Here is a 55,837-nt window from a genome sequence, read left to right as displayed (position 1 = left end):
CTCGACACCCCGCACCAGGCCGATGGTGCCCTCCTGGATCAGGTCCAGGAGTTCCATGTTCCGCTTGGTGTACTTCTTGGCGACGCTCACCACCAGACGCAGGTTGGCGGCCACCATCCGCTCCTTGGCGCGGCGCCCGGCGTGCAGGCGCTTGCGCAGCAGGGCCGGGGTGAGCCCCGCCTCGGCGGCGAGCAGCTCGGGGCTGGGCTCCTCACCACCGGAGCGCAGGGTGAGCTCCTCGCGAATCTCCTCGAGGGCCATCAGGTCCTGCACCTGGCGGCCCAGGGTGATCTCCTGCTCATGGCTGAGCAACGGCACCCGGCCGATGTCGCGCAGGTAGGAACGCAGCGAATCGCCGGTGGGGACCAGCAAGGACGCGGAGGAAGCCGTGACGGTGATCGAAGGCATCGTCCCTTGTTACGAAACCATTTGGTTTCGTAAATCTACCATCACTTTGCGGACTCGCTCCGACCTGGAGCGGTGCCCACAATGGATCCATGGGCGCCGAACGGCTTCAGAAACTCGTGGCGGCCGCTGGGCTCTGCTCCCGCCGCCAGGCGGAGATCTGGCTGCGGGACGGCCGGGTGCGGGTCAACGGTGCGTTGGCCCAGCTCGGGGATCGGGCCGACCCCGCCTGCGACCGGATCAGTGTCGACGGCCGGCCCCTGGAGCTGCCCAGCACTACCCATACGCTCCTCCTGCACAAACCGGCCGGGGTGCTCAGCACCTGCCATGACCCCCACGGCCGCCCCACCGTGCTGGAGCTGCTGCCGCCGGAGCTGCGCCCCGGCCTGCATCCGGTGGGCCGCCTCGACGCCGACAGCCGCGGCGCCCTGCTGCTCAGCACCGATGGCGCCCTCACCCTGCGCCTCACCCATCCCCGCTACGGCCACCGCAAGACCTACCGGGTCTGGGTCGAGGGGCTGCCCCGCACGGCCACCCTGGAGCGCTGGCGGGCCGGCGTGCCCCTCGACGGCCTGCCCAGCCTGCCGGTGGAGCTGCGGCGGCTGCGCCACCACCGCGGCGCCACCCTGCTGGAGCTGGTGCTGCGGGAGGGTCGTAACCGCCAGATCCGGCGCACCGCCGAGATCCTCGGCCATCCGGTGCTCGACCTCAGCAGGATCGCCATCGGCCCTGTGCAGCTGGGGGATCTGGCGGAAGGGGCCTGGCGCAGGGTCGAACCGGGAGAATGGGGCCCCCTGGCCGTCGCTCCCTGAGCCCCCCTTCCTTGCCCACTCCGGCCAAGCCCCTGTTCCAGCGCCTGCGCGAGCGCCTGCCGGGCCAGCGCCGCCCCCTGCGTCCGGCCGTTGAGGAGCGGCCCCTGGATCCCCTGCTGGTCGCCGGCCAGCAGCTGCGGGAGGCCCGCGAGAGCCGCGGCCTCGGCCTGCGCCAGCTCGCCCTCGACACCCGCATCAGCACCGCCGTGCTCGAGGCCCTGGAGCGGGGTTGGCGGGACCGGCTGCCGGAGGCGGCCTATCTGCGCACGATGCTGCCCCTGCTGGAGCAGCACCTGGAGCTGCCCCGCGGCAGCCTCGACGGCGTGCTGCCGCCGGAGCAGGACCGCCAGCACGGCCGGCGGCGGGACACGGTGCTGCTGCGCTTCACCCCGGGCTCGATTGATGTCTTCACCACCTGGCAGGGCACCGTGCTCTATGCGGTGCTGTGCGGCGGTCTGATCTACGGGCTCAACCTGCAGCAGCGCCAGCTGGCCGCCCAGGGGCTGCATGTGCTGCGGCCGATCCCGCCCCTGAGCGCCGAGCAGAGTGACCGGGCGGATCTGGAGGATGCGGACCGGGCGATCCTGGGCGCCTATCCCGACCTCCGCCCCCTGGGCAAGGCCGCCGCCGGCCAGGGGCTCAAGCGGCTGCGCCGCGAGACCAGCCAGAACCGGCCCGATCTCGCCCTCGGCCTGCTGCGTCTCGAGCTGGCCAGGCCCACCCGGCTGTCGCTGCGCAGCGACCGGGGCGTCGAAACCCAGCTGCCGGCGGTGCAGGGCAGCCTCAGCCTGCCGGTGCTGCCCCCCTTCAGCCTGCGGCTCGAGCCGGCCCCGCCGGCCGGGTCCGTGCGCTGGAACGGCCAGCCGCTGGCGCCCGCGGCGGCCGACCCAGGCAGTGTGGCGGCCCCGCCCCAGGGCCAGGCCCAGTTCCTCTACCCGCCCCCGGCTCCGGCCGCCACCCCGCGCCCCCGGCCATAGCGGGCCGCCATGGCCCCGAAGCCCTGCAGGGGCCCGGCCAGGGCCGACACCGGCTGCGACAGCCGCCAGCCCCAGTTGCCGTCGATGGTGCCGGGGGTGTTGAAGCGGGCCTCGTCGCCCAGCTCCAGCAGGTCCTGCAGTGGCACCACCGCCAGATCGGCCGGCGAGGCCAGCGCCACCTCCAGCAATTGCCAGCTCGGCGCCCGCACCTCACCCCCCACCACCGCCGCCACCCGACCCCGGGCGCAGTCGTCAAGATTCCGCCACCAGCCGAGGCTGGTGGCGTTGTCGTGGGTGCCGGTGTACACCACCCAGCGGCTGCCGCTGTAGTTCGCCGGCAGGTAGGGGTTGTCGTCGTTGCCGTCGAAGGCGAACTGCAGGATCTTCATGCCCGGCAGGGCGAAGCGGTCCCGCAGGGCCTCCACCGCCGGGGTGATGACGCCGAGGTCTTCGGCGATCAGCGGCAGACGGCCGCCGGGAAGCAGCTGACCCTGGCGGCGGCAGCGGGACCGCAGGCGGCCCAGCAGGGCGGCGCCGGGGGAGGGGCGCCAGGAGCCGTGCTCGGCGGTGGCATCGGCGCCGGGGACGCTCCAGTAGGCCTCCAGGGCCCGGAAGTGGTCGAGCCGCAACAGATCCATCAGCTCCAGCTGCCGCCCCAGCCGCTGCAGCCACCAGCGGAAGCCGGTGAGGCGATGGACCCACCAGCGGTAGACGGGGGTGCCCCAGAGCTGGCCGGTGGTGGAGAAGTAGTCCGGCGGCACCCCGCTCTGCTCCACCAGGCCGCCGTCGGCCCGCAGGGAGAACAGGCGCCTGTTGCTCCAGACATCGGCGCTGTCGTGGGCCACGTAAAAGGGCAGATCCCCCACCAGACGCACCCCCTGGCGGTGGGCCCGCTCCTGCAGCCGGCGCCACTGGACCTGGAGCTGCCACTGCAGCAGGGCCTCCTCCTGCAGGGCCTGGCTCTGGGCGTCGACCAGGGCCCGCAGGGCGGGGGCCTGGCGCCGGGCCAGGGGCTCCGGCCACTCCCACCAGGGACGGCCCCCCTGGAGGCGGCGGATCACCATGAAGCGGCAGTGGTCGACCAGCCAGAAGCGCTGGCGCTCCTCCCAGCGATCGAAGGCCGCCCGGCGCTCCGGCGGCTGACCGGCCCAGCCCCAGGCCAGGGCCGTGGCGATGGCGGCCGCGCGCTCGCCGGCGACGGCCGGATCGAGGCGATCCCCGGCTCCCAGGGGCAGGGCGTCCCGGTCGGCGGCGCTGATCAGACCCTCGGCCACCAGGTCGTCGGCATCGATCAGCCAGGGGTTGAGGGCCGAGCCGCTGGGGGAGCTGTAGGGGGAGCCGGTGCCGTCGGTGGGGGCCAGGGGCAGCAGTTGCCACACCCCCACCCCCTCGGCGGCCAGCAGGTCGATCCAGTCACGGGCGGCGGCGCCGAAGCTGCCGCAGGCCTGCGTGCCCGGCAGGGCCGTGGGGTGGAGCAGCACGCCGCAGGCCCGGGGGTCGCCGCTCACGGTGTCGGCAGGCGATAGCGGTCCACGATCCGGCGGGCGAAGGCCGGGATGTGGGCGTCGACCTTCTCCGGGTGGTGGCGCTGCAGCCAGAGGGCATTGCGCGTGAAGTGGGAATCGATCGAGAAGCGGCCGTATTCGAGCCCCTTGGGCCCGAAGCGCTGCACGAACACCCCCACCAGTTCGGCGAGCCACATGGGGAGTCTGAGGGCCTTCTCGTAGGCGTCGATGCCCTGCTGCACCGCCTGGCGGCGGTCGCCGGAGCTGGTCACCGGCGCCAGATCCAGTTCCGGTTCCACCAGATCCAGCAGCTCCTGGCCGAGGGGGTTGCGCACGGTGACCCACTGGCGGCCGAAGGTGGCGCCCATGTAGCCCACCACCAGATCGGCGCCGGCGTTGGTGTAGTCGAAGCAGCTGAGGCAGCTGGGGGCGAACACGTCCTTGAGGGCGGGCGTGTCGAGGCCGAAGAAGGGCACCGTTTCCTCCTGGCCGTCGCTGTGGCGGAAGTGGATGCGGAAGTCCTGCATGAACTCGTAGTGCACCACCGTGTCGGGGGAGCGGCTGGCGCTCTCCAGGAAGGTCTGCAGCCCGTCCCGGCTGACGTTGTCGACGCAGGGCAGGCCGAGCACGTAGAGCTTCTGCAGGGGCAGGGTGGCCTGCACCGCCCGCAGGGCCTGGATCTGGCAGCCCACCCCGATGGCCAGCAGACGCTCGATGCCGCTGCCCGGCAGCTGCTCGAGCACCTCCAGGTTGGGGGAGAGGGTGGGTTTGTTCACCCGCGCGGCGAGCACCTCCTCCGGGGTGCGGGCCAGCACGGGCACCGGGGTGAAGCGGTCGTCCGGGCTCTGCTGCACGCACAGCACCGCATCCACCAGGCCGCTCTCCAGGGCCCGCATGCCGATGCGGCTGACGATGCCCGTCCACTGGGCGCCCTCGATCGGCTGGTGAAGGCGGGCGGTGACCATGCGCTGGTGGACACCGAAGTACAGCTCGTCCTCGTCGTCGAGGCGGCGGCTGCGGCCGTGGGCCTGCTCCTCCATGGCCTCGAAGCGCTGCTCGAGGAAGGCGCAGGCCCGGCGCACGTAGGCCACCCAGCGGCTGTCGCAGAGGCCGCAGTCGCTGCAGAGATCCTTGGCCGGTTTGGGGCTGCCCTTGGCCAGGGGTCGGGCTCGATCGTGCGGCGCCAGGGACGACGGCGCCGGTGAAGGAACGGAGGACAAGCGGTGGTGGGCGCGGGAGCTCGACGCTCAACCTATCGGCCGTTGCGGCCCCATGCCGCCGGCCCCGGGCGTCGCCTGCGCCAGAGTGCCCCCAGCTCCCCTCTGTTTCGGCCCCGATGCCCGCCCGCCGGAAGCCCCGCCGCCCCGACGAACCCCCGGCCCCCGGGGGTGCGACCCCCACGGCCAAGGCCCCGGCTCCCAAGCGGCGTCTGGCCACCGGACGGCTGCTCAAGAGCCTCGGCGTCACCGCCGCCGGCGCCGTGGTGGGGATGGGCGTCCTGGGGCTGCTCTGGCCGATGCCCGACCGGGCCCTGGCGCCCACCCCCGAGGTCGGCCCGGCCAGCCTGGCCGCCCCGCCGGCGCGGGCCATCACCCTGCTGGTGATCGGCAGTGATGCCGAGACGGTCGGCGCGCCGATCAACAAGGCCGCCCCCGCCGGGCCGGCCAACGCCGACGCCCTGCTGCTGGTGCGCGTCAACCCGCAGGGGCCCCTGCAGGTGCTCAACCTGCCCACCGAACTGGCGGTGAACCTGCCTGGCCAGAAGGGCCCCAAGCGCCTGGGTGAGGCCTTCCGCCTCGGGGGCGTGGCGCTCACCGCCGACGCGGTGCGGGAGCTGGTGGGGCTGGAGCCCCCCGCCCCCGACCGCTACCTGGTGCTCTCCCGGGGTGCGCTGAGGGATCTGGTCAACGGGCTGGGGGGTCTGGAACTCAGCCCGCCGCGGCGGATGGGCTACACCGACAAAACCCAGAAGCTGACCATCGACCTGGAGGCCGGGCTGCAGCAGCTGGGGGGCAACAAGGTGGAGCAGCTGGTGCGCTTCCGCGACCCGTGGCTGGGCGACACCGGCCGCCGCAGCAACCAGCAGCTGGTGGCCACCAGCCTCAGGGAGCGGATGCTGCAGCCGGAGCGGCTGGCGAAGCTGCCGTTCCTGGTGACCCAGCTGCAGCCGAAGGTGCAGACCAACCTGACCCCGGGCGAGACCCTCAGCCTCCTGGCGGCCGGGCTCGATGGCAGCAAGCCGGTGCAGTTCGCCAGCCTGCCGCTGAAGCCCGCCGAGGAGAAGCACAAGGGCCTGCGCCAGCTGGAGGCCGGTGCGACCCCGCCGCTGTGGAAGGAGCCGGCGGCCCCGTAGCGATACTGGCCACCATGGCCATCACTCCTGAGTTCCTGGTGCCGAGCACTTTCCAGCACTACCTGCTGGGGTTGTTCGCCGTGGCCAACAACTTCCCCGCCATTGGACCGTTTCTCACCCTGAGTCAGGGGTTGCCCAGCAGCCACGTGAAGCGGGTGATCCGCATCACCACCTTGTCCAGCCTGCTGATCATGCTGGGGGCCTTTTTCCTGGGCACGGCGGTGCTCCAGTTCTTCGGCATCAGCGTCAGTGCCTTCCAGATCGCCGGTGGCCTGCTGCTGGGCTTCAGCGGCCTGAGCATGCTCAATGCCACCGATCCGGGCGATTCCCACGAGAAAAATCTCGATGTGTCGCACATGGATGTGGGGCAGATGACCTCCTCGGCGATCGTGCCGATCTCCCTGCCCCTCACCACCGGGGCCGGCACGATGTCGACGATCACGGTGTACGCCGAAGGTGCCCACACCCTCAACCACCGCCTCGAACTGTTCGCGGCGATCTGGGCGATGGCGATCCTGATCGGCCTGATGTTCACCTTCGCTACCCGCCTCACCCGTCTGCTGGGCCATGTGGGCATGACGGTGCTGATCAAGGTGATGGGCCTGTTCACCCTGGCGATCGGGGTCCAGTTCATCGCCACCGGCGCCAGCACCCTGCTCAGCCGGGTGACGCTGAAGATCTGAGGGTGGCGGGGAGGCTCAATCGGGCCGGGTGCGCCGGCGGAAGCTGAACCCTGCCGGCTGGGGGTCCTCGCTGCCGTTGGCCTCGATCGTCTCGCGGCAGCGCTGCAGCAGCTCCAGACGCAGGGCCTCGGGGCTCTCGATGCGGATGCCGCCGCCGAAGGCAAACAGCCAGTTGCGCAGGTCGATGTCGGCGGCCACGGTCCAGCTCGGCAGGTCGAGTTCCACCGGGTAGGGGTGGCTGCTGCCGGCCGGGCCGGGATCGAGCACATGGGGGGCTCGGGGGTGGTGCCACCAGGTGTCGTCCGGGAGCGGCCGGGAGAAGCGGGTGTGCTCGATCGGATAGCGCTGCAGGCCCTCGCGGATGAAGGCGAAGGCCCAGGGGGCGCAGTGGAAGCGGAGGGTCACCAGCGCCTGGCCGCGGCGCTGGGGCGAGGCGCCGGCGATCTGCCGCTGCTGCTCCAGGTCGGTGCCGAAGTAGATGCCGCCGCTGTGGTGCAGCAGCCGCTCCAGCCGCTTGAGGGCCGCCGCGTGGCTGTCGGCGCTGCGGCGCAGGTCGCCGTGGGCCTGGCCCATGGAGAGGCGATCGAGTCGCTCGCTGCGGATCAGCCCCTGGTCGTGGCCCAGGTGGTCCTCCTCAAAGAAGAGATACCAGCCGACGTGGTGGAAGATCAGCTGCAGCGGCCAGACCCGCAGCTCACCGCTGGGGCTGTCGGTGAAGCTGCCCATGCCCGGGTAGCGGGTCAGGAGCACGCGGCGGTGCTCCACGATCGCCGTCTCGATCGCCTCGGCGCGGCGAGGCGCCGCCAGCGAATCGCGCCGCACCAGGGCCATGTCCACCACGGTGTGGCGGGCATAGCTGCGCACCGGCGCCTGTTCGGCGGCGCTGATGCCGGACCAGCCCAGCCGCTCGTCGAGTTCGCTGAGCAGGTCCTGGGCGGAGGGGTCGGCCAGGCGCCCGGCGGTCTGGCGCACCACGTTGTGGAGCTCCCGCAGCCGCGGCGGCGAGAGCACGGCGGTGCCGAGGCAGTAGCCGTGGCGCACGTTGTCGTTGCGGTTGCGGAAGCCGTAGGGGGTGAGGATCTTCTCGAGGTCCTTTCGCAGGGTGGCCGTTTCCCCCGGCAGGTAGGCGCCCGGGATCGCCTCGGTGGCGGCGATCAGGTGCTGGTGCAGGTTGCCGCCGCGCTCGGCCGGTCGGTCGAAGGGCACCTGGAGCAGGTGGCGCAGCAGGGTCATCACCCGCAGGAACACCGGCCCATCGCCCATCGGCGGCAGCCCGCCATGGACGGCCCCTGGCCGGCTGCGGGCCAGAGGCGCCAGCTGGATCGGTGCCGTGGCCGGCAAGGCGCTGCAGAAACCGTTGGCCTCCAGCCAGGCCAGGTCCTGCCGGATCGCGGAGGCATCGGCGTAGCAGCTGCCGTGGAGGCGGCCCAGGAAGGCGGCGGCCCGATCGGCCAGATCGCCCTCCGGCAGCGGGGAGAGGATCGCCGCCAGCTCCTCGGCGCCGGCGGGATCGCTGGCCGCCAGGTCGGGCCAGGTGCTCAGCAGCCGGATCAGGTGCAGCAGCCGTTCCAGATCGAGCAGGCGCGAGTAGCCGTGGCGCTGCACCTGGCGCTCCCGGTTGGTGGCCGAGCGGATGCGGCGGTCGAGCCCGGCCAGTTCGGTCGCCAGCACCGGCCCCAGATCGCTGTGGTGGCTGGGCACCACGGTGCAGAGGGCGGCGAAGCCCTCGGCACGCATCGGCCCGAAGTGGGGATCGGCCAGGGCGGCGGCCATCTCCTGGATCACCGGCACCGGCACCGGCCGGCTGCGCCGGGCGTTCCACGCCAGCGAGGTGGGCAGATCGGTGTACAGCCACCAGCCGATCCACTCCACCGGTGCCGGCAGAGGCAGGGCCTGGGTGATCGCCAGCCGCCAGGCCCGGCGAGCGTGGGTGGCATCCACGATCACCGGGATGCCGGCCGCCACGGCCTCCACCAGGCGCTGGTGCAGCCGCTGCTGGATATCCACCCAGGGGCCCTGCACCGCCGCATCGCCGAAGACTTCCTCCCGGATCGCGTCGGTGGAGAGCACCAGGGCGGGGGGATCGCCGGGGCCGGCCACCAGGGGCGCCAGGGCCCGGGCGAGGGTGGTCTTGCCGCTGGCGGGCTGGCCGATCAGCAGGTGGCAGCGCAGGGACGCCATGGCGACAGCAACCGGGGAGACCCCACCAGTCTTTCGCACGAAGGGTGCGCCGGTGAGCCGGTGTGAGCGACAGGCCAGACCGATCGCCACTGCCGATGCCGTGATCGCCGCCACCACCCATGCCCAATGCGCCCAACTTGCCACCCCCAAACCCGCAAACTTCGAGGCGATCGGCTTGGAGCTGATAAACCCCTGGACCTATGGCCTTCCCCACCGCCCCTGACCATGTCCCTCCCCGTCACCAGCAACGCCAACGTGTTCGATTCGCCCATATCCTGGCGAGCGTGCTCACAGGTGAGATGAAAAGGTGCTCGTGCTCAGGATCGGCAAGCCCACGTCGGAGGTGCAGTTCAAGGGTCTGCGCCGATCGATCGAGGTGGTCAATGAGGCGGTGGCAAACTCGTATCCTGCTTGGCTCAAGCTTACCTTGAGACCGAACTGCAGCTCCATTGGCAACCTAGAGCCTGAATCCCCTTAGCCGCCTTCATTGAGCATATTGCCGACGTGATCATCTACCTCGAAACGCGTGAAGAGTTCCTCAAGCATGTGCGCGAACAGCGCATCGAAGAGGAGGTGCGTGAGCGTTACATCGCTATGACCGGTCACAAGGTCGCTACCAATGAATTTCGCGCCTGGCAGAATTCGCTTCAGTGCGTGGGCAACGTGCTGCAGTTCGAGGCGATCCCCAAGGAGTTGGGGGTGGCGATCGAATACCGCATCCACAACACCGCCAAGCGCATTGACCTGCTGCTCTCAGGGCGCAACCAGGCTGGAGATCCGGCGGCGGTGATCGTAGAACTGAAGCAGTGGGAAATGGTGGAACCCACCGATCTGGATGGGGTGGTGCGCACCTTTCTGGGCAAAGGACCGCGCGAGACTACGCATCCGTCCTATCAGGCGATGAGCTACGGGGCGCTGCTCCGGGGATTCAACACCGCGGTTGTGGAGCACAAGATTGCCCTTAGCCCCTGCGCTTATCTGCACAACTGCAAAGACGGCAGCGGTATCACCGATGCCCGTTACCAACCCTATCTGGAGCAGGCGCCATTGTTCCTACGTCATGACAATGCTGCCATGGCTGCGTTCCTGCGCCGCTGCCTAGACGAGGGTGACCGAGGCCGCACGATCGAGCAGATTCGCGATGGGAAGGCCAAGCCGAGCAGGCAGCTTGCCGACGCAGTAGAGCAGATGCTGAAGGGCAACGCCGAGTTCGTCCTGATCGACGAGCAGAAGGTGGTGTTCGAACAAGCGCTGGCCTTGGCACGTCAGCTCCGGGAAGGGCGGCATTGTGTGCTGCTGGTGCAGGGCGGGCCCGGTACCGGTAAATCGGTTGTAGCTGTGAACCTCCTGGCACGGCTGCTTGGGATGGGGCTGAATGCTCGTTACGTCAGCAAGAACATGGCACCCCGACATGTTTACCGGGCCAAACTCACCGGCTCCCTCACGAAAGGAGAGTATGACAATCTTTTCTGTGGCTCAGCCTGCTTCGTGAGGTGCCCGGAGGGGTTCTACGACGCCCTAATCGTGGATGAAAGCCACCGGCTGATGACCAAGACCATCTACGACAAGGAGGGGGAGAACCAGATCAAGGAGATCATCCATGCCAGCAAGCTGACAGTATTCTTCCTCGATGAAGATCAGCGTGTCACCTTCGATGATATCGGCAGCACGGGTGAGATCGAGAAATGGTGCCAATTCCATGAAGCAGAATTGCATCGCGATGTGCTGCCATCGCAGTTCCGATGCAGTGGCTCCGATGGCTATCTGGCTTGGCTGGATCAAACCCTGGGCATCCGAGACACAGCAAACGGGCGGCTGGAACAAGGCAGCTACGACTTCCGTGTGTTCGACGATCCGGTGGCCCTGCACGAGTCGATCCGACAGGCCAACCATGGGAACCAGGCGCGGATGGTGGCAGGTTATTGCTGGAACTGGGCATCGAAGTATCAGCCTAAGGACTGGGACATCACGATCGATCCCTACGGCTATAGGGCACGTTGGAACTTGAGTAAGGATGGCAGCGTGTGGATCATGAAACAAGGAACGGTGGAGGAGGTGGGCTGCATCCACACCTGCCAGGGACTGGAGCTGGAGACGATCGGGGTGATCATCGGCCCGGACCTGGCATTCCGTGATGGCCAGGTTGTGTCGGTGCCGACGGCACGGGCACGATCGGATCAGTCACTGAAGGGCTACAAGGTCGGTCTGAAACGCGAGCCCAAGGCGATACGACTCAAGGCCGACGCGATTATTCGCAACACCTACCGCACCCTGATGAGCCGGGGCACGAAGGCTTGCTGGGTCTACGCCTGTGATCCGGAGCTCCAGGCCTATCTGCGGCAGCGGTTGGAGAGTCCGTGTGATGTCGGCTGAGCCCCGGTGACGGACAGCATCGCCGTCTGTTCCTTCCCGATCGCCACCTGAGTTCCCTCGGCACCCAGGTGCCCTTGGTGCGCCGGCTCAGGATGATCCATCCAGCCGGCCTCTGCCCAAGGCCCCTGGAGCTAGCCCTGCGCGACTACATCCTGCTGATCACGATCCTTGTCGCTTTCCTTGAGGCCACCGCCCAGCAGCTCACCCCGATCCAGCCGCCGTTGGTGATGGGCTTCGCCGGCCTGCACCGGCTCAACGGCAGCACCCCGGCCTCCTGATCCCGCCCCATCGCCCCACCCCTGCCAGCCTGGGGCCTCCCGCCGGCTCGCCGTGATCCCTCCCCAGAAGCAGATGACCGGCATGCTCGGCCATCCGGTGGCCGAGAACCCGATCGATCGGATGTTCGATGCGGTGTATGCCCACCACGGGCTCTGCTGGCAGTTCTGGAAGAACGACATCGCCAACGCTGCCGACCTGGCCCTGGCGGTGCGGGCCCTGGTGCCCCTGGGCTACAGCGGCATGGCCATCACCGTGCCCTACAAGGTGGCGGTGCTGCCCCTGCTCGATGACGTCGATGACGACGTGCGGGCCATCGGTGCCGCCAACTATCTCACGATCGAGGCGGGCCGCCTGATCGGCCACAACAACGACGGCAAGGGGGTGGTCAAGGCGATCGAGAAGCTGGCGCCCCTGGCAGGCCGGCGGGTGGTGATGCTCGGTGCCGGCGGGGCCGGCCGGGCGATGGCGGTGGAGATGGCCTGGGCCGGCGCGGCCCACCTCACCCTGATCACCCGGCGGCAGGAGCAGGGCCAGGAGGTCGCCGACACGGTCACCCGCGCCTCCGGCGTGCCGGCGGTGTGGCAGGCCTGGGAGGGGGAGGTGGTGGTGCCGGGGGGCAGCACCCTGCTGATGAACGCCACCCACCTGGGCTGTGCGCCCGAGCTGGAGCCGGTGCCCGTCCGCTGGGACACGGTGGATCCGGCCTGTGTGGTGGTGGATGTGATCACCAACCCCCGCATCACCCCCTTCCTGGCCATGGCCCGCCGCCACGGCTGCCCGGTGGTGGATGGCGTCGAGATGCTGGTGCAGCTGGCCATGCAGATCTTCGAGCAGTGGACCGGCGTCACCCCCGAGGAGGTGGTGTTCCAGCGCGCCGTGGCCGAGGCCCTGGGGGAGTGAGTCCGGCGCCTTTACCTTGGCGGGCGTTGTCTCCGGCATCCCCATGACTCGGGTTGTCTCTCTCGCCGCCCTTGCGGCCCTCGGCCTCCTGGCCGGGTGCGGCCGCCCCGATGGCCGGGCCCTGCAGACCATCGCCTGCCAGCAGGTCGCCAACACGATCGACCTCCAGTCGGTTGGCCAGATCGATGCCCTGCGCAAGGCCCTCGGCCTGGCACCGGGCGTCGATCCGATCGGCACCTGCCGCGAGCTCGGAGTCACGATGGATCCCGGCGCCCCCGGGGCGGGTACCCCAGCGGCGGGCGGCTCCGGCGGTGAAGCCGAAGAGGGCGAGAACGGCGGGGAGGAACGCGGCGAGTGAGGTCCATCGGCCAGGCTGCGTCCGCCGCAGCACCCCGCTAGGCCGCCTGCAGCACCCGCCAGCGGCCCCGCAGCACCTGCCGCAGCGCCGCCATCGCAGCCCCGGCCTCCTCGGCCGCCTCGCCGCGCTCTTCGTCGGTGTCCGGCAGCCAGCCCAGCCAGGGCAGACCGTCGCGGCGGCGCAGCGCAGGCTCCCAGTCGCCGCCCACCTGCACCAGGCCGGCCAGGGGCACCCGCCAGCGCTCCAGCAGGGCGGCGCCGGCCGCCGGCAGCCCCGTGTCCATCTGCTCGCCCCGCAGCACCAGCAGGCAGGGCTGGCGCCAGGCCCCGAGGGCCTCGGCCCAGCTGCCGCCCCGCTCCAGGGGCAGGCCGGGATCGAGCGGCAGGGCGGCCAGCCACGGGCCCGCCGCCGCCCCCGTCGCATCCGCGCCCAGGGCCGCCAGGCCGGCATCGGGATCGCCGGCGCCGGCAAGCTCCCGCAGGGCCACACCCTCGGCGGCGGCCAGCCGCGCCGCCACCGCCGCCAGGCCCTCCAACTCATGGCGGCGCCCCAGGCCCACCAACAGCAGCCCGCCTTTCGGCACTGCGTCGAACCCTGAAACCGACATGGTTGTTTGCACTGTCCGGGCCGGCTCGCTTCTACCATCGTGCTGCGAAGCATCGCCGCCTGCGCCCTTGTCCACTTTCTCGACCGCTGAACGGGTGGAGCAGAGCGGGCAGCCGCCCCTCACCAGCCACGACCCTCGCCGGTTGCGGTTGTTCTGCGGCAACGCCAACCCCGATCTGGCCCGTGAGATCGGCGCCTATCTCGGCGTTCCCGACGGCCCGCGGGTGATCAAGCGCTTCGCCGACGGCGAGGTCTACATCCAGATCCAGGAGTCGATCCGCGGCTGCGACGTCTTCCTGATCCAGCCCACCTGCGCTCCGGTGAACGATCACCTGATGGAGCTGATGATCATGGTGGATGCCTGCCGGCGGGCCTCGGCGCGCCAGATCACGGCGGTCATCCCCTATTACGGCTATGCCCGCGCCGACCGCAAGACCGCCGGCCGCGAATCGATCACCGCCAAGTTGGTGGCCAACCTGCTGGTCAAATCCGGCGTCGAGCGGGTGCTGGCCATGGACCTGCACTCCTCCCAGATCCAGGGCTACTTCGACATCCCCTGCGACCACATCTACGGATCCCCCGTGCTGGTCGACTACCTCGCCACCCGCGACCTGGGCGAGGTGGTGGTGGTCTCCCCCGACGTGGGCGGCGTGGCCCGGGCCCGGGCCTTCGCCAAGCAGATGAAGGACGCCCCCCTGGCGATCATCGACAAGCGCCGCTCGGGCCACAACGTGGCCGAGAGCCTCACCGTGATCGGCGATGTGGCCGGCAAGACGGCGATCCTGATCGACGACATGATCGACACCGGCGGCACCATCTGCCAGGGGGCCCGGCTGCTGCGGGCCCGCGGCGCGGCCCGGGTGCTGGCCTGCGCCACCCATGCCGTCTTCTCCCCCCCGGCCATCGAGCGCCTCTCCGAGCCGGGCCTGTTCGAGGAGGTGGTGGTCACCAACAGCATCCCCCTGGGCCCGGATCTCCACTTCCCCCAGTTGCGGGTGCTCTCGGTGGCCAACATGCTCGGCGAGGCGATCTGGCGCATTCACCAGGAGAGCTCGGTCAGCTCCATGTTCCGCTGAGCGACCCCGCCATGGAGGCTCCCGCTGCACCGGCCCGTCGGGTGCCCCTGAAGCGTTTTGCCCATCTCAAGCGCCACCTGCCGGTGCCGCTCACCGTGCTGGTGACGGCCCTGCTCGCCCTCACCGTGGGTGCCCCCCGCCCCGCCGTGGCCGAGGGCCGCCTCCCGAAGGGGTTCGAGCGCCGCGTCGGGGTCTGGCTCACCAACAGCCCCAGCCCCCTCTACTACGACGCCGCCCGCATCGAGACGGCCGTGGCCCAGCTCGACGCGGCCGGCTTCAACACCCTCTACCCCAACGTCTGGAGCCGGGGCGCCACCTTCCACCGCAGTCGCTGGGCGCCCATGGAGCCGGCCCTGGCCCGCTCCAACCCAGGTCTCGACCCCATCTGCCGCTTCACCAAGGCCGCCCATCGCCGCGGCATGCAGGTGATCCCCTGGTTCGAGTACGGCCTGATGGAGCCCGGCGATGCCGAGGTCGTCCAGAAGAATCCGGAGTGGGTGCTGCGCCGCGCCGACGGCAGTGCCCTCTACGCCATGCACGGCGCCAATCTGAAAACCTCCCCGCTCAAGGACCTGCGGGTGTGGCTGAACCCGGCCCACCCGGGGGTGCGGGCCCGCTTCATCGGCCTGATCAAGGAGATCGTGCAGCGTTGCGGCGTCGACGGCATCCAGCTCGACGACCACTTCGCCTGGCCGGTGGAGCTGGGCTACGACCCCTACACCCGCGCCCTCTACCTGGCGGACACCGGCCGGGAGCCTCCCGCCAACTTCAACGACCGCTACTGGATGAAGTGGCGCCGCCAGCAGCTCACCGCCCTGCTGCGGGAACTGCGGGCCACGATGCAGGAGGTGGGCGGTCCGCGGCGCACCGTGATCAGCCTGTCGCCGGGCCCCTTCCGCTTCGCCTACAACCACTGGCTGCAGGACTGGGAGCTCTGGGCCCTGGGCGAGTTGGTCGACGACCTGATCGTCCAGAACTACGCCTATTCGGTGAAGGGCTTCGCCCGCGACCTCGACCAGCCGGCGCTGGTCAAGGCCCGCCGCTGGGGCATGCCGGTGGAGATCGGCATCCTTTCCGGTTTCGGCGGCCGCACCCCCGACATGGCCACCCTCGAGCAGAAGGTGCGCCTCTCCGCCGCCCGCGGCCACGGCGTGATCTTTTTCTACTGGGAGGGCCTCTGGGGCCAGTACGCCGGTCCGGAGGGGGCCGCCGCCCGCCAGGCCGCCTTCCGCCGGCTCAACCGCGAGGTGTTCGGCGGCCGCTAGGCGTCCCCGCTGGGCGTACCGAGGCACTGGCCCACCACCTCGCGGGTGTTGGTGGAGAGCTCGGCTGCCGCCAGCCCCTCGAGGGCTTCCCGCATCCGTTCCCGCCGTCCGGGGCCGTAGCTCTGCCAGCGGCTGAACACCTTGGCCATGCGCGAGGCCGTGATCGGATTGCGCTGGTCGAGGGCGACGATCTGGTCGGCCATGAAGCGGTAGCCGCTGCCGTCGGCGGCATGGAACACCGGCGGATTGCCCGCCAGCCCCCCCAGCACCGCCCGCACCGCATTGGGCGCCGCCGGATCGAAGCGCGGGTGGTCGAGCAGCCGCTGCACCCGCTCCAGGCCGTCGGCGAAGGGGGCGGCGGCCTCCAGGGCGAACCAGGAATCGAGGATCACGGGTTTGTCCTCCCAGCGGGCGTAGAAGGCGTCCACCGCCTCCTGGCGGGCCGGGATCGGGTGGTCCTGCAGCGCCCGCAGGCCGGCCCGGGCCAGGGTCATCGAGGGGCCGTCCACCGCCGCGCGGGCCGCCGCGATCGCCGCCGCATCACCCGCGGCAACCCGCCAGCTCCAGATCGAGCCCGTCAGCATCCGGTCGCCCACCCCCTCCGGCCACACCAGCCCCCACTGCGCGCTGACCCGCTCCAGGGCCTGCTCCAGGGGGTCGGCCAGGGCCTCGCCGAAGCGGCGGCGCAGGGCCTGCAGGGCGGCGAACAGGGCCGGTGGATCGGGCTCCGGCGCCCCATCCTCCAGTTCGGCCAGCCCCGGAAGTGCCAGCAGCACGCTGCGGCTGGTCTCCGAAAGGGAGGGATCGGCCAGGATCCGTCCGAAGGCGTCGATCAGGGCGTCCTCCAGTACCCCATCCACCCGGCCGGCGGCCCGGCGCAGCAGGGCACGGCGCAGCAACACCTGGCCCGCGTCCCAGCGGGCGAAAGGGTCGCTGTCGGCGGCCAGCAGGTGCACCAGCTCGCTGGAGGGTCGCCCCAGGGCCACCTTCACCGGAGCCGAGAACTGGCGCAGCAGGGAGAGGGCCGGCGGCGGCGACTGGGCCGGCAGCCCCTCGAAGCGGAACACCTGCTCCTGCTGATCGATCAGCAGCAGCCGGGTGCCCGCGCCCCAGCGACGCGGCAGCAGCGGGGCGGCGCCGTGGTCGGGATCCTCGGCCACCAGTCGCATCGGCAGGGGCTGGCCCGCCTGGCCCACCAGGCCCACGGCCAGGGGGATCACCAGGGGCTGCTTTTGGGGCTGGCCCGGGGTGGCGGGGGTGGACTGGCGCACGAACAGCTCCAGGGTCCCGGCGGCCTTGTTCCAGCGGCGCCGCACCTGCAGCACCGGCGTGCCCGCCTGGTGATACCAGCGGCGGAACTGCACGAAATCGAAGGGCGGCAGGCGGCAGCTGTCGGCCACCTCACCAGCGGCATCCTGCATCGCCTGCACGAAGTCCTCGCAGGTGGCGGCGGTGCCGTCGTGTCGTTCCACGTACAGCGCCATGCCCCGCTGGAAGGTTTCTTCCCCAAGCAGGGTGTGCAGCACCCGGATCACCTCCGATCCCTTTTCGTAGATCGTGGTGGTGTAGAAGTTGTCGATAGCCTGATACTGATCCGGCTGCACCGGATGGGCCGTCGGACCCGCATCCTCCCGGAACTGGGTGTTGCGCAGCATTGCTACGTTCTCGATCCGGTTGAGCGCATGGCCATGCAGATCGGCCGAGAAGCTCTGGTCCCGGAAGACGGTGAGCCCCTCCTTCAGCGACAGCTGGAACCAGTCGCGGCAGGTGATGCGGTTGCCCGTCCAGTTGTGGAAGTACTCATGGGCGATCACACTCTCGATGCGCTCCAGCTCGCCATCGGTGGCCGTGGCGGCATCGGCGAGCACCAGCTTGGAGTTGAAGATGTTGAGGCTCTTGTTCTCCATCGCGCCCATGTTGAAGTGGCGCACGGCGACGATGTTGTACTCGTCGAGGTCGTACGCCAGCCCATAGACGCGCTCGTCCCACTCCATCGCCCGCTTCAGGGAGGCCATGGCGTGGGCGGTGAAGGGGGCATCGCCCGGCTCCACGTGCAGGCGCAGCTGCACGGTGCGGCCATCGGCGGTGACGAAGGTGTCGCGCACCTCCTCCAGCCGGCCCGCCACCAGGGCGAACAGGTAGGAGGGCTTGGGGAAGGGATCGTCCCAGACGGCGTAGTGACGGGCTTCTCCGCCTGGCCCGGGGGGCAGGTCGCCGGCCTCGATGCCGTTGCCGTTGGAGAGCAGCACCGGGCAGCTGTCCCGGTCGGCCTCGATCCGGACCCGGAAGCGGCTCAGCAGGTCGGGACGATCCGGGTGATAGGTGATGCGGCGGAAGCCCTCCGCCTCGCACTGGGTGGTGACCATCCCGCCGCTCACGTAGAGCCCCTCGAGGCTGGTGTTGGCCCGCGGATCAAGCCACACCGTGCTGGTGAGCACGAACGGCCGCCGGGGCGGTTCCAGCACCAGCAGCCGGCCGTCCTCGATCGTGAAGGCCCCGGCGTCCAAGGGCACGCCATCGATCGCCAGGGCCCTCAGCTCCAGATCCACCCCGCGGAGCTCCAGGGGCTCCACCGCCGCGCCGGGCCTGGGCAGGAACGCCAGCCGCGCCTCCACCAGGGCATGGTCGGCGAACAGGCGCACCGTCAGGTCGGTGCGCTCCAGCAGGTACGGCGCCGGACGGTAGTCGGCGAGGTGGACGACGGCCATCAGGGGCTTACTTGGGGGCCGCCGGGGTCGCTGGCTTGGCGGCGCCCTGCTGCTTGATGGCGTCCTGAACCTTCTTCATCACGTCGGCCGGCACCTCCTTGGGGCAGATCTCGGCGGCGCCGAGGACGGCCGAGTTGATGGCGCCGCGGCGCAGCTCCTCGATGGTGAGGGCCTTGGTGCCCACCTGCTGGATCTCGCCCTTGTGCTGGCCGAGGATCAGCTGGGCGATGGTTTCGCCGGCGATGCCCACCGATTTCTCGAAGTCGATGCCGGCGGCGCGGGAGATGCAGACGTTGACGGCGCCGATGCGGGTGTAGAGCCCCATCTCGGCGGGGGTGGCGGGGGCGGCGTGCGCCGCCAGAGGTGCCAGCAGCAACGGCATGGCGACCAGGGGGGCCAGCAGCGGCCGGGAGCGGCGGAGCAGGTGAGACAAGGGGTAGGGATCCGTGAACCCCCATCGTGCTGCATCGCAGCAGCCGCCACACCCGCCGCAGAGACCGCTCCGCGAGGCGGCCCAGCCGGCGGGGCCCCGGCCCTGACAGCGATTAACCGATCGGTTCTCCCGCCGCCTCCAGCCGGATCTCGTGGTGGAGCTCCACCAGCTCGAGGCTGCCGTGGCGCCAGGTGTGGATCGAGCGGGAGCGATAGCGGTCCTGGTCCACCAGGCGGATCTGTTCGAGCACGTCCCAGTCGTCGTAGTGGGACTGGAACGCCATGGTGTGCTCATCGATCTGGCGGATCTGGCTGACCGTGGGGGCCCCCGCCAGGTAGCCGCAGCTGCGCCGCAGCTGGTGACCGCATAGCCAGGCCTCCATGGTGCCCTCGGCCCGGTAGTCGGGCTTGGTGTCGAAGAACGGCTGGTGCCCCTCCGCCCACCAGGTGAACCGGTAGCCCTCATCCCCGTCCACCAGTTCGCTGTGGACCTCGATGCGCAGGTTCATGTCCACCCGCAGCACCTCGTCGTCCTCGGTGAAGAAGTAGGTGCGGCGGGAGCGCCAGAGCCCCAGGTTGCGGGCGAACCAGCGCCGCAGGCTGCTGTCGAGGCGGATGCGGCTCTGCACGGGGGGAACCCTGGAGAGACCGGGCTGGGTCGGTGTGGTCATGGCGGGCCCACCCAGGCACACGGACGCGATCTCTGAAGTCCTAGCGACGTTTCCGGGTTCTGCCCAAAACCCCATAAGGTTGGGTGCATTGCCGCATGCCTGCCTTTGCCGGTCCTGGGGGAGCCCGATTTCCCGCCCACCTCGCCGCCCTCCTCGTCGCCGGCGGCGGTGGCGGAGGCCGGCACCGCCACCGGTGAGGCCCAGAAACCGCTCAAGCTGCTGCTGGTGGCGGCCCGCCATCACATGGCCTCCGCCGACCTGCGGGCCCTGCTGGCCTTCCTGCAATCGGAGGACTGCACCTGCAAGGTGTCCCTCCAGGTGGCCGATCCGGCCGACCATCCCGAGCTGCTCGAACTGCACCGCCTGGTGGCCACCCCGGCCCTGATCAAGCTCGATCCCCTGCCCAAGCAGGTCTTCGCCGGCAACACCCTGGCCCAGCAGCTGCGCATCTGGCTGCCCCGCTGGCAGCAGATGGAGGTGGTCACCACCCTGGGGCTGAGCCTGCGGCCGGCGGAGATGGATGGCAGCCGCAGCCAGAGGGAGGTGCAGCTCGAGGACCAGCTGCTGGTGCTGCGTCAGGAAAACGAAACCCTGATCGAGCGGCTGGGCGTCCAGGAACGGCTGCTGCGCATGGTCGCCCACGAGCTGCGCACCCCCCTCACCGCTGCCAAGCTGGCCCTGCAGAGCCATGCCCTGGGCCAGATCGACGAGAGCCGTTTCCGCGACGTGCTCAACCGCCGCCTCGACGACATCGAGGCCCTCTCCAGGGACCTGCTGGAGGTGGGCACCACCCGCTGGGAGGCCCTGTTCAACCCCCAGCGCCTGGATCTCAGCCAGGTGGCGGCCGAGGCCATCCTGGAGCTGGAGAAGCTCTGGGTGGGTCGGGGCCTGCAGCTGGTCACCGACATCCCCGCCGACCTGCCCGATGTCCACGCCGACCAGCGGCGCATGCGCCAGGTGTTCCTCAACCTGCTGGAGAACGCCCTCAAGTTCACCCCCGACGGGGGCAAGGTGAGCCTGAGCCTCATGCACCGCACCAGCCAGTGGGTGCAGGTGAGCATCTGCGACAGCGGGCCGGGCATTCCCCGCGAGGAGCAGCACCGCATCTTCCAGGACCGGGTGCGGCTGCCCCAGACCTCGGGCACCACCTCCGGCTTCGGCGTGGGCCTGTCGGTGTGCCGCCGCATCGCCGAGGTCCACGGCGGCCGCATCTGGGTGGTGTCCGAACCCGGCGAGGGCGCCTGCTTCAACTTCACCGTGCCGGTCTGGACCGGCCAGAGCTCCCCGGAACCGGACCGTTCCGCCGCCGGCCGGCCCACGGCCGAGGACCTTCCTTGACGAAGGGTCCCTCCGGCCCGTAGCGTCCAGCACATCAGATCGGCGCCAAGCCGTCTGTGGCCTCGCCCCCATCGTCTAGAGGCCTAGGACACCTCCCTTTCACGGAGGCGACAGGGGTTCGAATCCCCTTGGGGGTATGCATCGGTTCCGGGCTCGGGGCGGTTTCGTCCTGACCCGCGCCATTTTTTCAGAGGTGCTGGTCAGCAGCTCCCATGCCATGCCGTTGGCAGGTGGGCCGGTTGGCGAAGGCCTTCAGACCTGCTGGGCCCGGCGCTGGGCTTCCCGCTGCACGCCCCGCAGGTTGCTGGCCAGATCCTCCTTCAGCCGCTGCTCGATCAGGCCGATCGGCATGCCCGGCTTGCCCTGCACGGTGAGGTCGTACAGCAGCCAGGTGCTGGTGTCGTCGGCGCCCACCTGCCAGACGCCCTGGAAGCAGCGGAAATCGCCCTCCAGCATGCGGAAGGCCAGGCGACCCTGCTCCGGCTCCTCGCTGAGCTCCAGCTGGACGCGGGCACTGAAGCGCAGGCCGCAGAACTGCTGGGTGCCGACCTGCTCCAGGGCCACCAGGTTGCCGCGGCGCCAGAGCTGGCGGGAGCTGGCGAGATTGGGAATGAAGCGATCGAGATGGTCGTAGTCGGTGAGAACCGACCAGATCCACTCGGGGGGGAGATCGAGGCGCAGCTGCACCGCCAGGCGCCGGGTGCCCTGGGGGAGACGCTCCATCTCCTGCTGGATCGTGTCGAGGGCGCAACTGGCCTCGCTGGCGACCATGGCCTCAGTGGAAGGGAGGTGCACGGGGCGGGGAAACGACGCCAGAAGCTGTGCCAAGACGGATCGGAGCTCGCTCGGGGCTTGCGTGAGGGTGGCAGCGGTCGGCACCGGGATTGGTGCGACGGAACACAAACTAACCGGTGTCTCCGGAATCCGGTCAACGAATCCGCACCGAAGGGGCGTGGGGCGAGTTCTCTATGATCGGGCCGATTTTCGGCTCCGACGCCCGCATGCGTGTTTCCACCGGCAAGGCCACCCAGTCCGACGGCCGCATGTTCACGGTTGTGGTCGAAGGCTTCGGCGTCGGCCTGCAGCGGCGGGCCGAGCGCCGGATCACCGTGCCCTTCCCCCAGCTGCAGCGGCTGATGCAGACCATCGCCCAGCAGGGCGGTCGCATCCTGGCCGTCAACGCCGAGGAGGTCCCCGCCGGCTCCGCTCCGGCCCCCTCTGACGCTGCGGTTTCCGACGCCCCGGCCGCCACCCCCACCCCCGCCAAGAAAGCCCCCGTGAGCCACGCCGACGTCCCGGTCAACCTCTACAAGCCGAAGGATCCCTTCATCGGCACGGTCACCGGCAACTACAGCCTCCTGGCCGAGGGGGCCATCGGCCGGGTGAACCACATCACCTTCGACCTCTCGGAAGGCAACCTCCACTACATCGAAGGCCAGAGCATCGGCATCATTCCCGATGGCGAGGACGCCAACGGCAAGCCCCACAAGCTGCGTCTGTATTCGATCGCCAGCACCCGCCACGGCGACAACTGCGAGGGCGGCACCGTCTCCCTCTGCGTCCGCCAGCTCCAGTACGAGAAGGACGGCGCCACCATCAACGGTGTCTGCTCCACCTTCCTCTGCGACATCGAGCCGGGCGCCAAGGTGAAGATCACCGGCCCCGTGGGCAAGGAGATGCTCCTGCCCCCCGATGAGGACGCCAACATCATCATGCTGGCCACCGGCACCGGCATCGCTCCGATGCGGGCCTACCTGCGCCGCATGTTCGAGCCCTCCGAGCGCGCCAAGAACCCCGAGTACCAGTTCCGCGGCAAGGCCTGGCTGATCATGGGGGTCCCCAAGACGCCCAACCTCCTCTACGAGGACGACTTCCAGCGCTACCTGGCCGAGTTCCCCGAGAACTTCCGCTACACCAAGGCGATCAGCCGCGAGCAGCAGAACCCCAGTGGCGGCCGGATGTACATCCAGGACCGCGTCACCGAGCACGCTGACGAGATCTTCTCCCTGATCGAGGATCCCAAGACCCATGTCTACATGTGCGGTCTGCGCGGCATGGAACCCGGCATCGACGAGGCCATGACCGCCGCCGCCGCCGCCAAGGGCCTCGAGTGGAGCGAGCTGCGGCCCCAGCTCAAGAAGGCCGACCGCTGGCACGTCGAGACCTACTGAGCCGATCGCACCCCGGGGCACACCGCCCCCGTTGCAAGGCCCGCTTCCGGCGGGCCTTTTTCATGGCTGACGATCCGAGAATGCTCACACCGGCAGGCTCCCTGTCGCAGCGATGCAGCGGGATGCCTGCGCCGCCGTTAAACCAGGGATGACCGGACGCCCTCCCCATGACCGCCATCCTCACCAACCCCCTGCGGGTTGGTCTGCGCCAGGAGCGGGTGATCTCGCCCCAGTGCATCGTCATCTTCGGGGCCAGCGGTGACCTCACCCACCGCAAGCTGATCCCGGCGCTGTTCGAGCTGTTCCGCCAGCGACGGCTTCCGAGCGAATTCGCCGTGCTCGGCTGCGCCCGAAGGCCCTGGAGCGATGAGGAGTTCCGCGAAAAGATGGGGGCCGCCCTGGCCGATGAGATCGCCTCCCATCGCACCGCCTGGGAGCAGTTCGCCCAGGGCCTCTTCTACGAGCCGGTCGACCTGCAGCAGCCCGACCACCTGGTGCGCCTCGGCCAGCGGCTGGAGAGCATCGACCGGTTGCGGGCCACCCGGGGCAACCGCACCTTCTACCTCTCGGTCTCGCCGGAGTTCTACGGCAGTGGCTGCCGCGCCCTGGCCGGTGCCGGTCTGCTGGCCGATGCCGAGCGCAGCCGGGTGGTGATCGAGAAGCCCTTCGGCCGCGATTACGCCAGCGCCCAGGCCCTCAACAAGGTGGTGCAGGGCTGCGCGAAGGAAAGCCAGGTGTTCCGCATCGACCATTACCTGGGCAAGGAAACGGTCCAGAACATCCTGGTGCTGCGCTTCGCCAACACGATCTTCGAGCCGATCTGGAACCGCAACTACATCTCCAGCGTCCAGATCACCGCCGCCGAAACCGTGGGGGTGGAGGAGCGGGCCGGCTACTACGAGTCGTCCGGCGCCCTGCGGGACATGGTGCAGAACCACCTCACCCAGATCCTGGCCCTCACCGCCATGGAGGCCCCCGGCCGCTTCGATCCGGAGGCCATCCGCAACGAGAAGGCCAAGGTGCTGCAGTCGGCCAGCCTGGCCAACGAGGAGGAGCCCTGGAAATGCTGCGTGCGGGGCCAGTACGCCGCCGGCGGCAGCATGGCCAGGCCCCTGCCCGGCTACCGGCAGGAGCCCGGGGTCAACGCCAACAGCACCACGGAAACCTATGTGGCCATGAAGGTGGCCATCAACAACTGGCGCTGGCAGGGGGTGCCCTTCTACCTGCGCACCGGCAAGCGACTGCCGAAACGCCTCAGCGAGGTGGTGCTCACCTTCCGTGAGGCCCCGGTGCACCTGTTCGATGCCGCCGGTGGCGCCCCCACCCCCAACCAGCTGATCCTGCGCATCCAGCCCGACGAGGGCGCCGAGTTCAAGTTCGAGGTCAAGGCCCCCGGTTCCGGCATGCGCAGCCGGCCGGTCGACATGGCCTTCAGCTACGACGAATCCTTCGGCGAGCCCTCCGACGAGGGCTACGTGCGGCTGCTCGCCGACGCCATGCTGGGGGATCCCACCCTGTTCACCCGCAGCGACGAGGTGGAGGCGGCCTGGCGGCTGTACACCCCGCTGCTGGCCCTGATCGAGGAATCTCCCTGGCAGCTGCCGGTCCAGCCCTACGAGGCCCGCACCTGGGGTCCCGCCGCCGCCGATGGCCTCCTGGCCAGGGACGGCCTGATCTGGCGGCGTCCCTGACGCCCGGCTCCAGGACCCCCGCGCCCCTTTCCCCTTCCGCAGCCCAGCGATCCCCGCCCCCTTCCGCGCCCATGGCTCCCCAGCTCACCCTCCAGGCTCCCCTCGATCTGCCGCCCGAGGAGGTCAACCCCTACCTGCACCGCCTCTGGACCCATGACCTGGAGGGCTCCACCGGGGCCGCCACCTTCACCCTGGTGGTGTGGGAGCCCTCCTGGCTGGAGCAGCAGATGGTGCGCATCGGCCGGGTCGACGGGCCGATCACCGGCCTGCTGCGCGCCGAGTTGCTGGAGGCGGCCCGCCAGGCCGTGCCCGAGACCGGTTTGCCGTACAGCACGGCACCCATGGATCCCCGCCTGGCCTGGGCCATCGGCCAGAAGGAAGGGAACCACCGGCCCGAGGACCTGCGCGGCCAGTTCGTCGAGAGCGCCATCAGCGCCCACATGCCGCGGCGCCTGATCACCCTGGCCCCCACCCTCGACCCGGGCCACCCGCTCGAGACCCTGGTGGCGGCCTACTGCCCGCTGCCGGAGGAGGGCGGCGCCGGCGCCGCCTGCGGCGACGTGGTTGTGCTGCGCGGCGGCATGGGCGCCCTCAAGCAGAGCCTCGATCTGATCGTCTCCCTGGTGGACGACTCCCTGCCCTGCTGGGTGTGGTGGAACAGCAGCCTGGATGAGCCCTCCGAGATGCTTGAGGCCCTGGCGCCGCTGCCCCGGCGGCTGGTGATCGACAGCTCCCTCGGTGAGCCGCGCCGCTGCCTCGATCTGATGCTGGCCCGGATCAGCGCCGGCCAGGCCGTCAACGATCTCAACTGGCTGCGGCTGCGCACCTGGCGCGAATCCCTGGCCATGGTGTTCGATCCCCCGTCCCGCCGCGATGCCCTCGGTCACGTGGTGCAGCTCGACATCGACGTGGAGGGCGACCACCCGGTGAAGGGGCTGCTGCTGGCTGCCTGGATCGCCGACCGCCTCGGCTGGCACCTGATCACCAGCTACACGGTGGAGGTGGACGGTCCCGGCCCGGGGATCACGGCGGAGTTCGAGCGCACCGACGGGGTGGCGGTCCAGTTCACCCTGATGCCCGTGCCCATGGGCGTTCCCAAGACCCACCCCGGCGCCATTGTCGGCATGCGGCTGATCTGCGAACCGCAGCAGCGGCCCCCCCTGTGCGTGATTCTCTGCTCGGAGTCCGGCGGCTGCATGCGCCTGGAGTCCGGCGGCATGGCCAGCATGGAGCTGGCGGAGGGGGTGGTGCCCCTGCCCGAGGAGAGCGAGGAGATGGAGATGGCCCGCCTGCTCTCGGGGGGCCACGATTCCACCTCACCGCTGCTGGCGGCGGCCGCTCCGCTGGCGGCGAGCCTGCTGCCAGGCTGAGGCACCTTCCGCCGGAGCGGCCGATGCCGCCGACCGCATGAGCTGCCTGATCGCGGCCCCCTGCAGCGGCAGCGGCAAGACCCTGCTGAGCCTCAGCCTGGCGGCCGTGGCCCGGGCGCGGGGGGAGACCATCCAGCCCTTCAAGGTGGGGCCCGACTACCTCGACCCCCAGCTGCTGGGGGCAGTGGCGGGCCGCCCCTGCCGCAACCTCGACCCCCTGCTCTGTGGCGAGGAATGGGTGCGGCGCAGCTACCGCTGGCACGGCGGCCGCGCCGGACGGGTGCTGGTGGAGGGGGTCATGGGCCTGTTCGACGGCCGCGGCTCCGGCAGTGAGGGCAGTTCCGCCGCGGTGGCGGCCCTGCTGGGGCTGCCGGTGGTGCTGGTGGTGGAGGCGTCGCGCCAGGCCGGCAGCCTGGCGGCCCTGGTGCGCGGCTTCCGGGACCACGGCCCGCCCCGGGTGAGCCTGGCCGGGGTGGTGCTGAACCGGGTCGGCAGCGAACGGCACCGGCTGCTGCTGGCCGAGGCCCTGGCCGCCATCGAGGTGCCCCTGCTGGGGGTGCTGCCCAGCCATCCCAGCCTGGAGCTGCCCTCCCGCCACCTGGGCCTGCTCACCCCGGGGGAGCTGGGCGATCTGGGCGAACGTCAGCGGATCTGGGCCGCCCTGGCCGAGGAGCACCTCGACCTGGCGCGGCTGTGGCCGCTGCTGGCACCCCCGCCGCCGGCGCCGGAACGGCGCGATCCGATCCGCTGGTGCCTCGACCAGGTCCCGCCGGAGCCGGCCCCCCCCCATGCCCACGTCTCCGCCCCCGCCGGGGCCCGGACACCCCTGCCGGTGGCGATCGCCAGCGATGCGGCCTTCCACTTCCGCTACCCGGAAGCCCAGGAGCTGCTCCAGGCCTGCGGGCTCAGCCCCTTGCCCTGGAGCCCCCTGGCCGACGATCCCCTCCCCCCGGACTGCCGGGCGGTGCTGCTGCCCGGCGGCTACCCCGAACTCCATGCCGCCCGGCTGGCGGCCAGCCGCCGCAGCCTCGGATCCCTCCGGGCCGCCGCCCGGGCCGGCCTGCCGATCGTGGCTGAATGCGGCGGGCTGCTGCTGCTGGGCCGGGAGCTGGAGGACCCGGACGGCCTGCCCCACCCCATGGCCGGCCTGCTCCCCTTCCGCGCCCGCCGGGGCCCCCTCAGCCTCGGCTACCGCCAGGCCGTGCCGGGGGCCGACGGACTGCTGGTGCGCCGCGGTGAATCCCTCTGCGGCCATGAGTTCCACCGCTGGCAGCTGCTGCCCCAGCCGTCCGACGGCGAGGTGTTGGCAGAGGCCCAGAGCCTGTGGCAACTTGAAGGATGGGGATCACCCGGGAGGATCGAAGGATGGAGCGCGCCGACCGTTCACGCCACCTGGCTGCACCTCCATTGGGCTGGATGCCCGGCGATTCCCTCGAGACTGGCCAGATCCGCCGCCAGCGCCGTGCCGCTGCCGAGGAACGCCGTTTCCTGCAACCCAGTCTCCGGGTGGCCGCCACCACCCATGAGCGCTGGCGCATGAGCGTCCGCGGTCAGGTGCAGGGGGTGGGATACCGCCTGGGCTGCCGCCAGAAGGCCATCGACCTCGGCCTCAGCGGCTGGGTCCGCAACCGTCCTGACGGGTCGGTGGAGGTGGAGGCCGAGGGGTTGGCCGACCGGCTGGTGGAACTGCGTCTCTGGTGCGAGAAGGGTCCCCAGGGCGCCCACGTCACCGGGGTCACCAGCGGTCAGGTGGCCGTGGCGGGCACCGACTGGTTCGAGATCCGCACCTGAACACCCGCAGCACCGGACAATGGGGCGTCACGACTCCCATGGATGCCGACCCCCAGCCTCTGGAGTGAACTGTTCGGATTCGGCCTGGCGATCAGCTTCAGTCCGCTGCACATCGGCCTGCTGCTGCTCATCCTGCTGGGCCCCAGCCCGCTCCGCCGGGGCAGCTGGTTCGTGCTCGGCTGGCTGCTCACCTCCGCGGCGGCCATCGCCCTGCTGCTGAGCGTGGGCCACGGTCTGCTGCTCACGATGGAGCGGGGCACCGACCAGCGCACCGGCCTCGACCTGCTGGGGGCGGGTGGCCTGCTGGCCCTGGGCCTCAACGGTCTGCTGAGCAGCCGCCAGGGGGGCGGTCCCCCCGGCTGGACCCGCCGGCTGGATGGCTTCTGCGCCCTGCCCCTGCCGCTCTTGCTCGGCCTCAGCGCCGCCGTGCAGGTGTCCAGCCCGGACGACCTGTTCCTCTATGCCAGGACCGCCGCCAGCCTGCTGGAGGCCGGGCTGAGCCGGCCCCGGGAGGTGCTGACCACGGCGATCTTCAGCCTGTTCTCCGGCACCCTGCTGCTGCTGCCCCTGGCGGGGCTGGTGCTGGTGGGACAGGAGCGGCTGCTGCCGGTGCTCCAGGCGGGCAAGCTCTGGCTGTTCGACAACGCCGAGCTGATCGTGGCGGCCATCTGCTTCGGCCTGGCGATCTACCTCGGCTGGCAGGGGGTGGAAGGTCTGCGGGCGGGGTGAGGCTCAGGGGCCGGTCGGTGGCTCCTCGGCCTCCAGGATCCGTCCCAGATACTTGGGGTCGTGCAGGGCGCCGTGGCGGGAGAGGGGCAACACGCGCTCCTTCGGCAGGCCAGGCAGGGGCTGGCGGGAGCGCAGCATCAGCCAGCGCCGCACCAGGACGACCACGCCCACCAGGCCCGCGGCGATCGCCAGGGCCCCCACATCCGTCAGCAGCTCACCACCGCCGGATCCGCCGGCGGCTCTGGTGCCGCCCGCCTGTCCGTCCGTGGCCGGGGTGGTGGCGACCATGGTCATCGGTCCCGCCTGGGGAAGCGCCATGCCGGGGGTCGCGGACGGGGGACGGGATTCCAGCACGAATCAGGCGTCCACCACGAGTCGGTCGTGATGAGGGTAACGGGTCGGCCCCTTTTGCGCACGCCCCGATCTCCCTGCGCTTCAGGCGCCGGCGGTGTCCCGCAGCCAGCGGTCCCAGCGCTCCCGCTCGCCGGGCTCTGCGGCCCCCGCCATCAGGGTCACCGCCTGGCTGGCCCGGCTGACCGCCACGTAGACCAGCCGCTGGCGCAGCGGCAGGTCCCGGGGCCAGAAGACGTCCTCGTCGATGAACACCTCGCCGAAGGTGCTGCCCTGGCTGCGATGGACGGTGAGCACGGCCGCCGGTCCGAGGGAGGCGAAGGCATCGCGCACCAGGAAGAAGCGGCGCCAGAGGGCCTTGCCGTCCTTCTGGCCCGCCTCCCTGGCCTGCAGCCGCAGCCGCTCCAGCACCCCATCCAGGCAGGCCCGCGGGGCGCTGCCGATCGGCGGCAGCAGACGCAGGTTGAGCTGGGCCTCCCCCGACTCCACGGTGGCGTTGAGGGTGTCGATCACCCCAGGGCCGTGGCAGGCGTCGACGCCGAACTCGGCCAGATCGCAGCGGTCGGGCCGCACGTCCCGTACCACCAGCTCCCGGTTGCTGCCCAGCAGCAGGTCCGGCTCCTCGGCGGCGGCGTCCCCCTCCCGGCAGGCCGGCGCCATCACGGCCGTGCGGGTGATGAGCACCTCGCCGGGCAGCACCGGTAGCTGGTCGGCCATGGCGCCGTGCAGGGCACGCCGGGCGATCGGCACCAGCCGCTCCAGGGAGCGGTTGGTGTAGCAGAGGATCCGGGCCAGGTCGGGATCGTCGGCTTCAGCGCTGCGGCGAAGGCCTTCCTGGGCGGCCGCCAGCCAGTCGGCCCGCCCCAGCAGCGACACCCGGCCCTCGCTGGTGCGCACCGGATCCAGCAGCGGCGGCCGCCGGCAGGGCAGGGCCCCTTCCCGCAGGCCGCCGGCCAGGCGCAGCACCGGGCCCCCATGACGCACCACGTGGGTCAGGGCCACCCGCCGGGCCCGCCCGAGGGCGAACACCGGACTGCGCTCCTCCCCCACGGGCGGCAGCTGGGCCGGATCCCCCACGAACACCAACCGGGTCCCGTAGGCCTGGGCGCAGCGCAGGGTGATCTCCAGCAGGCCGCCATCCACCATGGAGGCCTCATCGACCAGCACCAGCCCCAGGTTCTCCAGCGCCACGGCGGTCTGGAGCGTTTCCTCGCAGCGCTCCCGGTCCCCCTGGCGCTTCAGTTTGAGCCGCAGCAGGCGGTGGATGGTGGAGGGGTACCAGGTGGGGTGCAGGCCCGCCAGGGCGAGGTGGTGGCGCAGCACACCCACCGCCTTGTGGGTGGGGGCGACCACGGTCCAGCAGAGGCCGGCCCGCTCCGCCTGGGCCAGGAACCGCATCGACAGGAAGGTCTTGCCGGTGCCCGCATAGCCCTCCAGCACGAACGGCACCCCGTGGGCCGGGGCCCCGAGCCAGTCGGCGAAGGCGGCGGCCGCCTGCTGCTGGTCGTCGCTCAGGCCGGCGTGATCGCTCACCCCAGCGGCAACCAGCCGGCGCCCTGGGCGATCTGCAGCGGCGAGCCCAGCAGGGCCAGGCCCGGCAGCGCCACCAGGGGCCCGATCAGGCTGCCGACCAGCACCTCCGCGCGGGTGTGGCCGAGGTTCTCCTTCAGGGGGCGCAGCACCGGCGCCCCCTCCGGCGGGCCGTCCTGGGGGTGGGTGTCCCAGAGGCCGTCGGGGAGCCCGTTCACCCGCTGGGCCGTCAGTCCGGCGGCCCGCCGCACGCCGCTGGCGTCGTAGAGGACGACGAAGCAGAGCACCGCCGCCAGGGCGAACAGGGGATCGGCGAACCCCAGCTCCCAGCCCAGGCCCGCGGCGGTGCCCGTCATCAGGGAGGAGTGGCTCGACGGCATGCCGCCCGTCTCGACCAGCACCGCCGGGCGCCAGCGGCGATGGACCACCAGCTCGATCACCAGCTTGGAGAGCTGGGCCACGCCGCAGGCGGCCAGGCCCCAGGCGAGCACGCCGTTGGCCAGCAGCTCGCCCAGGGCATCGAGTGCGCCGATGGCTTCGCTCATCGGTCGCGACTGGTGATGTAGTCGGCCAGGGCCAGCAGGGGGGCGGCCTTGGCGCTCCAGGGCTCCAGGACCGCCTTGGCTTCGCTCACCAGGGCATCGGCGCGCCGGCGGGACTCCTCCAGGCCCAGCAGTTTCGGGTAGGTGGTCTTGTCGGCGGCCACGTCCTTGCCCGCCGTCTTGCCCAGCACGTCGCTGCTGGCGGTGACATCAAGGATGTCGTCGATGATCTGGAAGGCCAGGCCGATGCCGCGGGCGTAGGTGCGCAGGGCCGTCAGCAGCTCCTCGGAGGCCCCGGCGACCAGGGCGCCGGAGATCACGCAGGCCCGCAGCAGGGCGCCGGTCTTATGGAGATGGATGTATTCGAGGGTGTCGAGATCCACCTGGCGGGCCTCGCACTCCAGGTCCACCACCTGGCCGCCCACCAGGCCGGGGGCACCGGAGGCCAGGGACAGCTCACCCACCACCTGGAGCAGCCGTTCGGGGGGAACCCCCGGGCTGCGCAGGGCCACCATCTCGAAGGCGCGGGTCAGCAGGGCATCGCCGGCCAGGATGGCCTTGGCCTCGCCGTACACCTTGTGGTTGGTGGGCCGGCCGCGGCGCAGGTCGTCGTTGTCCATGGCGGGCAGGTCGTCATGGATGAGCGACATGGTGTGGATCATCTCCATCGCCACCGCCGTGGGCATGGCCAGGTCGGCGTCGCCGCCCGCCAGCTCACAGGCCGCCAGGGTGAGGATCGGCCGCAGCCGCTTGCCGCCCGCCAGTAGGGAGTAGCGCATCGCCTCCCGCAGCGACTCCGGACGCTCGGGGCCCAGGGAGCTGTCCAGGGCGGCCTCCACGCGCCAGCGGGCCGCCTCCAGGTAGGCAGTGAAGTCGAAGGCCGTGCTCACCGCCGGGGTCATGGGGTCCTGAGGGTTGGCGCGGATTCTCTCAGGCCGATGGTGACAGGTGCCGGGTCTGCGCAACAGTTTGGGATCGGCGGCGCTGCAAGGGGATGCATTGGCGCGGCGTTTGGGAGCCAACCCCCGAAAGCTCCCTAGGTTCATCTATCCACCCTCAGCGGGTTCTCGAAGTGAGACATTCCAGGGTGTGGCCGCCGATCCCCCGGGCTCCCCTGTGCCGTTTGGCGGCATTGTCGGCATGAGCGGTTTCGGCTGGGGCTGGCCGCACGTCGCCCCCGTTCTTGGCCTGATCCTGGCCAGCGGGGGTGGGGTTGCGCTCTGGGCAGCCAGTCTGGGCCGGCAGGTGAGGCGCCGCACGGAGGCACTGAACCGGGACCGCGAGGACCTGAGCGCCATCATCCACTCCATTCCCGATCCCCTGATCGAGATCTCGGCGGCCGGGGAGATCCTGGCGATTCACAGTGCCCAAAGGGGCTTGTTCCATCTGCCCGAGAACCCTGGCCTACGCCCCCATCTGGGGGATGTTCTCTCCCCTGCGGCCGCCACCACCATGCTGGAAGCGCTGGCGCTGGCGGACGCGTCCGTGGATGGCCGCTCCCCCCGCCGGCAGATCGAGATGGCCAAGCCCGGCGGCGCCGACTGGTTCGAGCTCTCGATCGCCCGCAAGGACCAGGAGAGCCGGGACGGCCCCCGCTACCTGATGCTCTGCCGGGACATCACCGAGCGCAAAGGCTACGAAGCAGGGATTCTGCGCCTCAACCAGCTCTACGCCACCTTGAGCGCCTGCAACAAGGTGGTGGCCAGAGTTCGGGACGCTTCGGAGATGCTGGGGCAGATCTGCCGCCTGGCGGTCACCTCCGGGGAGATGCGACTGGCCTGGATTGGGATGATCGAACCGCCCAGCCGCCGGATCAGACCGGTGGCCTGGTTCGGCGAGGACAGCGCCTACCTGGATGGATTGGAGATCAGCCTCGATCCGGAAGACCCGAAGGGGCAGGGCCCCTTCGCGAGCGCCCTGCGGGACAACCACCCCTTCTGGATCAGTGATTTCATGCTCGATACCTCGTGCGTGCCCTGGCACGAGCAGGCCCGCCCCTACGGATGGGGGGCCGCCGCTTTCCTGCCGCTGCATCGCGACGGCGTCGTGATCGGCGGTCTGGGGATCTATGCCAATGAAACCGACCGATTCGATGTCAAGAGCCAGCAGTTGCTGCTCGACCTGGTCGGCGGCATCGATGTCGCCCTCGACCGGCTCAGCCTCGAGGCCACCCGCAAGGCCCTCGAGGACGCGGTCAAGGCCAGTGAGGAGCAGTTCCGGGAGATCACCGAGTCCACCCACGAAGTGATCTGGTCCTTGGATCCCGAGACCCTTCGCTATCTGTATGTGAGCCCCTCCGTGTTGCGGCTGCGGGGGTTCACCGCTGAGGAGGTGATGGCCGCGCCTTTCGAGCAGGCCTTGCGGGTGGACGTGGCCGACCATCTGAAGCGCCAGATCAGCCAGCAGCTGGCGGAGTTCAACGCCGGGTTGCGCAATGGCGACATGGTCACGGTGGAAGAGCACGAGCTCCTGGCCAAGGACGGATCGATGATCTGGACCGAATCGGTCACCAAGATGGTGCGCAACAAACGCACCGGCCGGGTGGAGCTCCACGGGGTGACGCGGGACATCACCGAGCGCCGGTTCGCCAAGGAACAGATCGAGCGGCTGGCCTTTTTCGACCCCCTCACCGGCCTGGCCAACCGGACGTTGCTGCAGGACCGGGTCCAGAACGGTCTGGACCTGGCCAAGCGGTCCCAGAGGTCCCTGGCCCTGCTGTTCCTCAATCTCGACAACTTCAAGCTCGTCAACGACAACCTCGGCCATGACACGGGCAACCGGGTGCTTCTGGAGGTGGCCAGGCGTCTGAAGCCGATCCTGGGGGACGCCGACACGCTCTCCCACACCGGTGGCGACGAATTCGTGGCGGTGGTGCCCGATTCAGACATCACCGCCACCCGGTCCGTGGCCGAACGGTTGCGGCAGGCGATCGCCCAGCCCTACGGGCTCGGCGGCGACCCCCTGTTCCTCACGGCGTCGGTGGGCATCGCCCACTTCCCCGACGATGGCACCACCCCGGAGCAGTTGATGCGCAACGCCACCACGGCGCTGCACCAGGTCAAGCTGGCGGGCCGCAATGACCTCCAGTTCTTCACGCCAAGCATTCAGGAACGCAGCGCCCGCTCCCTGCGGCTCACCAACGCCCTGCACCAGGCCATCCAGCGTGGGGAACTGAGCCTGGCGTACCAACCCCAGCTGGAACTCAGCAGCAACCTGATCTTCGGGGCCGAGGCCCTGATCCGCTGGACCCATGCCGATCTGGGTTCGGTATCGCCGGCGGAATTCATTCCCCTGGCCGAACGATGTGGACTGATCGTCCCGATCAGCCAGTGGGTGCTGTGCCGTGCCCTCCAGGATGCCCACTCCTGGACAGAGCTGGGATCGGCACCATTGACCGTCTCGGTCAATATCTCTGCCCTGCAGTTCGACCATGGAAATCTTGCCAGCATGGTGGTTGAACAGCTTCACGCGGAAGGTTTTCCGCCCAGCCGATTGGAGTTGGAGCTCACCGAGTCGGTGACGCTCGCGGATCCGGAGAAGGCCCTGGCCCAGATGGAGCAGCTTTACGCCCAGGGGATCCGCCTGGCCATCGATGACTTCGGCACCGGCTATTCCTCCCTGAGCTATCTGAAGCGAATCCGTGCCCATCGCCTGAAGATCGACCGATCGTTCATCCGTGATCTTGTGGTCAACGAAGACGATCGCGCCATCGTGTCGGCGATCATCAGCCTGGCCCGCTCGATGGGCATGCGCACGATCGCCGAAGGGGTGGAATCCCCCGAGCAGCTGTCCCTGCTCCGCACCCTCGGCTGTGATGAGATCCAGGGCTGCCTGCTCAGCGGTCCCCTGCCCCAGGCCGCCTTCCTGTCGTTCATCAAGGACCCGATCCCCTTCCGCCTGTCGGGGGCGTCCTCAGGGGAGCAGATCACCTAGGGGGTGCTCGATCCCGTGGCGCTCGCACCAGGCCACCACGGTGTTCACCAGCAGCATCGCCACCGTCATCGGCCCCACCCCACCGGGCACCGGCGTGATCGCCGCCGCCAGCGGCTCGACCGCCTCGTAGTCCACATCGCCGCAGAGCCTGCCCTCCAGCCGGTGGATGCCCACATCCACCACCACCGCCCCCGGTCGGATGTGCCGGGCGCCGATCAGCCGCGGGCGACCGGCCGCCACCACAAGGATCTCGGCCTCCCGGGTCACCTCGGCCAGGTGATGGGTGCGGGAATGGGCCATGGTGACCGTGGCATCGGCGGCCTGGAGCATCAGGGCCATCGGCTTGCCCACCAGGATGCTGCGGCCGACCACCACGGCCTGGGCGCCGGCGATCGGCACGTCGGCACTGCGCAGCAGGGCCATCACCCCGGCCGGCGTGCAGCTGCGCGGACCCCGCTCCCCCTTGAGCAGGCGACCCAGGTTGAGGGTGTGCAGACCATCGGCGTCCTTGTCCGGGTCGATCGCCGCCAGCAGCGGCCCCTCGTCGAGGCCCTGCGGCAGGGGCAGCTGCAGCAGGATGCCGTCGACCGTCGGGTCGGCGTTGAGGCGCGCGATCAGGGCCAGCACCTCCTCGGCCGGGGTGTCCGCCGCCAGATGGCCGCCATGGCTGCTGATGCCGACGCGGCGGCAGGCCTTCTCCTTGTTGGCCACATAGACGCCGCTGGCGGGGTCATCCCCCACCCGCAGCACCGCCAGGCCGGGGGGCCGTCCCGCCACCGCCAGCCCATCGGCGACCACGGCGTTCAGCCGCCCTTCGATCACCGCCGCCAGTCGCCTGCCATCAAGAAGGGTGGCCATCGGTGGGGTGCGTTGCCGAACCCCAGCATGCACCGAAGCCACCCGGAGGGGGACCCTCAACCGTTGGCTAGCGTGGACTGATGAGATTCGGGCTGCGGCGGATCAGGGGACTGTGGCGCCACTTGCTGCGGCTCGAGCGTCCCCGCCAGGCCCTGGTGGCCTGGCGCCCCGGGGGCGGTCTGCTCGTGCTGGTGCTCTGTCTGCTGGTGGCCCTGCTCTCCAGCTGGCCCTGGCTGGTGGAGCCCAACCTGCGTCCCGGCATGCCCGCCCCGTTCACGGCCCGCGCCCCGAGCAATGCCACGGTGATCGACAGCACCGACCTGGAGCAGCGCCGCAGCCAGATGCTGCCCCGCAGCCAGATCCAGGTGGTCGACCCCCAGGCCAGTGAGGCCCTGGTGCAGCAGCTGGAGCTGCGGCTGCAGCGGGTGCGCCAGACGGTGGCCGAGGACCAGCCCCGGCCCGATTCCCTCAATCTCACCGAAGACGAGCGCCGCTGGCTGACGGGGCTGAAGCCCCCCGACCTGATGCGCTGGAAGGTCTCCCTGCGCCGGGCCCAGCAGCGCATGCTCAGCCAGGGCGTCGTGGCCAGCCTGTCCGAGGGCCAGCTGCTCACGGCCGCGGAGCTGCAGCTGCAGGACCTCTCTCCCCCCGCCCGCAGCCTGGGCAGCCGCCTGCTGGCCGCCAGCCTCCAGGGCCGCACCAACCTTCGCGGCGACAGCTTCCTCAGCCAGCGCCGCATCGAGGACCTGCTCACCCGCCAGGGGCTGCCCACGATCCGGGTGCGCCAGAACGACCTGATCACCCGGCAGGGGGAACCGATCAGCCCCCAGGCCTTCGACGTGCTGGAGCATTTCGATCTGGTCAACCATCGCCCCCGCCCCCTGGCCTGGCTGGGACGTTTCAGTGAGGCCTTGGCCGCCTGTGGGGTGCTGCTGCTGGTGATGCGCCGCTGGCGCGCCAGCCTCGAACCCCGCCAGGCCCTGCTGGCCCTGGCGATGCTGGTGCTGGTCCAGGGCTGCAAGCTCTGGCTCGGCAGCCAGGTCAGCCCCCTGGCCCTGCTGGTTCCCCCCACCCTGCTGCTCTCCCAGGGGCTGGGCACGGCCGCCGGCCTGGCCTGGCTGGCTGTGGCCGCCATGCTCTGGCCGGTGCCTGTCGAGGGCCTCCTGGTCCCCCAGCTGGGGGTGGCGGCGTTGGTGGCCGCGATCGCGGCGGTGCTGGCCGGACGGCAGCGCAACCGGGCCCAGCTGCTGCAGCTGGCCCTGCTGCTGCCCATCGGCGCCGTGCTGCTGCAGTGGCTGCTGATCCAGCTCTTCCACCTGGGCAGTCTCGAGGCCTCCCCGGGACCTTTCAGCAGCAGCGATCTGCTCCAGGAGGCCCTGCTGGTGGCGGGCCTGCTGATGGGAGGCCTGCTGCTGGCGCCGCTTGTGGAAAGCTTCTTCGGCCTGCTCACCCGGGCCCGGCTGATGGAGCTGGCCGATCTGGAGCGGCCCCTGCTGCGACGCCTGTCGATGGAGGCGCCGGGCACCTTCGAGCACACCCTGATGATCTGCGGCCTGGCCGAGGAGGGCGCCCGCGCCATCCAGGGGGATGTGGACCTGATCCGCACCGGTGCCCTTTATCACGATGTCGGCAAGCTGCACGGTCCCCAGTGGTTCATCGAGAACCAGGAGCACGGCGCCAACCCCCACGACGAACTCGACGATCCCTTCGCCAGTGCCGCCATCCTCCAGGCCCACGTCGACGAGGGGCTGAAGCTGGCCCGTCGCTACCGGCTGCCCCGACCGCTGGCGGATTTCATCCCCGAGCACCAGGGCCGGCTGAAGATGGGCTACTTCCTCCACCAGGCGAAGGAACGGGACCCTTCGGTGCGGGAGGAGCAGTTCCGCTACCGCGGTCCGGCCCCCCGCAGCCGGGAGACGGCGATTCTGATGCTGGCCGACGGCTGTGAGGCCGCCCTGCGCTCCCTGCCGCCGGGTACCACCGAAGCCGAGGCCCGGGCGATGGTCAGGCGGCTGGTGGAGGCCCGCCAGAACGACGGCCAGCTCGACGGCAGCGGCATCTCCCGGGCGGAGCTGGAGCTGGTGATCCGCGCCTTCGTGCGGGTCTGGAAGCGCATGCGCCACCGCCGCATTCCCTACCCCATCCCCCCCCGCAAGGCCTTCAGCGCCTGAGCCGCGACCGCCCCAGCCGGCGGCCCACCGCCAGCCCCAGCGTCACCACCACCAGGCCCCCCAGCAGGCTGATCAGCACCACGGCGAGCGCCTCATCGGGGCGACCCCGCCGCAGCGCCAGGCTGATCTCCAGCATCCAGCTGCTGAAGGTGGTGAGCGAGCCGCAGAAGCCGATGCCGCCCAGCAGCAGCAGCCGGGGCCGGGGGGGGTGCAGGCCGGCGATCACACCGATCAGGAAGGTGCCGAGCAGGTTGGCCACCAGGTCGGCTTCGATCAGGCCGGTGGGCACCCCCTCCAGGCCCTTGCCGACGTCCTCCAGGCGCCAGCGCAGCAGGGCGCCGGGCACCGCGCCCGCGGCCACCAGCAGCAGGTCACGCGCCTCGCGGCGCAGGCTGGGGGGGCTTTCGCTCGGGAATGGCGCCATCGTTCTCCCCTAGCTCCCGCCGATGGCCAGGCCGGCGCTGACGGCCAGCAGGCCCCCCAGCACCGAACCGCCGCAGAGCAGGACGGCCTCGCGGCGCTGGCGTTGGTGCAGGGTCGCGTGCAGTTCGGCGATCCAGGTGGAGAAGGTGCTGAAGCTGCCTAGGAAGCCCGTGCCCAGCAGCAGCAGGGCGCGGCCCGCCGCCAGCCCGCAGCTGGCCTCCAGGCTCACCAGCAGGCCGATGGCGAAGCAGGCGATCAGATTCACCCCGAACGTTCCCCAGTGCTTGCGGGGCAGCATCGGTTCGAAGTGGTTGACCACCCGGAAGCGCAGCCAGGCCCCCGGCACCGCTCCGATTGCGACGAACAGGGCGCCGTTGTCCATGGGTGCCGCCACCTCAGCCCCTCCCCCCGGGGCCCCGGCGGTCCCGGCCCTCCAGCAGGGCCCGCAGCTTGCGTTCCAGCACCACCGAGGCAGGGACCAGCGTGATCAGGTTGGCGGCGATCACCGGACCGTCGGCCCGCAGCAGGCCGTAGACGGCCCAGGCCAGCACCCCCAGCGTGAACAGGCCATACATCCGCAGCGAGATGGCGCTGGTGTCGCCGCTGCGCACGGTCTTGAGCGCCTGGGGGAACAGGCTCAGGGTGGTGAGTGAGGCGGCGCCATACCCGAGGGCACTCACCGTGAACGACTCCATTGGCGCTGGTCGCTGTGGTGGTCAGCATGACGACATTCCGCCCATCCGGCCATGGCCCTGAGCTTCCGCGAACTGCAGCAGGGGCTGCAGGCCCCGTGGGGCCGGGAGCATGGCGACGCCGGTGGCGGGGCGGGTGCGGATTTCGACCTGCTGATGGTGCCCTCGCTCACCATGGACCCCTCCCAGCTGGCCCTGGTGACGGGCGCCCACCACTACGAGGAGCGCCAGCTGTTCTCCCTGATGCGGCTGCGCAACCCAGGCGTGCAGGTGGTCTATGTGACCAGCAAGCTGCTGCCCGAGCTGGTGGTGGATGCGGTGCTCGAGCTGATGCCGGGGGTGCCCACCTCCCATGCCCGCCGCCGGCTGCACCTGTTCGACACCGACGACGGCTCCGCCCGGCCCCTGACCCAGAAGCTGCTGGAGCGGCCGGCCCTGCTCGGACGGATCCGGGAGCGGCTGCGGCCGGGGCGCAGCTTCATCATCTGCTACATGGTGACCGAGCTGGAGAAGACCCTCTCCGAGCGCCTGCAGGTGCCCCTGCTGGGCACCGATCCGGCCCTGGGCTACTGGGGCACCAAGGCGGGCAGCCGGGAGCTGTTCGCCCGCTGCGGCGTGCCCCACCCCCCCGGCACCGGGCTGGCCCACGGCCTCGATGACCTGGCGGAGGCGGTGACCGACCTTTGGGAGAGCGACCCCGGGCTGGGCGGCTGTGTCGTCAAGCTGAACGAGGGCTTCAGCGGTGAGGGCAATGCCCGCCTCGACTTCACGCCCCTGGCGCTGGCCGGACTGGCCAGGGGCGAGCGGCTCGGGCGGATCCGGCGGGCCCTGGAGGCCCTGCCGATGCCGGCGGCCGGCTGGACGGAGCTGCTGGCCGGCCAGGGGGCCCTGGCCGAGGCCTGGCTGGAGGGTGGCGAGGCGCTGCGTTCCCCCAGCGTGCAGGGCACGATCCACCCCGGCGGGGCGGTGGAGGTGCTCTCCACCCACGAGCAGATCCTCGGCGGCGCCGGCGGCCAGACCTACCTGGGCTGCTGTTTTCCGGCCGCCGAGCCCTACCGGGTGGTGCTGATGGAGCACGGCCTGGCCGTCGGCCGGGCCCTCGCCGCCGAAGGGGCCCTCGAGCGCTTCGGGGTCGACTTCATCGCCCGCCGCTTCGGCGAGCGCTGGGATCTGCAGGCCATCGAGGTCAACCTGCGCCAGGGGGGCACCACCCATCCCTTCATGGCCCTGCGGGCGATCACCGCCGGCAGCCTCGACCCCGCCACCGGCTGCTTCCTTTCCCCCACCGGCCAGCCGCTGCACTACCGCGCCACCGACAACCTCAGCGACCCCCGCCTGCGGGGCCTGATGCCCCTCGACCTGATCGACATCGTGGCCGAGGCCGGCCTCCACTACGATCCGGCCCGCCTGCAGGGCAGCGTGTTTCACCTGCTGGGCTGCCTCTCGGAGTTCGGCAAGCTGGGCATGACCTGCATCGGCCGGGATCCGGAGCAGGCGAGCGCCGTCTACCGCTCCACCGTGGCCGAGCTGCTCGCCGGTGCCGTCGCCCGCAGCGGCGCCGGCCTTCCTGTGGCCGGCGGCTGACGCCCCGGGCCGCGCAGGGCAGGATGGGTCAGGACAGGGGGCGCATGGTCTCGATCACCGACCGCGAAGACGACGGATCCCGGCGTTCCCCCCCGCCCACGGCCCCCGGGCCGCCGATCTGGACCAGCTGGCTGCAGATCGGCCTGAGCTCCATGCTCGCCGTGCTGTTCCTGGTGATCCTGGGCAAGACGCGGGAGCAGGGCCAGCTGCTGATGAAGCTGGAGCAGCGCCTGCAGGGGCTGGAGAACAGCCGCGCCCTCGATCGCACCTCCGTGCTGGAGGAGCAGCAGCGGGCGATGGTGGGGCGCCTCCAGACCCTGGAGGCCGGGGCCCAGCGGCTGGAGGCCCTCGAGCAGCAGCAGGACCAGTGGCGTTCCGCCCTGGCCGACCTGCAGGGCCGGGCGGTGCGGCGTCCCCAGCGGGATCCGGATCTCTTCCCCGCCCCACCGATGCCCTCGGCGGGGCCCGGCGGCCGCCCCGGCCAGGCCCCTGCCGACCGCGGCGACGGCGGCGGCGTGCTTCGCCCCCCGCCGGTGAGCACCCCCTGAGCCCCCTGGGGGGGCCTCAGCCCTTGACGGCGTCGCCGCTGGCGCTGGGCAGGATGTAGCGCTGCAGCAGCACGAACAGCAGCAGCACCGGCAGGATCGAGACCACCGAGCCGGCCGCCACCAGGCGCCAGTCGAGGGAGAAGCTGCTGGCCAGCTGCTGCAGGCCCAGGGGCAGGGTGTAAAGGGTGGGGTCGTCGAGAATGATCAGCGGCCAGAGGAAGTCACTCCAGGTGCCGATGAACACGAACATCGCCAGGGTGATCAGGTCGGCCCGGGCCGCCGGCAGCATCACGTTCCACCATTCGCCGATGGGGGTGCAGCCATCGATCCGGGCCGCCTCCTCCAGCTCCACCGGCACCGCCAGGAAGCTCTGGCGCAGCAGGAAGATGCCGAAGGCCGTGGCCGCCTGGGGCACGATCAGGGCCCAGAGGGTGTTGCGCAGCCCGATCTGCACCATCAGCAGGTAGAGGGGGATCATCACCACCTGGAAGGGGATCAGGATCGTGGCCACCACCAGGGCCAGCACCAGCCCGCGGCCCTTGAAACGCATCCGCGCCAGGGGGTAGGCCGCCAGGGAGCAGAACAGCAGGTTGGCCAGCACCGCCAGGGCGCTGACGATGGTGCTGTTGAGCAGGTAGGTGCCCATCGGGTTGGCGGCGAACAGGCGCCCGTAGGCCTCCAGGCTCGGCTGGCTGGGCAGCAGGGCCGGAGGGCTGGTGAAGATGTCCTCCGCCGGCCCCTTGAGGGAGGTGCTGACCAGCCACAGCAGGGGCAGCAGCAGCAGCACCGCCACCAGCAGCAGCAGGGCGAGCTGCAGCCCGGTGGCCAGTGGGGAGCGGTTGGGGGCGTTCACAGACGTGGCAGTTCCGCCACCGGAAGGGCCGTCTTCTGGGGATGGAGCGGAGCGCGCTGGCTGCCGGAGACCAGCCGGTTGAGGGCGTTCACGAAGGCCTGGGCCGCCGCCACGACGATGTCGGTGTCGGCCGCATGGCCCGAATAGAGCACCCCCTGATGGCGCAGGCGGATGGTCACCTCGCCCATGGCGTCGATGCCTTCGGTGACGGACTTGATGCTGAACTCCACCAGCTCGTTCGGCACCTGGGCCAGGTGGTTGAGGGCCTGGCAGACCGCATCCACCGGCCCGGTGCCGATCGCCGCTTCGGTCAGGTCGATGCCATCGCCATCCCGCAGGGTGACGGTGGCCGTGGGCTGCAGGTTGGTGCCGCAGCTCACCTGCACCGACTGCAGGGCATAGCGGGGCTGGTCCTGCTGCTGCACCTGCTCGCTGACGATCGCCTCCAGATCCCGGTCGGTGATCTCCCGCTTACGGTCGGCCAGCTCCTTGAAGCGGGCGAAGGCGTCGTCGAGGTCGGTGCGCTCCAGGGTGTAGCCGAGCTCCTCGAGCCGGGCCCGGAAGGCGCTGCGGCCCGAGAGCTTGCCGAGGGAGAGGCGGTTGTCGGCCAGGCCGACGGTGCGGGCGTCGATGATCTCGTAGGTGAGCCGGTTCTTGAGCACCCCGTCCTGGTGGATGCCGGACTCATGGGCGAAGGCATTGGCGCCCACGATCGCCTTGTTGGGCTGCACCGCCATGCCGGTGAGGTTGGAGACCAGCCGGGAGGTCTTGGTGATCTCCTCGGTGCGCACGTTCGTGAGCGGGTCGCGCTGGTCGGCCGGCCGGCCGAGGAAGGGGTTGAAGTAGCTGCGGCGCACGTGCAGCGCCATCACCAGCTCCTCGAGGGAGGCGTTGCCGGCCCGTTCACCGATGCCGTTGATGGTGCACTCCAGCTGGCGGGCGCCGTTCTTGACGGCTTCGAGGAAGTTGGCGACGGCCAGACCGAGATCGTTGTGCCCATGCACCGAAATCACCGCCTGGTCGATGTTGGGCACCGAGCGGTTGATGCCGGCGATGATGGCGCCGAATTCGGCCGGGGTGGTGTAGCCCACCGTGTCGGGAATGTTGATGGTGGTGGCGCCGGCGTTGATCGCCGCCTCGATCACCTCGTGCATGAACTCAGGGTCGCTGCGGCCGGCGTCCTCGCAGGAGAACTCCACGTCGTCGACCAGGGAGCGGGCATAGGCCACCATCTCCGCGGTGATGGCGAGCACCTCGGCGCGGGTTTTGCGGAGCTTGTGCTCCAGATGGATGTCGCTGGTGGCGATGAAGGTGTGGATGCGCCGGCGGGCTGCCGGGGCCACGGCGTCGGCGCAGGCCTTGATGTCGCCGCTGGCGGCCCGGGCCAGGCCGCAGATCACCGGGCCATCGGGGGTTCCGACGGTGGCGGCGATGCGCTGGACGGCGTGGAAATCGCCGCTGCTGGCGAAGGGGAAACCGGCCTCGATGATGTCGACCCCCAGGCGGGCCAGCTGCTGGGCGATCGCGAGCTTCTCCTCCAGGTTGAGGCTGGCGCCGGGGGACTGCTCCCCGTCGCGGAGGGTGGTATCGAAGATCAATACCCGGCCGGGATCGCGGGCCATGGGGTTAGGCGGAACAGCTATGAGTTAGGCCCACTCTACGGGCCGGAAGACCCGGCTCCGGGAGCGGAACGTACAGTGGCGCCACAGAGGGTTTCCCCATGGCCGCAGGCGATCTGGCCCTGGTGTTGCATGCCCACCTCCCCTACGTGCGCTCCGGAGAACCCGGTTCGCTCGAGGAGGACTGGTACTTCCAGGCCCTACAGGAATGCTATCTGCCGCTGCTGGAGGTGCTGGAGCGGGCGGCCGCCGATCCGCAGCAGCGGCCCAGGCTCACCCTCGGCCTTTCTCCCACCCTGCTGTCGCTGCTGAGCGACCGGACCCTCAACGGCCGCTTCCCGGCCTGGCTGGCCCTGCGCCGCATCCTGCTCGACGGGGCCGATCCCGACCTGGAGGTTCCGGCCCGGGAGCTGAAGGGCACCCTCTCGGCCATCGAGGCCCAGTGGCGGGAGATGGAGGGGGATCTCCTGCCCCGCTTCCGGCGGCTGCAGGAGCAGGGGGTCCTGGATCTGATCACCTGCGGGGCCACCCACGGTTATCTGCCCCTGCTGCGGGATTCACCGGAGGCGGTGCGGGCCCAGCTGCTCACCGCCGTGCGGGAGCACCAGCGGCTGCTCGGCCAGCGGCCCCTGGGCATCTGGCTGCCGGAGTGCGCCTACTACGAGGACCTCGACCGGCTCCTGGCCGAATGCGGCCTGCGCTATTCCCTGCTCGACGGCCACGGCCTGCTCCATGGCCTGCCCCGTCCCCGCTACGGCGTCTATGCGCCGATCTGCTCCCCGGCGGGGGTGGCCTTCTTCGCCCGTGACAGCGAATCCACCCTGCCGGTGTGGAGTGCCAGCCAGGGCTACCCGGGCGACGGGGCCTACCGGGAGTTCCACCGCGACCTGGGCTGGGACCTGCCGGAAGCGGACCTGGAGGCCCAGGACATCCACGACCGCCGCCCCCTCGGGCTCAAGCTGCACCGCGTCACCGCCCAGGGCTGCCCCCTGGACGCCAAGGCGCCCTACGACCCCCAGCGGGCGGCCGAGCGGCTGAAGGAGCACGCCGAGGCCTTCCTGCGGGGCCGCGCCGCCCAGATGGGCCAGCTGGCGGCCACGATCGAGCCGCCGCCGCTGCTGGTGGCGCCCTTCGATGCGGAGCTGTTCGGCCACTGGTGGTTCGAGGGGCCCCAGTTCCTGGCCGAGCTGTTCCGCCAGGGCCCGGCCCTGGACGTGCGCTTCACCCACCTGCGCGACGTGCTCAGCGAAGGGCGGGCCCTGCAGGTCTGCCGGCCGGCCCCCTCCAGCTGGGGCCAGGGGGGCTACCACGACTACTGGCTCAACGACACCAACGCCTGGGTGGTGGCGGAGTGGCAGCGCGCCTCCCGGGCCATGGTGCAGCGGGTGAACCGGGGCGTGGGCAGCACCGCCCAGCGGGCCCTGCTCACCCAGGCGGGGCGCGAACTGCTGCTGGCCCAGAGCTCCGACTGGAGCTTCATCCTGCGGGCCGGCACCACCACCGGCCTGGCGCGGGAGCGGATCCGCCGCCACCTCGATCGCTTCTGGCGGCTGATCGATGCCCTCGAGCACGGCACCGACCTGCCCCGGGAGTGGCTGGTGGGGGTGGAGCGGGAGGACGGGCTGTTCCCGCAGCTCAACGCCGCCGACTGGGCGACCAGGGCCTAGCGGGCCTCACCCAGCCCCGGTCAGAGAATCTGATCCAGGAAGCGGCGGGTGCGCTCGTGGCTGGGGTTGGTGAAGAACACCTCCGGCTCGGCCTCCTCCACCACCTCGCCGTCGGCCATCAGCACCACCCGGTGGGCCACGTGGCGGGCGAACTTCACTTCGTGGGTCACCACCACCATGGTGATGTCGTCGGCGGCGAGATCCTGCATCACCTCCAGCACCTCCCGCACCATCTCCGGGTCGAGGGCGCTGGTGGGTTCATCGAACAGGAGGATGCGCGGTTCCATGCACAGGGCCCGGGCGATTGCCACCCGCTGCTGCTGACCCCCCGAGAGCTGGCCGGGATACTTGCCGGCCTGTTCGGCGATGCCCACCCGCTCCAGCAGGGCCCGGGCCTGCGTCTCCACCTCCGCCTTGGGACGCTTGCGCACCAGCACCGGCGCCAGCGTCAGGTTGTCGAGCACCGAGAGGTGCGGGAACAGGTTGAACTGCTGGAACACCATGCCCACCTCCCGGCGGATGGCGTCGATGTTGCGCAGGTCGTTGGAGAGGACGATGCCGTCGACGGTGATGCTGCCCTTCTGAAAGTCCTCCAGGGCATTGAAGGTGCGGATGAAGGTGCTCTTGCCCGAACCCGAGGGGCCCATGATCACCACCACCTCGCCCCGCCGCACGGTCAGGCTGGCGCCGCGTAACGCCTGGAATCCGTTGGGATACCACTTCTCGACGGCCCGCGCCTCGATCATCAGTTCGCTGCTGGGTTGGCTCATGGGGCGGGACGTGGGATCGGAGCTGGGGAGGAGGGAAAGGGGAACGCGGCTCAGGTGGCGGAGGGCACGGCGTGGGGATCAAGCCGGCGCTCCAGGGCCCGGCTGCCCAGTCCGAGGGCAGCACAGCAGCCCCAGAACAGCACCGCCAGGGTGAGATACACCTCACCGTTGCGGCCCAGGAAAGCCGGATTGGCCATCACGGTGCGGGCCGTGCCGAGCAGTTCCAGCAATCCGATCAGCGACAGCAGGGTGGTGTCCTGCAGGAGTGAGATGAACTGGCCCACCATGGCCGGCAGGGCCACCCGCAGGGCCTGGGGCAGCACCACGTGCTGCAGGGCCTTCGGGTAGGAGAGGCCGAGGGAGCGGGCGGCTTCCAGTTGGCCCCGGGGCACGGCCGCCAGGCCGGAGCGCACCGCCTCCGCCAGGTAGGCGGCGGCGAAGAAGGTGAGCACCCAGGCCGCCCGCCAGACCCGCTCGGGTGCCAGGCCGCCGGGCAGCAGGAAGCCGAGGATGTTCTGGCCGAGGAACAGCAGGGTGATCAGCGGCGCGCCGCGGATGAACTCGATGTAGAGCACCGAGCCCCAGCGCAGCAGGGGCAGCTCGCTGCGGCGTCCCAGGGCGAGCAGCACCCCGATCGGGAAACAAAGCAGGATCGCGAAGCTGGAGGCCAGCAGGGTGAGCAGCAGGCCACCCCATTCCGAAGGGGACACGGTGACCAGGCCCAGGCCGCCGCTGATCAGCACCATGCCCACCAGGTAGAGCAGGGGCCACACCAGGGCGGCGAGCCGCCGGCCGGTGGGCGAAAGGTTCGCCCCGTAGCGGCCGGCCAGCCAGCGGCAGAGGCCCAGCAGCAGGAGGAGCCCCCACCAGCGGGACTGGATGGCCAGGGTCAGTCCGAGGGCCGAGGGCAGGGCCAGGGCGATCAGGGCGAGCAGCACCAGGGCCAGCCGGTCGTTGCGTGGCCACAGCACGCCGGTGCGGTCCGGGCGGGGGTGGGCGCGCAGCAGGCCCCAGGTGGCGCCGCTGGCGGCCACCAGCAGGGCGGTGAGCAGCCAGAGGCGCCACTGCTGCTCGATCGGGTAGCGGCCCACGGCGAACAGGGTGCTGTTGACCTTCACCACGGCCCACTGGGCCTGGGTGAGGGCCCAGCGCAGGAACCCGAAGGCCCCCAGGCTGAGCAGCGTGATCAGGACCAGGCTCAGCGCCGCGTCGGCGGGGGTGGCGAACAGTTCGGCGCGCAGCCGTCTGAGGAGGGCGTTCATCTCAGCGCTCCCGGATCTGGACCAGGTGGTTGAGACCGTTCATCAGGGCCGAGATCAGCAGATCGAGGGTGAGGTAGGCCGCCAGCAGCACCAGGATCACCTCCACGGCACGGCCGGTCTGGTTGAGGGTGGTTTCGGCCACGGAATAGAGGTCGGTGTAGCCCACCGCCACGGCCAGGGAGGAGTTCTTGGCCAGGGAGATGTACTGGGTGTTGAGCCCCGGCACGATCACCCGCAGGGACTGGGGCAGGACGATGCGGCGCAGGGTGGCGAACCAGCTCAGCCCCAGGGAGGAGGCCGCCTCCCACTGGCCCTTCGGCACGGCGGCGATACCGCCCCGCACCACCTCGGCGATGAAGGCGCCCGAGTAGACGATCAGGCCGGTGATCAGGGCGCCGAACTCGACGCTCAGCCGCACCGGCGCCTGCCAGACCCCGTTGACGAGGCTGGGCCCCATCCAGCGCAGCCCCTCGCCGAACCCGGCGATGTAGAGCCCCGATTTGGCCAGCACCACGCCGGGCAGCTGGATGGCCGCCATGCCGTTCGGCAGGGTGAGGAACACCACGAAGTACCAGAACACCAGCTGCAGCAGCAGGGGGATGTTGCGCACCACCTCCACGTAGACCCGCGCCAGCCGCCGCAGCAGGCCGTTGTGGCTGTAGGAGGCCATCCCCACCAGGGTGCCCAGCAGGGTGGCCCCCACCAGGCCCACCAGCACCGCCCGGATCGTGTTGACCAGACCGGCGGCCAGGGCTCGCCAGTAGGGCAGCTGGGCATTGAAGGGAATCACCGATTCCGAGATGTCGAAGCCGGCGGGCTGCTGCAGCCAGCGCCAGCTCAGCAGCAGGCCGGCGGCGGTGAGGTTGCGGATCAGATTGCCCAGCAGGAAGGCAATCAGCAGCAGCACCAGCAGTCCCACCACCGCCTGCACCACCCAGGGCACGATGCGGCGGTCGCGCCACCAGGGCGGCGATGGCGGAGTTGGTGGAAGAGGGGCCGGGTCGGCGGTGGGCACCGGCGCCATCAACGGAAGGGCGGCGAGTAGATCAGGCCGCCGTCCTTCCACTGGCGGTTGAGGCCGCGGTCGAGCTTGAGGGCGGAGGCGGGCCCCACGTTGCGATCGAAGATCTCGCCGTAGTTACCCACGGCCTTCACCGCCTTGACCACGAAGTCGGGCGGCAGGCCCAGCTGCTTGCCGAAGTCACCCTCCACCCCCAGGAAGCGGCGCAGGTCGGCCTGGTTGGTGTTGGCCTTGGCTTCGGCCAGCTTGGCGTCCACGTTCGCCTGGGTGATGCCGCTCTCCTCGGCCTGCATCAGGCCGAACACGATCCAGCGCACCGCATCGGCCCAGGCGGGATCACCGTTGGTGGTGGCGGGGGTGAGGGGCTCCTTGCTCATCACCACCGGCAGCAGGGTGTGGGCGTCCGGTTTGGGGAAGCTGGTGCGCTTGCCCGCCAGCTGGGAACGGTCGCTGGTGACGGCCACGCAGCGGTCGCCGAGGTAGGCGGCGAAGGTCTGGTCGCTGGTCTGGAACTTCAGCGGCGTGTAGGGGATGTTCTGCTCCCGCATCCGGTCGGCCAGGTTGAGCTCGGTGGTGGTGCCGCTCTCGACGCAGATCGGCTTGCCGGCCAGGCCCTTGAGGTCCTTGATGCCGCTGGCCACGGGCACCAGCACCCCCTGGCCGTCATAGAAGGTGGTGGGGGCGAAGCTGAGGCCGTTGCCGCCGGCCGCGTCGCGGCTCAGAGTCATGGTGGTGTTGCGCGAGAGCAGGTCCACCTCGCCGCTGGCCAGGGCGGCGAAACGCTCGCTGGAGTTCAGGTCCCGGTATTCCACCTTGTCTGGATCCCCCAGCACCGCGGCGGCCACCGCCTTGCAGACATCCACATCCAGGCCCAGGTACTTGCCGTCCGGGCCCACGAAGCTGAAGCCGGGCAGCTTGCCTTCCACGCCGCAGATCAGCTTGCCCCGCCCCGTGATCGTGGAGAGCTTCTGGCTCTGCACGCCGCCACCATCGCCGGCGCAACCGGCGAGCAGGCCGGCGGCACAGAGGGAAACCACCAGGGAGCGGGTCCGGGTCCGGAACATGCCTGCGACGTAAAGGTGGCCGCATTGTTGCAGGTGCGCGCCGGTGCAGGTAGGCCCTGAGGAACCTCCTCAGCGGAAGGGGGGCGCGATGTGCAGACCGCCCTTGTTCCAGAGCCGGTTGAGGCCCCGCTCCAGGCCCAGGGGGGTGGCGCGGCCCAGGTGCCGCTCGAACAGCTCGCCGTAGTTGCCCACCGCCTTCACCACCCGCACCGTGAAGTCGGCGGGCAGGCCCAGCTGGCGGCCGAAATCCCCCTCCACCCCAAGGAAGCGGCGTGCTTCGGCCTGGCTGGGGTCCCGTCGGGCCGCGGCGAGGCGGGCCTCGATGTTGGCCTGGGTGAGGCCGCTCTCCTCCGCCTGGACCAGGGTGTGGGTGACCCAGCGCACCGCATCGGCCCAGGCCGGATCGGCCTGGATCGTCACCTTGGCGCTGGGCTCCTTGCTCAGCAGTTCGGGAAGCAGCACGTGGGCCGCCGGCTGCTTGAAGCCGCTGCGCTTGGCCGCCAGCAGGGAGCTGTCGCTGGTGATGGCGGCGCAGCGACCCTGCTCGTAGGCGGGGTAGGCCTGCTCGCCCGACTGGAACCGCAGCGGCTGGTAGGCGACCCCCAGTTCCCGCATGCGATCGGCCAGGTTGAGCTCGGTGTTGGTGCCGCTCTCGACGCAGATCGGCTTGCCCGCCAGCTCCCGCAGGCTGCGGACACCGCTGGCCGCGGGCACCATCACCCCCTGGCCGTCGTAGAAGAACACCGGGCCGAAACTGAGGGCATTGCCGCCGGGGGCGTCGCGGCTGAGGGTGTGGGTGGAGCTGATCGAAAGCAGGTCGACTTCACCGCTGCCCAGGGCCACGAAGCGCTCCCCCGCCGTAACCGGGCGGAACTCCACCTTGCTGGGGTCCCCGAGCACGGCGGTGGCCACCGCCCGGCAGAAATCGGCGTCGATGCCCACGAAGGCTCCGCCGGGCCCCACCGTGCTGAAACCGGGCACCGCCCCGTCCACGGCGCAGACCAGCCGTCCCCGCTCGCGGATCTTGGCCATGGTGGGGCTGCCGGGGGCGTCGTTGCCGGCGGCGCAGCCCATCAGGGCACCGAGCACCGCCAGCGCCAGCAGGCCCGCTTTGGTCATCCCGGCAGGATCACCCGGTCGATCACGTGCACGATGCCGTTGTCACAGACGATGTCGGCGGAGACAACGGTGGCGTTCTTGACCTCGAAGGGCTCGGCCCGGCGGATCGCCACCGGCGCCCCCTCCAGGCTCTCCCATTCCGGCTGCTCAATCAGTTGCTCCCGCCGGTAGGCCCCGGAGAGCACATGGAATTTGAGGATCCGGGCCAGCTGGGGGACGTTGTCCACCAGGGTCTGGACCGTGCCGGGGGGCAGGGCGGCGAAGGCGTCGTCGACGGGGGCGAAGACGGTGAAGGGGCCGGGGCTCTCCAGGGCGCCGGTGAGTCCGGCCACCTCGACGGCGGTCAGCAGGGTGGCGAAGCAGCCGGCACCCTTGGCGGTTTCGATGATGTTGGCCATGGGGGTCTCCTAGCGGTAGTCCGGGGTCTGGATCTGGGGCAGGCGTGCCTCGGGGCGCAGGAAGCGGTCCATCTGGGCCTCGAAGAAGCGTCGGTTGGCCATCAGGTGTTCCGGATCGGTGTCATCCAGCGGATAGAGCAGAGCGCAGCGCAGGGCCTGGATCACCGCCGAGGTGACGTTGTACATGGAGCGCTGGAAGGTGATCCCCAGCTGGATGAGCTTGTCCTCATCGCCACGCTTGTGCTGCTTGTAGAGCTCCTCCAGATAGGGCGGCAGGAAATGCAGCATGTCCTGCATCAGCAGGGTGGGAGGGATGCCGGCCGAGCCCACGGGGAACACGTCGGCATAGAGGATGCCGTAGTGGAACTCGGCCTGATCGGCAGGCACCTGATAGGCCTGGGCGTTGTAGCTCTTGGTGCCGCGAAATGGCGCCGTGCGATAGAAGACCGCCTCCACGTAGGGGAGAGCCGCTTCATAGAGCCAGGTAAAGCCTTCGCTCTTGGGGATGATCTCGAAACACTCGCCCTTGATGTAGACGTGGTGATAGATGGGCCGGCCCGCCACCGCGAAGATGCCGTTCACCAGGAAGTTCATGGCGTCGGGAACACCCTTGAAGCCTCCCTCGTCGTAGATGTCGCTCATCTCGAAGAACACCGGCGCCATCACCTCCCAGAACAGGCCGAGGTTGGCGTAGTAGCTCATCTTCTTCACCTGCTCCATGAACATCTCAGGGAACAGGCGATAGAGGCCCAGCATCAGCGGATTGCCGCGGAAGTAGGCCTTGATGGCGCGATCGGCGTTGGCCCGGTAGGCGTCACTGGCGAGATAGTCGTAGAAGCGGCCGCCCATGCCCTGATGCCAGAGCATGGCTTCCATGCACGCCTCGGCGAACTCCATGTTGATCCGGTCGTGCCAGAGGTGATGGAGCAGCTTCGACATCTTGCCGGTTTCGCCCTTCTCCATGAACTCCAGCAGTTCAGGATGGGCCTTTTCACCACCACGCCAGATCCGCAGCTTCGATTGATCGCCGGCGTAGGAATTGGGGAGATCGAGATACTCCTGGGTGGGAAAGTACTTGAAGGCCGGCAGGGGATCGAGAAACACCTGCTCGGCGATGTAGAGCAGGTCGCGCCAGTAGAAGTCCATCGGCACGGCATAGGCCTTGTAGATGCCGATGATCTGCATCAGGTTCTCCGGCGTGTCCGGCAGCATCGAGCCGCCGGCCTCCAGCCGGTGGATCACATCGGCATAGCGATGGGTGGAGGGCGGGATCAGGGGAGCGGTGATGGGCTCGGGGGCCGTGGCGTTGGGGGGCGTCATGACGTGAGCAGCTCCGAGGCGGAAGGGAGGGTGACGGCGACCAGGGGGGAGGCGGTGGCGGCAAGGGTGAGGGGCTGGGCGGCATCCCGGCTGAGGAAGGGCTGGGTGCGCAGGGCCAGGGCAGTGGATTCGGTCTCACTCCAGCCCGTGAGGGCCGTAGGCCAGAGGCCCGCCGCGATCACCAGAACGGTGAGGGCCATGGCCGGCGCCCGCTCGCTCCAGCAGGTGGAGCTCCAGTCGGCGCGCTCGTTGTCGAGGCGGCCGAAGCCCACCCTGTTGAAGAGGCGGATGGCGTAGACGGCGGTGAAGCCCGAGGCGATCAGGCTGACCAGGGTGGCGCGGGGGAATGTGGTCCAGCTGCCTTCGAACACCAGCAGTTCCGCTGGGAAGCCAGCCAGGCCGGGGATGCCGGCGGCCGCCATCATGGCCAGCAGCAGCATGCCCATGGTGAACGGCAGTCCCCGCAGGGGGTTCATCAGGCCCGAGAGGTCGGGGATGGCGGTGGTGCCGGTCTTGCGCTCGATCAGCCCCACGCAGGCGAACAGGAGGGCCACGATGATGCCGTGGGCGAGCATCTGGGCCACCGCCCCCTGCAGGCTGAGGGGGGTAGCCGCCGAGAGCCCAAGCACCAGCAGGCCCATGTGGCCGAGGGAGCTGAAGGCCATCAGGCGGCGGATGTCGCTCTGGGCGATGGCGTTGAGTGCCCCGTACACCGCGCTGATGGCACCGGCGGCGGCGATCCAGGGCGACCAGGCGGCCCAGATGTCCGGAAGGAAGCCCACGCCGAAGCGCAGCAGGCCGTAGGCGCCCAGCTTGGAGACGGAGCCCGCCAGCAGCATCACCACCGGTGTGGGGGCCTGGCCGTAGGTGAAGGGCTGCCAGCCGTGCAGGGGAAAGACGGGAAGCTTCAGGCCGAAGGAGAGCAGCAGCAGGGCCAGGATCCAGCGTTGGGCCGTGGGGGAGAAGTGGGCCTGGCGAAGATCCTCGAAAGCGAAGAGCGGACCGGCGGGATTGAACCAGGCGAAGGCCAGCACGGCCGCCAGCAGGGCCAGGCCGGAGACGGCGCTGTAGAGCAGGAAACGCACGGCGGCACCGGCCCGTTTCTCGCCCCCCCAGACCGCCACCAGCAGGGTGATCGGGATCAGCACCAGCTCGAAGGCCAGGAGGAACAGCAGGGCATTGCGGGCCAGCAAACCGGCCACCACACCCAGGTTGGTGGCCAGCATCAGGGAGAAGAACAGCCGCGGCCGGGACTGGTCAGCCGCTGCCGAGAGGATCGAAAGCGACGTGATCAGCGCGGTGAGCAGCACCAGCGGCAGCGAGAGGCCATCCAGACCGAGATCGAGCCGGAGCCCGAGTTTCGGCAGCCAGGACAGCTGCAGGTCGGCGGGGGGGTGCTGCCAACAGAGCAGGCCCACCAGGAGCTGAAGGGCGCCGAACAGGGCCGCGATGCCGCGGACCCGAACGGAAGGAACGGTTGCCGGCAGCAGGGGCAGCAGCAGGGTGCCGGCCAGGGGTGCGGCCAGGAGAAGCAGGAGCGAGGACGATCCCATCAGCGGAACGGGCGAACGAGTTCGGACGGAACGGAAGGGGCGGAGGCCAGCAGCCAGGCGGCCATCAGCAGCACCCCGAGAAGGAGGGTGAGGGCATAGGCCTGGGTGCGGCCGGAGGTGGTGAAGCTGAGCCGGCGTGCACCCTCGAGGGCGGCACTGCCGGAGGCACCACTGAAGCCCTCGAACACCCGGTCATCCGACCAGGCGCTGAGCCGGGCCAGGGCCACCACCAGCCACACCACGGTGCGGTGGTAGAAGCGCTCGGTCTGCATGTCGTGGGCCAGCCAGTCCTGCAGGCCGCCGAGGGCTGCGGGCAGATGGGCCAGGGGATGGGGCCGCAGGTAGAACACCGCCGAGAGGCCGCCGCCCACGAGGGTGGAGATCAGCAGGGGCACCGCCAGCGGACCCCAGCCCGGAAGGGGGGACAGGGCGAAGACGCCGTTGATCACCATCAGCTGCGGCAGGTGCAGCACCAGACCCATGAGCACGAAGGTGGGCAGGGCCATCAGCCACAGCACCTCCGGGGAGCGGGTGGTGAACACCGACGGACGCCCGCCCCAGATCAGACCGAACACCCGGATCAGGCCGGCGCTGATCAGGGCATTGGTGAGCAGCACCAGGCAACCCAGCAGCAGCGGATGGGAGCTCTCGGCCGTGAGCTCCATGAGCTCGCGCAGGGCGGCGAAGCCACCGAACGGCGGCAAGGCCATCAGGCCGGCGGCGCCTGTGAGGAAGGCCAGGCCCATCAGCGGACGCTTGCTCCACAGGCCCCCGAGCTGGGTGAGGTCCTGGGTGACGTTGGTGATCACGATGGCGCCGATCACCATCAGCATCAGGGCCATCGGCAGGGGATACACCAGCATCAGGTGATCGGCCACGCTGATGCCGCCCAGACCCACCGCCACGAACAGCAGGCCGAGCCAGCTGCTCACCAGGAAGGAGAGGGCGCGCTTCACATCGATCTGGGCGAGGGCGATCAGGGAGGCCACCAGCGCCGTGGTTCCGCCCACGATCACGAGCACGGTCTGCACCAGGGGGCTCAGTTCGATCAGGGGCTCGAGACGCAGCAGCACCCAGGCGCCGCCCACCACCACCACCGAATTACGGAGCACGGTGGAGGGTAAGGGGCTCTCCATGGCCTCATCGAGCCACAGGTGCAGGGGGATCTGGGCGCACTTGCTCATCGGCCCGGCGATCAGGGCCAGCAGGATCACGGGCAGAAACTGGGGAAGGGGGTTGCCGTTGTTGATCTGATCGGCGGCCCAGGCCTGCAGACCGTGGAAGTTCCAGGTGCCGGTGATCGGCAGCAGGGCGATCAGGCCCGCCAGCAGGATCAGGTCGCCGATCCGCTTGGTGAGGAACGCATCGCGCGCGCCCTTGACCACCAGGGGTTGGTTGTACCAGGTGCCCACGATCAGGTAGGTCCCCAGGGTGAGCAGCTCGAGGATCACATAGCTGAAGAACAGCGAGTCCGTGAGCACCAAGGCGCACAGACCGGCCTCGAAGAAGCTCAGGGACCCGAAGAACCGGGGCCAGCCCCAGTCCATCTCCAGATAGCCGATGGCGTAGATCTGCACCAGCACATGCAGGCCGGTGATCACCGTCATCGCGATCAGGGCCGGCTCGGTGATCAGGCCGTCGAAGCCCACCTTGAGCCCGGCGGTCTCGAGCCAGGTCCAGCCGAAGGCGAGGGGCTTGTAGAGAGCGGCCGCACCGGCGGCGGAATTGGAATGCAGCGCCATCAGGGCGGCGGCGCTGTGGACGAAGGCCACGCTCACCAGGGTGAGGTTGAGATAGCCGCAGGGGCGTGGGCCCGTGCGTGAGATCAGCCCCGGAGACCAAAGCAGCGACAGCAGGGACGCCACCAAGGGGTAGAGCGGAACCA

Annotated in this window: 50 protein-coding genes and 1 tRNA gene (1 of these 51 only partly in view); 23 read left to right on the top strand and 28 right to left on the bottom strand. The window is 70.3% G+C overall.

Translation table 11 applies throughout. From position 1 onward, the window contains the following. Nucleotides 1–408, bottom strand: a 408-nt coding sequence (locus KUG38_RS09590) for a sigma-70 factor domain-containing protein (protein ID WP_286195853.1), incomplete at its 3' end; no start/stop codon positions are given. 89 nt (nucleotides 409–497) lie between these two features. Here KUG38_RS09590 and KUG38_RS09585 point away from each other — a divergent pair. Both KUG38_RS09585 and KUG38_RS09580 read left to right on the top strand, forming a co-directional pair. Then, a complete protein-coding gene (locus tag KUG38_RS09585; protein WP_216920903.1) occupies nucleotides 498–1,217 on the top strand; it encodes a pseudouridine synthase in 720 nt (239 codons plus the stop codon). Between the two features lie 11 nt (nucleotides 1,218–1,228). Beyond that, complete coding sequence (locus tag KUG38_RS09580; protein WP_216920902.1) at nucleotides 1,229–2,194, top strand: helix-turn-helix domain-containing protein; 966 nt, start codon at nucleotides 1,229–1,231, stop codon at nucleotides 2,192–2,194. Here KUG38_RS09580 and malQ read toward each other — a convergent pair. Together malQ and KUG38_RS09570 are read right to left on the bottom strand one after the other, a co-directional pair. Next, nucleotides 2,149–3,702, bottom strand: a complete 1,554-nt coding sequence (gene malQ / locus KUG38_RS09575; protein WP_216920901.1) for a 4-alpha-glucanotransferase — start codon at nucleotides 3,700–3,702, stop codon at nucleotides 2,149–2,151. The genes KUG38_RS09580 and malQ overlap by 46 nt on opposite strands. Next, entirely contained in the window at nucleotides 3,699–4,919 is a 1,221-nt protein-coding gene (locus KUG38_RS09570) for a Coenzyme F420 hydrogenase/dehydrogenase, beta subunit C-terminal domain (protein ID WP_216920900.1), read from the bottom strand. The genes malQ and KUG38_RS09570 overlap by 4 nt, the downstream gene beginning before the upstream one ends. 116 nt (nucleotides 4,920–5,035) lie before the next feature. Between KUG38_RS09570 and KUG38_RS09565 the strand changes: the two genes are divergently transcribed. Together KUG38_RS09565 and KUG38_RS09560 are read left to right on the top strand one after the other, a co-directional pair. Continuing rightward, nucleotides 5,036–6,052: an LCP family protein gene (locus tag KUG38_RS09565; protein ID WP_216920899.1), complete on the top strand. Its 1,017-nt coding sequence runs from the start codon at nucleotides 5,036–5,038 to the stop codon at nucleotides 6,050–6,052. Between the two features lie 38 nt (nucleotides 6,053–6,090). Continuing rightward, entirely contained in the window at nucleotides 6,091–6,735 is a 645-nt protein-coding gene (locus KUG38_RS09560; protein WP_216920897.1) for a MarC family protein, read from the top strand. Nucleotides 6,736–6,750: 15 nt separating this feature from the next. Here the strand turns inward: KUG38_RS09560 and KUG38_RS09555 are convergent, their stop codons facing one another. Beyond that, complete coding sequence (locus KUG38_RS09555; RefSeq protein ID WP_216920895.1) at nucleotides 6,751–8,916, bottom strand: AAA family ATPase; 2,166 nt, start codon at nucleotides 8,914–8,916, stop codon at nucleotides 6,751–6,753. A gap of 504 nt (nucleotides 8,917–9,420) precedes the next feature. On the opposite strand from KUG38_RS09555, the gene KUG38_RS17150 reads away from it, so the two are divergent. The 4 genes from KUG38_RS17150 to KUG38_RS09535 all read left to right on the top strand — a co-directional run bounded on the left by KUG38_RS17150 (nucleotide 9,421) and on the right by KUG38_RS09535 (nucleotide 12,826). After that, nucleotides 9,421–11,289, top strand: a complete 1,869-nt coding sequence (locus KUG38_RS17150; RefSeq protein WP_216920893.1) for a DNA/RNA helicase domain-containing protein — start codon at nucleotides 9,421–9,423, stop codon at nucleotides 11,287–11,289. A 92-nt stretch (nucleotides 11,290–11,381) separates the two neighbouring features. Further along, nucleotides 11,382–11,567 carry a hypothetical protein gene (locus KUG38_RS09545; protein WP_216920891.1) on the top strand — a complete coding sequence of 62 codons (186 nt, stop codon included), beginning with the start codon at nucleotides 11,382–11,384 and terminating at the stop codon, nucleotides 11,565–11,567. A gap of 52 nt (nucleotides 11,568–11,619) precedes the next feature. Continuing rightward, a complete protein-coding gene (locus KUG38_RS09540) occupies nucleotides 11,620–12,468 on the top strand; it encodes a shikimate dehydrogenase family protein (RefSeq protein WP_353617765.1) in 849 nt (282 codons plus the stop codon). Nucleotides 12,469–12,511: 43 nt separating this feature from the next. After that, nucleotides 12,512–12,826, top strand: coding sequence for a hypothetical protein (locus tag KUG38_RS09535; RefSeq protein WP_216920890.1), 315 nt, complete (start codon nucleotides 12,512–12,514; stop codon nucleotides 12,824–12,826). Nucleotides 12,827–12,863: 37 nt separating this feature from the next. Here KUG38_RS09535 and KUG38_RS09530 read toward each other — a convergent pair whose 3' ends face one another. Continuing rightward, on the bottom strand, nucleotides 12,864–13,433 hold the full coding sequence (locus KUG38_RS09530) for a hypothetical protein (RefSeq protein WP_216920888.1): 570 nt from the start codon (nucleotides 13,431–13,433) through the stop codon (nucleotides 12,864–12,866). A gap of 67 nt (nucleotides 13,434–13,500) precedes the next feature. Between KUG38_RS09530 and KUG38_RS09525 the strand changes: the two genes are divergently transcribed. Together KUG38_RS09525 and KUG38_RS09520 are read left to right on the top strand one after the other, a co-directional pair. Next, the gene (locus KUG38_RS09525; protein WP_216920886.1) at nucleotides 13,501–14,508 is read left to right on the top strand and encodes a ribose-phosphate pyrophosphokinase; all 1,008 of its coding nucleotides are present in this window, start codon (nucleotides 13,501–13,503) and stop codon (nucleotides 14,506–14,508) included. A gap of 11 nt (nucleotides 14,509–14,519) precedes the next feature. Further along, nucleotides 14,520–15,773: a glycoside hydrolase family 10-like protein gene (locus tag KUG38_RS09520; protein ID WP_216920884.1), complete on the top strand. Its 1,254-nt coding sequence runs from the start codon at nucleotides 14,520–14,522 to the stop codon at nucleotides 15,771–15,773. Here KUG38_RS09520 and pepN read toward each other — a convergent pair. From pepN to KUG38_RS09505, 3 genes are all read right to left on the bottom strand, one after another. Beyond that, a complete protein-coding gene (pepN, locus tag KUG38_RS09515) occupies nucleotides 15,770–18,481 on the bottom strand; it encodes an aminopeptidase N (RefSeq protein ID WP_216920882.1) in 2,712 nt (903 codons plus the stop codon). The genes KUG38_RS09520 and pepN overlap by 4 nt on opposite strands. 7 nt (nucleotides 18,482–18,488) lie before the next feature. Beyond that, complete coding sequence (locus KUG38_RS09510; protein WP_286195851.1) at nucleotides 18,489–18,914, bottom strand: DUF8650 domain-containing protein; 426 nt, start codon at nucleotides 18,912–18,914, stop codon at nucleotides 18,489–18,491. A gap of 112 nt (nucleotides 18,915–19,026) precedes the next feature. Beyond that, a complete protein-coding gene (locus KUG38_RS09505) occupies nucleotides 19,027–19,584 on the bottom strand; it encodes a hypothetical protein (protein WP_216920880.1) in 558 nt (185 codons plus the stop codon). Nucleotides 19,585–19,752: 168 nt separating this feature from the next. On the opposite strand from KUG38_RS09505, the gene KUG38_RS09500 reads away from it, so the two are divergent. Then, on the top strand, nucleotides 19,753–20,922 hold the full coding sequence (locus KUG38_RS09500) for a histidine kinase (RefSeq protein ID WP_216920916.1): 1,170 nt from the start codon (nucleotides 19,753–19,755) through the stop codon (nucleotides 20,920–20,922). A gap of 64 nt (nucleotides 20,923–20,986) precedes the next feature. Beyond that, nucleotides 20,987–21,059 (top strand) — tRNA-Glu (locus tag KUG38_RS09495). 115 nt (nucleotides 21,060–21,174) lie between these two features. Here the strand turns inward: KUG38_RS09495 and KUG38_RS09490 are convergent. Further along, the gene (locus KUG38_RS09490; RefSeq protein WP_216920878.1) at nucleotides 21,175–21,693 is read right to left on the bottom strand and encodes an SRPBCC family protein; all 519 of its coding nucleotides are present in this window, start codon (nucleotides 21,691–21,693) and stop codon (nucleotides 21,175–21,177) included. A 230-nt stretch (nucleotides 21,694–21,923) separates the two neighbouring features. Here KUG38_RS09490 and petH point away from each other — a divergent pair, with 230 nt between their 5' ends. From petH to KUG38_RS09460, 6 genes are all read left to right on the top strand, one after another. Then, nucleotides 21,924–23,093 carry a ferredoxin--NADP reductase gene (gene petH / locus KUG38_RS09485; protein WP_216920876.1) on the top strand — a complete coding sequence of 390 codons (1,170 nt, stop codon included), beginning with the start codon at nucleotides 21,924–21,926 and terminating at the stop codon, nucleotides 23,091–23,093. Between the two features lie 167 nt (nucleotides 23,094–23,260). Next, a complete protein-coding gene (gene zwf / locus KUG38_RS09480) occupies nucleotides 23,261–24,784 on the top strand; it encodes a glucose-6-phosphate dehydrogenase (RefSeq protein WP_216920875.1) in 1,524 nt (507 codons plus the stop codon). A 71-nt stretch (nucleotides 24,785–24,855) separates the two neighbouring features. Further along, nucleotides 24,856–26,154, top strand: a complete 1,299-nt coding sequence (locus tag KUG38_RS09475) for a glucose-6-phosphate dehydrogenase assembly protein OpcA (RefSeq protein ID WP_094586071.1) — start codon at nucleotides 24,856–24,858, stop codon at nucleotides 26,152–26,154. Between the two features lie 37 nt (nucleotides 26,155–26,191). Further along, complete coding sequence (locus tag KUG38_RS09470; RefSeq protein ID WP_216920873.1) at nucleotides 26,192–27,694, top strand: cobyrinic acid a,c-diamide synthase CobB; 1,503 nt, start codon at nucleotides 26,192–26,194, stop codon at nucleotides 27,692–27,694. Beyond that, nucleotides 27,691–27,945, top strand: a complete 255-nt coding sequence (locus tag KUG38_RS09465) for an acylphosphatase (protein ID WP_286195850.1) — start codon at nucleotides 27,691–27,693, stop codon at nucleotides 27,943–27,945. Before KUG38_RS09470 ends, KUG38_RS09465 begins: the two co-directional genes overlap by 4 nt. Before the next feature lie 42 nt (nucleotides 27,946–27,987). Then, a complete protein-coding gene (locus KUG38_RS09460; protein ID WP_216920869.1) occupies nucleotides 27,988–28,674 on the top strand; it encodes a GAP family protein in 687 nt (228 codons plus the stop codon). A gap of 3 nt (nucleotides 28,675–28,677) precedes the next feature. Here KUG38_RS09460 and KUG38_RS09455 read toward each other — a convergent pair whose 3' ends face one another. From KUG38_RS09455 to crtE, 4 genes are all read right to left on the bottom strand, one after another. After that, on the bottom strand, nucleotides 28,678–28,992 hold the full coding sequence (locus KUG38_RS09455; RefSeq protein WP_216920867.1) for a hypothetical protein: 315 nt from the start codon (nucleotides 28,990–28,992) through the stop codon (nucleotides 28,678–28,680). Nucleotides 28,993–29,109: 117 nt separating this feature from the next. Then, complete coding sequence (locus tag KUG38_RS09450) at nucleotides 29,110–30,558, bottom strand: AAA family ATPase (protein WP_216920865.1); 1,449 nt, start codon at nucleotides 30,556–30,558, stop codon at nucleotides 29,110–29,112. Then, nucleotides 30,555–31,100, bottom strand: a complete 546-nt coding sequence (locus tag KUG38_RS09445) for a divergent PAP2 family protein (RefSeq protein ID WP_216920863.1) — start codon at nucleotides 31,098–31,100, stop codon at nucleotides 30,555–30,557. The genes KUG38_RS09450 and KUG38_RS09445 overlap by 4 nt, the downstream gene beginning before the upstream one ends. Further along, a complete protein-coding gene (crtE, locus tag KUG38_RS09440) occupies nucleotides 31,097–31,999 on the bottom strand; it encodes a geranylgeranyl diphosphate synthase CrtE (RefSeq protein WP_216920861.1) in 903 nt (300 codons plus the stop codon). The genes KUG38_RS09445 and crtE overlap by 4 nt, the downstream gene beginning before the upstream one ends. A gap of 343 nt (nucleotides 32,000–32,342) precedes the next feature. Here crtE and KUG38_RS09435 point away from each other — a divergent pair, with 343 nt between their 5' ends. Continuing rightward, nucleotides 32,343–35,030, top strand: a complete 2,688-nt coding sequence (locus tag KUG38_RS09435) for an EAL domain-containing protein (protein ID WP_216920858.1) — start codon at nucleotides 32,343–32,345, stop codon at nucleotides 35,028–35,030. Here the strand turns inward: KUG38_RS09435 and folD are convergent. Continuing rightward, on the bottom strand, nucleotides 35,010–35,888 hold the full coding sequence (gene folD, locus KUG38_RS09430; protein WP_216920856.1) for a bifunctional methylenetetrahydrofolate dehydrogenase/methenyltetrahydrofolate cyclohydrolase FolD: 879 nt from the start codon (nucleotides 35,886–35,888) through the stop codon (nucleotides 35,010–35,012). The two genes, KUG38_RS09435 and folD, sit on opposite strands and share 21 nt — an antisense overlap. Nucleotides 35,889–35,968: 80 nt before the next feature. Between folD and KUG38_RS09425 the strand changes: the two genes are divergently transcribed. Continuing rightward, the gene (locus KUG38_RS09425; RefSeq protein WP_216920855.1) at nucleotides 35,969–38,059 is read left to right on the top strand and encodes an HDIG domain-containing metalloprotein; all 2,091 of its coding nucleotides are present in this window, start codon (nucleotides 35,969–35,971) and stop codon (nucleotides 38,057–38,059) included. On the opposite strand, the gene KUG38_RS09420 is transcribed toward KUG38_RS09425, so the two are convergent. From KUG38_RS09420 to KUG38_RS09410, 3 genes are read right to left on the bottom strand one after another with little or no spacing between them, the layout of a single operon-like run. Then, complete coding sequence (locus KUG38_RS09420) at nucleotides 38,049–38,483, bottom strand: fluoride efflux transporter FluC (RefSeq protein WP_216920854.1); 435 nt, start codon at nucleotides 38,481–38,483, stop codon at nucleotides 38,049–38,051. The two genes, KUG38_RS09425 and KUG38_RS09420, sit on opposite strands and share 11 nt — an antisense overlap. Before the next feature lie 9 nt (nucleotides 38,484–38,492). Next, nucleotides 38,493–38,864: a fluoride efflux transporter FluC gene (locus KUG38_RS09415; RefSeq protein WP_190609249.1), complete on the bottom strand. Its 372-nt coding sequence runs from the start codon at nucleotides 38,862–38,864 to the stop codon at nucleotides 38,493–38,495. A 13-nt stretch (nucleotides 38,865–38,877) separates the two neighbouring features. Next, nucleotides 38,878–39,177, bottom strand: a complete 300-nt coding sequence (locus tag KUG38_RS09410; RefSeq protein WP_216920853.1) for a SemiSWEET family sugar transporter — start codon at nucleotides 39,175–39,177, stop codon at nucleotides 38,878–38,880. Nucleotides 39,178–39,228: 51 nt separating this feature from the next. Here KUG38_RS09410 and KUG38_RS09405 point away from each other — a divergent pair, with 51 nt between their 5' ends. Together KUG38_RS09405 and KUG38_RS09400 are read left to right on the top strand one after the other, a co-directional pair. After that, nucleotides 39,229–40,758: a peptide ligase PGM1-related protein gene (locus KUG38_RS09405; protein WP_216920852.1), complete on the top strand. Its 1,530-nt coding sequence runs from the start codon at nucleotides 39,229–39,231 to the stop codon at nucleotides 40,756–40,758. A gap of 44 nt (nucleotides 40,759–40,802) precedes the next feature. After that, complete coding sequence (locus KUG38_RS09400; RefSeq protein WP_216920851.1) at nucleotides 40,803–41,306, top strand: hypothetical protein; 504 nt, start codon at nucleotides 40,803–40,805, stop codon at nucleotides 41,304–41,306. A 16-nt stretch (nucleotides 41,307–41,322) separates the two neighbouring features. Here the strand turns inward: KUG38_RS09400 and KUG38_RS09395 are convergent, their stop codons facing one another. Further along, a complete protein-coding gene (locus KUG38_RS09395) occupies nucleotides 41,323–42,159 on the bottom strand; it encodes a carbohydrate ABC transporter permease (RefSeq protein ID WP_094586056.1) in 837 nt (278 codons plus the stop codon). Further along, nucleotides 42,156–43,781 carry a 2-isopropylmalate synthase gene (locus tag KUG38_RS09390; protein ID WP_216920850.1) on the bottom strand — a complete coding sequence of 542 codons (1,626 nt, stop codon included), beginning with the start codon at nucleotides 43,779–43,781 and terminating at the stop codon, nucleotides 42,156–42,158. The genes KUG38_RS09395 and KUG38_RS09390 overlap by 4 nt, the downstream gene beginning before the upstream one ends. Before the next feature lie 98 nt (nucleotides 43,782–43,879). Here KUG38_RS09390 and KUG38_RS09385 point away from each other — a divergent pair, with 98 nt between their 5' ends. Then, nucleotides 43,880–45,445 (top strand): glycoside hydrolase family 57 protein, encoded by a 1,566-nt coding sequence (locus KUG38_RS09385; protein ID WP_216920849.1) that lies wholly within the window; start codon nucleotides 43,880–43,882, stop codon nucleotides 45,443–45,445. Nucleotides 45,446–45,465: 20 nt separating this feature from the next. On the opposite strand, the gene KUG38_RS09380 is transcribed toward KUG38_RS09385, so the two are convergent. From KUG38_RS09380 to KUG38_RS09340, 9 genes are all read right to left on the bottom strand, one after another. Then, nucleotides 45,466–46,215 (bottom strand): amino acid ABC transporter ATP-binding protein, encoded by a 750-nt coding sequence (locus KUG38_RS09380; protein WP_286195849.1) that lies wholly within the window; start codon nucleotides 46,213–46,215, stop codon nucleotides 45,466–45,468. Between the two features lie 50 nt (nucleotides 46,216–46,265). Further along, nucleotides 46,266–47,477 carry an amino acid ABC transporter permease gene (locus KUG38_RS09375; RefSeq protein WP_216920848.1) on the bottom strand — a complete coding sequence of 404 codons (1,212 nt, stop codon included), beginning with the start codon at nucleotides 47,475–47,477 and terminating at the stop codon, nucleotides 46,266–46,268. A 1-nt stretch (nucleotide 47,478) separates the two neighbouring features. Then, nucleotides 47,479–48,501, bottom strand: coding sequence for an ABC transporter permease subunit (locus tag KUG38_RS09370; protein ID WP_216920847.1), 1,023 nt, complete (start codon nucleotides 48,499–48,501; stop codon nucleotides 47,479–47,481). Then, complete coding sequence (locus KUG38_RS09365) at nucleotides 48,501–49,562, bottom strand: amino acid ABC transporter substrate-binding protein (RefSeq protein WP_216920846.1); 1,062 nt, start codon at nucleotides 49,560–49,562, stop codon at nucleotides 48,501–48,503. The genes KUG38_RS09370 and KUG38_RS09365 overlap by 1 nt, the downstream gene beginning before the upstream one ends. A 69-nt stretch (nucleotides 49,563–49,631) precedes the next feature. Next, on the bottom strand, nucleotides 49,632–50,681 hold the full coding sequence (locus KUG38_RS09360) for an amino acid ABC transporter substrate-binding protein (protein WP_216920844.1): 1,050 nt from the start codon (nucleotides 50,679–50,681) through the stop codon (nucleotides 49,632–49,634). Continuing rightward, nucleotides 50,678–51,079, bottom strand: coding sequence for a fasciclin domain-containing protein (locus KUG38_RS09355; protein WP_216920843.1), 402 nt, complete (start codon nucleotides 51,077–51,079; stop codon nucleotides 50,678–50,680). Before KUG38_RS09355 ends, KUG38_RS09360 begins: the two co-directional genes overlap by 4 nt. 9 nt (nucleotides 51,080–51,088) lie before the next feature. Next, entirely contained in the window at nucleotides 51,089–52,399 is a 1,311-nt protein-coding gene (locus tag KUG38_RS09350) for a CO2 hydration protein (RefSeq protein WP_216920841.1), read from the bottom strand. After that, nucleotides 52,396–53,952, bottom strand: a complete 1,557-nt coding sequence (locus tag KUG38_RS09345; RefSeq protein WP_216920839.1) for an NADH-quinone oxidoreductase subunit M — start codon at nucleotides 53,950–53,952, stop codon at nucleotides 52,396–52,398. Before KUG38_RS09345 ends, KUG38_RS09350 begins: the two co-directional genes overlap by 4 nt. After that, nucleotides 53,952–55,837, bottom strand: the 3' portion of a protein-coding gene (locus KUG38_RS09340) for an NAD(P)H-quinone oxidoreductase subunit F (protein WP_216920912.1). The gene runs 31 nt beyond the window's last position; only the last 1,886 of its 1,917 coding nucleotides appear in the window; the start codon falls outside the window, past its right edge; it ends in the stop codon at nucleotides 53,952–53,954. The genes KUG38_RS09345 and KUG38_RS09340 overlap by 1 nt, the downstream gene beginning before the upstream one ends.

The sequence above is a fragment of the Synechococcus sp. CCAP 1479/9 genome (assembly GCF_019038535.1).
In the GTDB taxonomy this organism is placed as follows: domain Bacteria; phylum Cyanobacteriota; class Cyanobacteriia; order PCC-6307; family Cyanobiaceae; genus Cyanobium.
The sequence above is the reverse complement of the archived record's forward strand: the minus strand, read 5'-3'. Positions and strand labels throughout refer to the sequence as shown.

What these genes read in the sequence shown, in the direction of transcription:
- KUG38_RS09585 (WP_216920903.1), top strand. Translation starts at nt 498, where the DNA reads ATGGGCGCCGAACGGCTTCAGAAACTCGTGGCGGCCGCTGGGCTCTGC.
- KUG38_RS09565 (WP_216920899.1), top strand. Translation starts at nt 5,036, where the DNA reads ATGCCCGCCCGCCGGAAGCCCCGCCGCCCCGACGAACCCCCGGCCCCC.
- KUG38_RS09555 (WP_216920895.1), bottom strand. Translation starts at nt 8,916, where the DNA reads ATGGCGTCCCTGCGCTGCCACCTGCTGATCGGCCAGCCCGCCAGCGGC.
- KUG38_RS09545 (WP_216920891.1), top strand. Translation starts at nt 11,382, where the DNA reads ATGATCCATCCAGCCGGCCTCTGCCCAAGGCCCCTGGAGCTAGCCCTG.
- KUG38_RS09535 (WP_216920890.1), top strand. Translation starts at nt 12,512, where the DNA reads ATGACTCGGGTTGTCTCTCTCGCCGCCCTTGCGGCCCTCGGCCTCCTG.
- KUG38_RS09530 (WP_216920888.1), bottom strand. Translation starts at nt 13,433, where the DNA reads ATGTCGGTTTCAGGGTTCGACGCAGTGCCGAAAGGCGGGCTGCTGTTG.
- KUG38_RS09520 (WP_216920884.1), top strand. Translation starts at nt 14,520, where the DNA reads ATGGAGGCTCCCGCTGCACCGGCCCGTCGGGTGCCCCTGAAGCGTTTT.
- pepN (WP_216920882.1), bottom strand. Translation starts at nt 18,481, where the DNA reads ATGGCCGTCGTCCACCTCGCCGACTACCGTCCGGCGCCGTACCTGCTG.
- KUG38_RS09505 (WP_216920880.1), bottom strand. Translation starts at nt 19,584, where the DNA reads ATGACCACACCGACCCAGCCCGGTCTCTCCAGGGTTCCCCCCGTGCAG.
- KUG38_RS09490 (WP_216920878.1), bottom strand. Translation starts at nt 21,693, where the DNA reads ATGGTCGCCAGCGAGGCCAGTTGCGCCCTCGACACGATCCAGCAGGAG.
- petH (WP_216920876.1), top strand. Translation starts at nt 21,924, where the DNA reads ATGCGTGTTTCCACCGGCAAGGCCACCCAGTCCGACGGCCGCATGTTC.
- zwf (WP_216920875.1), top strand. Translation starts at nt 23,261, where the DNA reads ATGACCGCCATCCTCACCAACCCCCTGCGGGTTGGTCTGCGCCAGGAG.
- KUG38_RS09475 (WP_094586071.1), top strand. Translation starts at nt 24,856, where the DNA reads ATGGCTCCCCAGCTCACCCTCCAGGCTCCCCTCGATCTGCCGCCCGAG.
- KUG38_RS09470 (WP_216920873.1), top strand. Translation starts at nt 26,192, where the DNA reads ATGAGCTGCCTGATCGCGGCCCCCTGCAGCGGCAGCGGCAAGACCCTG.
- KUG38_RS09465 (WP_286195850.1), top strand. Translation starts at nt 27,691, where the DNA reads ATGAGCGTCCGCGGTCAGGTGCAGGGGGTGGGATACCGCCTGGGCTGC.
- KUG38_RS09460 (WP_216920869.1), top strand. Translation starts at nt 27,988, where the DNA reads ATGCCGACCCCCAGCCTCTGGAGTGAACTGTTCGGATTCGGCCTGGCG.
- KUG38_RS09455 (WP_216920867.1), bottom strand. Translation starts at nt 28,992, where the DNA reads ATGGCGCTTCCCCAGGCGGGACCGATGACCATGGTCGCCACCACCCCG.
- KUG38_RS09445 (WP_216920863.1), bottom strand. Translation starts at nt 31,100, where the DNA reads ATGAGCGAAGCCATCGGCGCACTCGATGCCCTGGGCGAGCTGCTGGCC.
- crtE (WP_216920861.1), bottom strand. Translation starts at nt 31,999, where the DNA reads ATGACCCCGGCGGTGAGCACGGCCTTCGACTTCACTGCCTACCTGGAG.
- folD (WP_216920856.1), bottom strand. Translation starts at nt 35,888, where the DNA reads ATGGCCACCCTTCTTGATGGCAGGCGACTGGCGGCGGTGATCGAAGGG.
- KUG38_RS09425 (WP_216920855.1), top strand. Translation starts at nt 35,969, where the DNA reads ATGAGATTCGGGCTGCGGCGGATCAGGGGACTGTGGCGCCACTTGCTG.
- KUG38_RS09420 (WP_216920854.1), bottom strand. Translation starts at nt 38,483, where the DNA reads ATGGCGCCATTCCCGAGCGAAAGCCCCCCCAGCCTGCGCCGCGAGGCG.
- KUG38_RS09415 (WP_190609249.1), bottom strand. Translation starts at nt 38,864, where the DNA reads ATGGACAACGGCGCCCTGTTCGTCGCAATCGGAGCGGTGCCGGGGGCC.
- KUG38_RS09410 (WP_216920853.1), bottom strand. Translation starts at nt 39,177, where the DNA reads ATGGAGTCGTTCACGGTGAGTGCCCTCGGGTATGGCGCCGCCTCACTC.
- KUG38_RS09405 (WP_216920852.1), top strand. Translation starts at nt 39,229, where the DNA reads ATGGCCCTGAGCTTCCGCGAACTGCAGCAGGGGCTGCAGGCCCCGTGG.
- KUG38_RS09400 (WP_216920851.1), top strand. Translation starts at nt 40,803, where the DNA reads ATGGTCTCGATCACCGACCGCGAAGACGACGGATCCCGGCGTTCCCCC.
- KUG38_RS09390 (WP_216920850.1), bottom strand. Translation starts at nt 43,781, where the DNA reads ATGGCCCGCGATCCCGGCCGGGTATTGATCTTCGATACCACCCTCCGC.
- KUG38_RS09385 (WP_216920849.1), top strand. Translation starts at nt 43,880, where the DNA reads ATGGCCGCAGGCGATCTGGCCCTGGTGTTGCATGCCCACCTCCCCTAC.
- KUG38_RS09380 (WP_286195849.1), bottom strand. Translation starts at nt 46,215, where the DNA reads ATGAGCCAACCCAGCAGCGAACTGATGATCGAGGCGCGGGCCGTCGAG.
- KUG38_RS09375 (WP_216920848.1), bottom strand. Translation starts at nt 47,477, where the DNA reads ATGAACGCCCTCCTCAGACGGCTGCGCGCCGAACTGTTCGCCACCCCC.
- KUG38_RS09370 (WP_216920847.1), bottom strand. Translation starts at nt 48,501, where the DNA reads ATGGCGCCGGTGCCCACCGCCGACCCGGCCCCTCTTCCACCAACTCCG.
- KUG38_RS09365 (WP_216920846.1), bottom strand. Translation starts at nt 49,562, where the DNA reads ATGTTCCGGACCCGGACCCGCTCCCTGGTGGTTTCCCTCTGTGCCGCC.
- KUG38_RS09360 (WP_216920844.1), bottom strand. Translation starts at nt 50,681, where the DNA reads ATGACCAAAGCGGGCCTGCTGGCGCTGGCGGTGCTCGGTGCCCTGATG.
- KUG38_RS09355 (WP_216920843.1), bottom strand. Translation starts at nt 51,079, where the DNA reads ATGGCCAACATCATCGAAACCGCCAAGGGTGCCGGCTGCTTCGCCACC.
- KUG38_RS09350 (WP_216920841.1), bottom strand. Translation starts at nt 52,399, where the DNA reads ATGACGCCCCCCAACGCCACGGCCCCCGAGCCCATCACCGCTCCCCTG.
- KUG38_RS09345 (WP_216920839.1), bottom strand. Translation starts at nt 53,952, where the DNA reads ATGGGATCGTCCTCGCTCCTGCTTCTCCTGGCCGCACCCCTGGCCGGC.